Annotated in this window: 50 protein-coding genes (2 of these 50 cut by a window edge); 24 read left to right on the forward strand and 26 right to left on the reverse strand. The window is 61.6% G+C overall.

The window, feature by feature from the left end; translation table 11 throughout:
- The 8 genes from EDC35_RS04415 to rsxA form a co-directional block, all read right to left on the reverse strand.
- On the reverse strand, window positions 1-484 hold the beginning of the coding sequence (locus EDC35_RS04415) for a putative nucleotidyltransferase substrate binding domain-containing protein (protein ID WP_132976027.1). Its footprint begins 959 nt before the window's first position; 484 of the gene's 1,443 nt are visible here — the first part of the coding sequence; it begins with the start codon at window positions 482-484; its stop codon lies off the left edge, out of view.
- Between the two features lie 356 nt (window positions 485-840).
- Complete coding sequence (locus EDC35_RS04420; protein ID WP_132976028.1) at window positions 841-1,107, reverse strand: RnfH family protein; 267 nt, start codon at window positions 1,105-1,107, stop codon at window positions 841-843.
- Between the two features lie 181 nt (window positions 1,108-1,288).
- Window positions 1,289-1,957, reverse strand: a complete 669-nt coding sequence (locus EDC35_RS04425) for an electron transport complex subunit E (RefSeq protein ID WP_132976029.1) — start codon at window positions 1,955-1,957, stop codon at window positions 1,289-1,291.
- 74 nt (window positions 1,958-2,031) lie between these two features.
- Window positions 2,032-2,670, reverse strand: coding sequence for an electron transport complex subunit RsxG (rsxG, locus tag EDC35_RS04430; RefSeq protein WP_132976030.1), 639 nt, complete (start codon window positions 2,668-2,670; stop codon window positions 2,032-2,034).
- Window positions 2,667-3,758 (reverse strand): RnfABCDGE type electron transport complex subunit D, encoded by a 1,092-nt coding sequence (locus EDC35_RS04435; protein WP_132976031.1) that lies wholly within the window; start codon window positions 3,756-3,758, stop codon window positions 2,667-2,669. Before EDC35_RS04435 ends, rsxG begins: the two co-directional genes overlap by 4 nt.
- Before the next feature lies 1 nt (window position 3,759).
- A complete protein-coding gene (gene rsxC / locus EDC35_RS04440; RefSeq protein ID WP_132976032.1) occupies window positions 3,760-5,250 on the reverse strand; it encodes an electron transport complex subunit RsxC in 1,491 nt (496 codons plus the stop codon).
- Between the two features lie 5 nt (window positions 5,251-5,255).
- Window positions 5,256-5,786, reverse strand: coding sequence for an electron transport complex subunit RsxB (rsxB, locus tag EDC35_RS04445; protein WP_132976033.1), 531 nt, complete (start codon window positions 5,784-5,786; stop codon window positions 5,256-5,258).
- On the reverse strand, window positions 5,786-6,361 hold the full coding sequence (gene rsxA, locus EDC35_RS04450) for an electron transport complex subunit RsxA (protein WP_132976034.1): 576 nt from the start codon (window positions 6,359-6,361) through the stop codon (window positions 5,786-5,788). The genes rsxB and rsxA overlap by 1 nt, the downstream gene beginning before the upstream one ends.
- 427 nt (window positions 6,362-6,788) lie before the next feature.
- Here rsxA and nifL point away from each other — a divergent pair, with 427 nt between their 5' ends.
- The 12 genes from nifL to draG all read left to right on the forward strand — a co-directional run bounded on the left by nifL (window position 6,789) and on the right by draG (window position 17,975).
- Window positions 6,789-8,429, forward strand: coding sequence for a nitrogen fixation negative regulator NifL (nifL, locus tag EDC35_RS04455; protein WP_132976035.1), 1,641 nt, complete (start codon window positions 6,789-6,791; stop codon window positions 8,427-8,429).
- Between the two features lie 13 nt (window positions 8,430-8,442).
- Window positions 8,443-10,023, forward strand: coding sequence for a nif-specific transcriptional activator NifA (nifA, locus tag EDC35_RS04460; RefSeq protein WP_132976036.1), 1,581 nt, complete (start codon window positions 8,443-8,445; stop codon window positions 10,021-10,023).
- A gap of 64 nt (window positions 10,024-10,087) precedes the next feature.
- Window positions 10,088-10,750, forward strand: coding sequence for a CpsD/CapB family tyrosine-protein kinase (locus tag EDC35_RS04465; RefSeq protein ID WP_132976037.1), 663 nt, complete (start codon window positions 10,088-10,090; stop codon window positions 10,748-10,750).
- Between the two features lie 135 nt (window positions 10,751-10,885).
- Window positions 10,886-11,623 carry a YveK family protein gene (locus EDC35_RS04470; protein ID WP_132976038.1) on the forward strand — a complete coding sequence of 246 codons (738 nt, stop codon included), beginning with the start codon at window positions 10,886-10,888 and terminating at the stop codon, window positions 11,621-11,623.
- 303 nt (window positions 11,624-11,926) lie between these two features.
- Entirely contained in the window at window positions 11,927-13,435 is a 1,509-nt protein-coding gene (gene nifB, locus EDC35_RS04475) for a nitrogenase cofactor biosynthesis protein NifB (RefSeq protein ID WP_132976039.1), read from the forward strand.
- A 141-nt stretch (window positions 13,436-13,576) separates the two neighbouring features.
- Window positions 13,577-13,855 carry a 4Fe-4S dicluster domain-containing protein gene (locus EDC35_RS04480; RefSeq protein WP_132976040.1) on the forward strand — a complete coding sequence of 93 codons (279 nt, stop codon included), beginning with the start codon at window positions 13,577-13,579 and terminating at the stop codon, window positions 13,853-13,855.
- Window positions 13,856-13,882: 27 nt separating this feature from the next.
- The gene (locus tag EDC35_RS04485) at window positions 13,883-14,323 is read left to right on the forward strand and encodes an ArsC/Spx/MgsR family protein (RefSeq protein ID WP_132976041.1); all 441 of its coding nucleotides are present in this window, start codon (window positions 13,883-13,885) and stop codon (window positions 14,321-14,323) included.
- Window positions 14,320-15,624 (forward strand): FprA family A-type flavoprotein, encoded by a 1,305-nt coding sequence (locus tag EDC35_RS04490; protein WP_132976042.1) that lies wholly within the window; start codon window positions 14,320-14,322, stop codon window positions 15,622-15,624. The genes EDC35_RS04485 and EDC35_RS04490 overlap by 4 nt, the downstream gene beginning before the upstream one ends.
- Before the next feature lie 206 nt (window positions 15,625-15,830).
- Window positions 15,831-16,115 (forward strand): 2Fe-2S iron-sulfur cluster-binding protein, encoded by a 285-nt coding sequence (locus EDC35_RS04495; protein WP_014778533.1) that lies wholly within the window; start codon window positions 15,831-15,833, stop codon window positions 16,113-16,115.
- Between the two features lie 13 nt (window positions 16,116-16,128).
- The gene (locus tag EDC35_RS04500) at window positions 16,129-16,476 is read left to right on the forward strand and encodes a 2Fe-2S iron-sulfur cluster-binding protein (RefSeq protein WP_132976043.1); all 348 of its coding nucleotides are present in this window, start codon (window positions 16,129-16,131) and stop codon (window positions 16,474-16,476) included.
- Between the two features lie 4 nt (window positions 16,477-16,480).
- A complete protein-coding gene (locus tag EDC35_RS04505; protein ID WP_132976044.1) occupies window positions 16,481-17,065 on the forward strand; it encodes a nitrogen fixation protein NifQ in 585 nt (194 codons plus the stop codon).
- A complete protein-coding gene (gene draG / locus EDC35_RS04510) occupies window positions 17,040-17,975 on the forward strand; it encodes an ADP-ribosyl-[dinitrogen reductase] hydrolase (protein WP_132976045.1) in 936 nt (311 codons plus the stop codon). Before EDC35_RS04505 ends, draG begins: the two co-directional genes overlap by 26 nt.
- An 82-nt stretch (window positions 17,976-18,057) precedes the next feature.
- On the opposite strand, the gene EDC35_RS04515 is transcribed toward draG, so the two are convergent.
- The 4 genes from EDC35_RS04515 to EDC35_RS04530 are packed head-to-tail and all read right to left on the reverse strand — an operon-like array spanning window position 18,058 to window position 22,163.
- Window positions 18,058-19,077: an acyltransferase family protein gene (locus tag EDC35_RS04515; RefSeq protein ID WP_132976046.1), complete on the reverse strand. Its 1,020-nt coding sequence runs from the start codon at window positions 19,075-19,077 to the stop codon at window positions 18,058-18,060.
- 58 nt (window positions 19,078-19,135) lie between these two features.
- On the reverse strand, window positions 19,136-19,990 hold the full coding sequence (locus EDC35_RS04520; protein ID WP_132976047.1) for an SIR2 family protein: 855 nt from the start codon (window positions 19,988-19,990) through the stop codon (window positions 19,136-19,138).
- A gap of 29 nt (window positions 19,991-20,019) precedes the next feature.
- On the reverse strand, window positions 20,020-20,202 hold the full coding sequence (locus EDC35_RS04525) for a hypothetical protein (RefSeq protein ID WP_132976048.1): 183 nt from the start codon (window positions 20,200-20,202) through the stop codon (window positions 20,020-20,022).
- Window positions 20,203-20,249: 47 nt separating this feature from the next.
- Window positions 20,250-22,163: a DEAD/DEAH box helicase gene (locus EDC35_RS04530; RefSeq protein WP_132976049.1), complete on the reverse strand. Its 1,914-nt coding sequence runs from the start codon at window positions 22,161-22,163 to the stop codon at window positions 20,250-20,252.
- A 264-nt stretch (window positions 22,164-22,427) separates the two neighbouring features.
- On the opposite strand from EDC35_RS04530, the gene EDC35_RS04535 reads away from it, so the two are divergent.
- The 4 genes from EDC35_RS04535 (at window position 22,428) to EDC35_RS04550 (ending at window position 27,867) form a co-directional block, all read left to right on the forward strand.
- Window positions 22,428-23,759 (forward strand): ABC1 kinase family protein, encoded by a 1,332-nt coding sequence (locus EDC35_RS04535; RefSeq protein WP_132976050.1) that lies wholly within the window; start codon window positions 22,428-22,430, stop codon window positions 23,757-23,759.
- Window positions 23,760-23,806: 47 nt separating this feature from the next.
- Window positions 23,807-25,507, forward strand: a complete 1,701-nt coding sequence (locus EDC35_RS04540) for a cation:proton antiporter domain-containing protein (protein WP_132976051.1) — start codon at window positions 23,807-23,809, stop codon at window positions 25,505-25,507.
- A gap of 101 nt (window positions 25,508-25,608) precedes the next feature.
- The gene (locus EDC35_RS04545) at window positions 25,609-26,274 is read left to right on the forward strand and encodes a protein-L-isoaspartate O-methyltransferase family protein (protein WP_132976052.1); all 666 of its coding nucleotides are present in this window, start codon (window positions 25,609-25,611) and stop codon (window positions 26,272-26,274) included.
- Window positions 26,275-26,319: 45 nt separating this feature from the next.
- Window positions 26,320-27,867 carry a class I SAM-dependent methyltransferase gene (locus tag EDC35_RS04550; protein WP_132976053.1) on the forward strand — a complete coding sequence of 516 codons (1,548 nt, stop codon included), beginning with the start codon at window positions 26,320-26,322 and terminating at the stop codon, window positions 27,865-27,867.
- Here EDC35_RS04550 and EDC35_RS04555 read toward each other — a convergent pair.
- The 4 genes from EDC35_RS04555 to EDC35_RS04570 all read right to left on the reverse strand — a co-directional run bounded on the left by EDC35_RS04555 (window position 27,855) and on the right by EDC35_RS04570 (window position 33,294).
- The gene (locus EDC35_RS04555; RefSeq protein WP_132976054.1) at window positions 27,855-28,862 is read right to left on the reverse strand and encodes an NAD-dependent epimerase; all 1,008 of its coding nucleotides are present in this window, start codon (window positions 28,860-28,862) and stop codon (window positions 27,855-27,857) included. The genes EDC35_RS04550 and EDC35_RS04555 overlap by 13 nt on opposite strands.
- A 191-nt stretch (window positions 28,863-29,053) precedes the next feature.
- On the reverse strand, window positions 29,054-29,842 hold the full coding sequence (locus EDC35_RS04560; RefSeq protein WP_132976055.1) for a tRNA threonylcarbamoyladenosine dehydratase: 789 nt from the start codon (window positions 29,840-29,842) through the stop codon (window positions 29,054-29,056).
- Between the two features lie 102 nt (window positions 29,843-29,944).
- Window positions 29,945-31,243, reverse strand: coding sequence for a BPSS1780 family membrane protein (locus EDC35_RS04565; protein WP_132976056.1), 1,299 nt, complete (start codon window positions 31,241-31,243; stop codon window positions 29,945-29,947).
- 83 nt (window positions 31,244-31,326) lie between these two features.
- Window positions 31,327-33,294: a tetratricopeptide repeat protein gene (locus EDC35_RS04570; RefSeq protein ID WP_132976057.1), complete on the reverse strand. Its 1,968-nt coding sequence runs from the start codon at window positions 33,292-33,294 to the stop codon at window positions 31,327-31,329.
- Window positions 33,295-33,549: 255 nt separating this feature from the next.
- Here EDC35_RS04570 and EDC35_RS04575 point away from each other — a divergent pair, with 255 nt between their 5' ends.
- The 5 genes from EDC35_RS04575 to EDC35_RS04595 all read left to right on the forward strand — a co-directional run bounded on the left by EDC35_RS04575 (window position 33,550) and on the right by EDC35_RS04595 (window position 41,074).
- Window positions 33,550-38,451 carry a WD40 repeat domain-containing protein gene (locus EDC35_RS04575; protein WP_132976058.1) on the forward strand — a complete coding sequence of 1,634 codons (4,902 nt, stop codon included), beginning with the start codon at window positions 33,550-33,552 and terminating at the stop codon, window positions 38,449-38,451.
- Complete coding sequence (locus EDC35_RS04580) at window positions 38,448-38,840, forward strand: CCDC90 family protein (RefSeq protein ID WP_132976059.1); 393 nt, start codon at window positions 38,448-38,450, stop codon at window positions 38,838-38,840. The genes EDC35_RS04575 and EDC35_RS04580 overlap by 4 nt, the downstream gene beginning before the upstream one ends.
- 205 nt (window positions 38,841-39,045) lie before the next feature.
- A complete protein-coding gene (locus tag EDC35_RS04585; protein WP_132976060.1) occupies window positions 39,046-40,242 on the forward strand; it encodes an RtcB family protein in 1,197 nt (398 codons plus the stop codon).
- Between the two features lie 123 nt (window positions 40,243-40,365).
- Window positions 40,366-40,686 (forward strand): nucleotidyltransferase domain-containing protein, encoded by a 321-nt coding sequence (locus tag EDC35_RS04590; protein ID WP_165903348.1) that lies wholly within the window; start codon window positions 40,366-40,368, stop codon window positions 40,684-40,686.
- Window positions 40,676-41,074, forward strand: a complete 399-nt coding sequence (locus tag EDC35_RS04595) for a HEPN domain-containing protein (protein WP_132976062.1) — start codon at window positions 40,676-40,678, stop codon at window positions 41,072-41,074. The genes EDC35_RS04590 and EDC35_RS04595 overlap by 11 nt, the downstream gene beginning before the upstream one ends.
- Before the next feature lie 184 nt (window positions 41,075-41,258).
- Here EDC35_RS04595 and EDC35_RS04600 read toward each other — a convergent pair whose 3' ends face one another.
- The 9 genes from EDC35_RS04600 to EDC35_RS04640 form a co-directional block, all read right to left on the reverse strand.
- A complete protein-coding gene (locus tag EDC35_RS04600) occupies window positions 41,259-41,471 on the reverse strand; it encodes a type II toxin-antitoxin system HicB family antitoxin (RefSeq protein WP_132976063.1) in 213 nt (70 codons plus the stop codon).
- Window positions 41,461-41,721 (reverse strand): type II toxin-antitoxin system HicA family toxin, encoded by a 261-nt coding sequence (locus EDC35_RS04605; RefSeq protein WP_132976064.1) that lies wholly within the window; start codon window positions 41,719-41,721, stop codon window positions 41,461-41,463. Before EDC35_RS04605 ends, EDC35_RS04600 begins: the two co-directional genes overlap by 11 nt.
- Before the next feature lie 176 nt (window positions 41,722-41,897).
- Window positions 41,898-43,244 (reverse strand): hypothetical protein, encoded by a 1,347-nt coding sequence (locus EDC35_RS04610; protein WP_132976065.1) that lies wholly within the window; start codon window positions 43,242-43,244, stop codon window positions 41,898-41,900.
- A 43-nt stretch (window positions 43,245-43,287) separates the two neighbouring features.
- The gene (locus EDC35_RS04615; RefSeq protein WP_132976066.1) at window positions 43,288-45,261 is read right to left on the reverse strand and encodes an ATP-binding protein; all 1,974 of its coding nucleotides are present in this window, start codon (window positions 45,259-45,261) and stop codon (window positions 43,288-43,290) included.
- A 14-nt stretch (window positions 45,262-45,275) separates the two neighbouring features.
- Window positions 45,276-46,190 (reverse strand): DNA adenine methylase, encoded by a 915-nt coding sequence (locus EDC35_RS04620; RefSeq protein WP_207896107.1) that lies wholly within the window; start codon window positions 46,188-46,190, stop codon window positions 45,276-45,278.
- Between the two features lie 125 nt (window positions 46,191-46,315).
- On the reverse strand, window positions 46,316-46,564 hold the full coding sequence (locus tag EDC35_RS04625) for a hypothetical protein (RefSeq protein WP_132976067.1): 249 nt from the start codon (window positions 46,562-46,564) through the stop codon (window positions 46,316-46,318).
- Between the two features lie 606 nt (window positions 46,565-47,170).
- Window positions 47,171-48,406, reverse strand: a complete 1,236-nt coding sequence (locus EDC35_RS04630; protein ID WP_132976068.1) for an SLC13 family permease — start codon at window positions 48,404-48,406, stop codon at window positions 47,171-47,173.
- Window positions 48,407-48,465: 59 nt separating this feature from the next.
- Window positions 48,466-51,522 carry an efflux RND transporter permease subunit gene (locus tag EDC35_RS04635; protein ID WP_132976069.1) on the reverse strand — a complete coding sequence of 1,019 codons (3,057 nt, stop codon included), beginning with the start codon at window positions 51,520-51,522 and terminating at the stop codon, window positions 48,466-48,468.
- The gene (locus tag EDC35_RS04640; protein ID WP_132976070.1) at window positions 51,519-52,631 is read right to left on the reverse strand and encodes an efflux RND transporter periplasmic adaptor subunit; all 1,113 of its coding nucleotides are present in this window, start codon (window positions 52,629-52,631) and stop codon (window positions 51,519-51,521) included. Before EDC35_RS04640 ends, EDC35_RS04635 begins: the two co-directional genes overlap by 4 nt.
- Window positions 52,632-52,870: 239 nt before the next feature.
- On the opposite strand from EDC35_RS04640, the gene EDC35_RS04645 reads away from it, so the two are divergent.
- Window positions 52,871-53,230, forward strand: coding sequence for a hypothetical protein (locus EDC35_RS04645; protein WP_132976071.1), 360 nt, complete (start codon window positions 52,871-52,873; stop codon window positions 53,228-53,230).
- Window positions 53,231-53,247: 17 nt separating this feature from the next.
- Here EDC35_RS04645 and EDC35_RS04650 read toward each other — a convergent pair whose 3' ends face one another.
- Entirely contained in the window at window positions 53,248-54,723 is a 1,476-nt protein-coding gene (locus tag EDC35_RS04650; RefSeq protein WP_132976072.1) for a DUF4139 domain-containing protein, read from the reverse strand.
- A 128-nt stretch (window positions 54,724-54,851) separates the two neighbouring features.
- Between EDC35_RS04650 and EDC35_RS04655 the strand changes: the two genes are divergently transcribed.
- Both EDC35_RS04655 and EDC35_RS04660 read left to right on the forward strand, forming a co-directional pair.
- Window positions 54,852-56,678 (forward strand): putative bifunctional diguanylate cyclase/phosphodiesterase, encoded by a 1,827-nt coding sequence (locus EDC35_RS04655; protein WP_165903350.1) that lies wholly within the window; start codon window positions 54,852-54,854, stop codon window positions 56,676-56,678.
- A gap of 120 nt (window positions 56,679-56,798) precedes the next feature.
- Window positions 56,799-57,235, forward strand: the 5' portion of a protein-coding gene (locus tag EDC35_RS04660; RefSeq protein ID WP_132976074.1) for a CDGSH iron-sulfur domain-containing protein. The gene runs 214 nt beyond the window's last position; only the first 437 of its 651 coding nucleotides appear in the window; its start codon is at window positions 56,799-56,801; the stop codon falls past the right edge of the window.

Consider the following 57,235-nt stretch of genomic DNA (forward strand, 5'->3'; position numbering starts at 1 on the left):
TCACCAGTTGTTCCATCCGCAGACGCAGCATTTTCAGATCCTGCGTGCTTTCGGCCTCCTCGATTTCTTTCATGAGCTGCTGCGGCGAGCGGCTTTGCAGACGCAGCGCGTCCGAATCAGTGACAATGCCGCAGAGCGATCCGGCGTCATCGACCACGCACAGTCGGTGGATGCCCCGCCGACTCATGAGGTGGAGCGCCTCGAACAGATAGTCGTTTTCGCGGATCGTCACCAGCGGGCTGTTCATGATGTCCCGCGCACGGAGTTCGAGCGGACTCAATCCCTGTGCCACCACCTTGTTGCGCAGATCGCGATCCGTCACCATGCCGACCGGCTTCTGACTGGCGCAGACGACGACGCTGGAGATGTTATGCGCACGCATCATGTCGGCGACCTCGACCAGGGCTTGATCCTGTTCGCAGGTGACGACATCACGATGGCAGAGTTGACTGACGGGGGTAAAAAAAACGTTTTCAACGGACATGTGCGCCTCGAAGCCGGTTAGGTTGGAACCCCGGTCGATACGGGCGACGCGATCAGGCGGGTTCTCCTAAGCCCACTTTATCTCAGCGGACGATTTGACGCGAGATTTGAACGCTGGCACCTGAGTCGGCTGTTTGGCATCCACCATCAGCAACAGCCCGTTGGCGATGTTTTGGTCACATTACACCGATGCGGTCGTTGTCGTAATCGTCGTCGGCTTGCGAATCTTCGATGACGACAACGACAACGATCAGAAAGGGTCTCGGAACCTCTGCGCGGCTGTGCAAGACAGCCACTCGCGGCAGCCCATTACCCCCTTTGGGGTTAACCCAAAGCCCCCGCTTTGCGGGTGGATTTTTACTCGTCCCGATCACGCCGCTCGACGGTTTCCGGGTCGGCGGTGATGGGGCGGTAGATCTCGACCCGGTTGCCGTCGCTCAGTTTGGCATCCAGCGTGGTCAGCTTGCCGAAGATGCCGACCTTGTTCTGACTCAGATCGATCTCCGGAAACTGCCCGAGCAGACCGGATCGCTCAATCGCCTCGCGCACCGTGCTGCCGTCCGGCATGTCCAGCTTGAGCCAGGTCTGTTTGAATTTGTCTGCGTAGGCGACGCCGATGTGCATAGTTTTAGCCTCTAAAAAATCGGTTGAACCGCAAAGGCGCAAAGGACGCAAAGTTTTTCAGTGAGTCGATACCATCGTTGACCGGCGATGTCTTTTGCGCGTTGCTTGACAAGTCATGGCTTTGCTTTGCGCTCTTCGCGCCTTTGCGGTTCAAGATGACCGACGTTTGCTCCAGTCTCCGTTATTTGCGCATCGCGCGCCGATCGATCAGCCGCTTGCCAGCGAGCAGGAAGCCGAGGGCGACGAAACCTCCGGGCGGGAGGATGGCGAGCAGGAAGCCGCGATAGTCGGGGATCAGGGTCAGTTCGAGAAAGGACATCGCCTGACCGAGCAGCAGTGCGGCGCCGGAAAAGAGCGTGCCGCTGCCGATGATCTCGCGCACACCACCCAACACCATCAACACGATCGTGAAACCCAGTCCCATCATCAGACCATCCAGCGCCGCCGCGCCGACGCCGTTCTTCGAGGCGAAGGATTCGGCGCGACCGAGAATGGCGCAGTTGACCACGATCAGGGCGATGAAGAGCCCCAGCACCTTATGCAACTCATGGGCGTAGGCGTTAAGCCCCAGGTCCACCAGTGTGACCAGGGTGGCGATCACGACGATATAGACCGGGATGCGAACCTCCGGGGTCACGACATTGCGGATCAGCGACACCAGGATATTGGAGACGATCAGCACCGCCGTGGTTGCCAGTCCCATGCCCAGGCCATTGGTCGCCGTGCCGGTGACCGCCAGCGTCGGACAGAGCGCCAGGGTCTGACTGAGGATCACGTTGTTCGACCAGAGTCCGTCGCGGGTGATACGGCCCCATTGGATACCCTTTGGTGTTTTGAGTGCTGTCGTCATAGTGGCCGCCGGTTAATCAGTTGGCAGTTGGCAGTCAGGATAGGAAAAATGATTTTAAAACCCTGTCCATCCTGTTAATTCTGTCTATTTCCTGGCGATGCCGTGAGTACCGCGCGATTGGTCGCGAAGAACTCCAGCCCGCCTTTCAGCGCGCGCACCACGGCGCGCGGGGTGATGGTGGCCCCGCTGAACTGGTCGAAATCGCCGCCGTCTTTTTTGACGGCCCAGCGTGCGGGCGGCGGGTCGCCCAGCGACCGGCCGTCGAAGGCCAGGATCCAGTCGCCTTTGGCAACCTCGATCTTGTCGCCGAGTCCGGGCGTTTCCTTGTGCGCGAGCACCCGCGCGCCCAAGACCTTGCCGTCGGCGGCGAGCCCCAGGATGACGTCGATGTCGCCGGCATAGCCTTTGCCCGTGACCTGGAAGGCGACCGCCGTGACCCGATCCCCGGCGAGCGCCCGGTAGATCTGAACCGGTGTGCCGTTGGCGTCGTTCAGGGTGACGGTGTTGGCGAGCAGATCGTTGTCATGCAGCGCCGGGGGGATGACCTGGGCCAGTGAGGCATTCATATCCTCGGCATGACGCTGGGCGATGGGCTCGCGTGTCACCCGGTCGGCGACGACCAGCAGCGTGGCGGCCATGGTCACGGTCACGCCGAGCAAGAGCCCCTGATAGCCGATGCCTTGGCGGAATTCGCTCCAGGTAGTCGCGTTCATCGGCTGATCTCCGCCTCGTCGGCATATTCAAGTGGCTCGCCTTGACGGTCGCGTCCGTAGACGCGGGGGCGGACATAATGGTCGATCAACGGGGTGCAGGCATTCATCAGCAGCACCGCGAAGGCGACGCCCTCGGGATAACCGGTCCAGGTGCGGATGACATAGACCAGCAGACCGCAGCCAGCGCCGAAGAGGATCTGTCCGCGTGCAGTGACCGGCGACGTGACCAGATCGGTGGCGATGAAGAAGGCGCCGAGCAGGCTCGCGCCGGAGACCAGATGATAGAGCGGCCCGGTGTAATGCGCGGGATCGATCAGGTGCATCAGGGTCGCCGCCAGGGCCAGCGTGCCGAGCATGGCGAGCGGGATCTGCCAGGTGATGACGCGCTTGTAGAGCAGCAAGAGTCCGCCGAGCAGGATCAGCAGCGCGGAACCTTCGCCCAGACTGCCGGCGAGCGTGCCCACGGAATCCGCGACCGGCGAATAGAGATTCGGCAGGATGTCCGAGAGCAGATGCCCCTGACCCAGCTCGGTCCGCACATGACCGAGCAGGGTGGCGCCGGAGAAGGCGTCGGGAAACTGTCCGCCGAAGGTGATGGCGAGTCCCTGCTGCCAGTCCGGGCTGCCTGCCGCGAACAGCGGGGCCGGATTGACGAAGCGGGTCAGCTCCAGCGGAAAGGCGATCAGCAGCGCGACCCGACCGACCATCGCCGGGTTGAAGAGGTTCTGACCGATGCCGCCGAAGACATGCTTGGCGATGACGATGGCGATGAATCCGCCGACTACCCCGGTCCACCAGGGCGCCCAGGGTGGCAGCGTCATCGCCAGCAGCCAGCCGGTCAGGACTGCCGAGCCATCGAAGAGAAAGGGCCGGATCGGCTTGCCGGCGATCCGCAGACAGGCCGCCTCGGCCACCAGCACCGTCGCCACAGTGACCAGAAAGAGATAGATCGCCGGCCAGCCGAATTGCCAGAGGCTGAACAGGGTCGCCGGCAACAGGGCCAGCATCACCAGCCCCATGGTGCGCGAAATGCTGACGCGCTCGTGGGCGAAGGGGCCGGCGCTGGGCGCTGGGGTTTCGATACTCATCTCAGACCTCCGTCTCGGCTGTTGCAGCCTGTGTCGTTGCCGCCGCCTTCTTCTTGGCGTCGGCCTCGCGCTTGCGCGCCGCCATCGCCTCGCGCTTGGCCTGCTGGATCGCCTCGATCCGCGCCGCGCGCTGCTCGATCAACCGTTTGGTCTCGGCCTGTTTCTGCTTGGCGCGTCCGCGCGCGGCCATCTCGCCCTTGGCATAGTTGAAGAACTGCACCAGCGGGAGATTGGCCTGACAGACATAGGCGCAGGAGCCGCAGCCGATGCAGTCCATCAGACCCAGACGCACCGCGCCCTCCAGATCGGCGGCGCGGATCCGCGCCGCAAGCTCCAGCGGCAGCAGACCGCAGGGGCACGCCTGCACGCAACTGGCGCAGCGGATGCAGGGCATGGGCTGGCTCAGACTGGTTTCGGCGGCGGTCAGCGCCAGCACGCCGTTGCTGCCCTTGACCATGGGGACACGGGCGCTCGGCAGTGGCTGGCCCATCATGGGGCCACCGCTGACCAGACGCGCCGGTTCCTCGCGGAAGCCGCCGCAGTGATCGAGCAGATTCTGCACCCGCGTTCCCAGCAGGACACGCAGGTTGCGCGGCTGGGCGATGGCCCCGCCGCTGACGGTGACGACCCGCGAGACCAGCGGATAGCCGAAGCGCAGCGCCTCGTGCACCGCGAAGGCGGTCGCCGGGTTATGGACGACCACCCCGATGTCGGCGGTCAGGCCGCGCGCTGGGGTCTCGCGTCCGGTCAGGGTTTGCACCAGGTGTTTCTCCGACCCCATCGGATAACGGGCCGGCAGGCGCGCGAGGCGGATGGTCGGATCGATGGATGCAGCCACGGCCATCGCCGCCTGGGCCTCGGGCTTGTTGTTCTCGATACCGATGATGATCTGCTTCACGCCAAGCGCGTGGGCCACGATGCGGATGCCATCGACGATGGCGTCGGCCTGTTCGCGCATCAGACGATCATCGCAGGTGAGATAGGGTTCGCACTCGGCCCCATTGATGACGAGCGTGTGCAGCCGGTATTTCTTACGCAGATTGAGCTTGACCGCCGCCGGGAAGGTCGCACCGCCCAGGCCGACGATGCCGGCGGCGCCCACGCGCGCGGCGATCTCATCGGGATCAAGCGCGAAGGGATCGGCGACACCCTGGATCTGGTCGCCCCAGCGATCCTCGCCGTCGGGCTGGAGCGTGACGGTGGGGACGGAGAGACCGGAGGCGTGATGGGCGGGATAACTGCCGACACCCATGATGCGTCCCGAGGTGGGTGCATGTACCGGGGCCGAGATCACACCCTGGCCCTGGGCGATCAGATCGCCCTTGGCCACCCGCTGACCGCGCCGCACCGCCGGGCTGGCAGGCGCGCCGATATGCTGCTGGAGCGGGATATGCAGCAGGGCCGGCAGCGGCAGGTCTTCAATGGCCTGCCCGGCGGCGAGCTGCTTGCGGTCGTCCGGGTGGATACCGCCACGGATCCTGAAGAGTTTCATGGTCTTTATCCCTCCAGGATCGGTTTGGGCCAGAACCAGGTCTGTAGCGTCGCGGTCAGCGGGCGCATCTCGATGCATTCGGTCGGGCAGACATCGAAACACATCTCGCAACCGGTGCAGGCATCGGCGAAGACGCTATGAATCATATTATTGGCGCCCATGATGGCGTCGGTCGGGCAGCGCTTGAAACACTTGGTGCAGCCGACGCAGAGGTTTTCGTTGATGTGCGCGATCATTGGTGGTTTATCGGCCACCCCGGAGAGATCCGCTGTGACCCCCAGCAGGGCCGCCAGTTCCTCCGCCAGCGCCCGACCGCCGGGCGGACAGAGCGTGATGGGCGCCGCGCCCGAGGCGATGGCCTCTGCCGCCGGCCCGCATCCCGGATAACCGCATTGACCGCATTGCGAGCCGGGCATCAGTGCCGTGACCTGTTCGGCCAGCGGATTGCCCTCGACCTTGAGATAGCGCGCCGCGACCCCGAGCAGCCCGCCCAGCGCCAAGCCGAGAATGGCGAGACTGATGATTGGAATAAGCATCAGGCCAACCCCGCGAAACCCATGAAGGCGAGCGACAACAGCCCGGCGACAATGAAGGCGATGGGCGTGCCGGCAAAGGCGGCGGGCACCTGCACCAGCGCCAGACGCTCGCGCAGGCCCGCGAACATCACCATGACGAGTGTGAAACCAAGCGCCGAGCCGAATCCATAAAGCGTGCTTTCCAGAAAGCCATGCCCCTCCTGCGCATTCATGAGCGCCACGCCCAGCACCGCGCAGTTGGTCGTGATCAGCGGCAGATAGATGCCGAGCACCTGGTAGAGCGAGGGGGAGATCCGGCGCACCGCCATCTCGGTGAACTGCACCACCGAGGCGATGACCACGATGAAGGTCAGGATGCGCAGGAAGCCGATGTCCAGCGGTTCCAGGATGAGATGCTCCAGCAGCCAGCCGGCCACCGAGGCCAGAGTCAGGACGAAGGTCGTCGCCAGCCCCATGCCGAGCGCCGAATCGAGTTTGCTGGAGACCCCCATGAAGGGGCACAGCCCGAGAAACTTGACCAGCACCACGTTGTTCACCAATGCGGTGCTGAGGATCAGCATGAGATAGTCGCCCATCTGTCAATCGCCCTTGCGTGTCGAACCTGATATGCAGAATTTAAAGCAATAAAAATGCCATTTGCGACGAAAGTCGCCCGCCCCTGATCGTGGCATGCGTTATTCGCACGCCAGGCAACCGCAATACGGCGCCAAGTGAGGATTTGTAAACAATGACTTGGCTTGGGTCGGCGGATGCCTCAGGGACTGTCGCCAACCCGGTGCGATGCCGAAGAACCTGGATTGACGCCAACCGGGGCCATCGCCGTGACCGGGCGATCCGGCTTGTGCCGCAGCGAAAATGTTAGAAAATCGACAATGCTTGGTTTATGGCATGTAAGCTAATGAGGCATGATGTCGGTTCGAGGCGCAATGACCCCCGTTAGCCAATTCGCAAACGCCGCCTGCGCCTGATCGACGTACTGACCACTGACCAAAGGAGAACGCCGTGCCGGTCCGACAGCCCCCGGAGTCTGCCCAACAGGCCGCGATCAATGCACTGGGCGAATTCATCGCCTCGCCGCCCACTGGAACGCCGCCGGATCTGGTCGAGGCGCTTGCCCTCATGAGCGGCAATGCGTCGGACCCGCTGCCGCCGCGACTCTTTTTCGAGGCGGTCGAGCAGTCGCCGATTGCGATCTCGATCACTGACGCCAGGGCGACCATTCTGTACGCCAACCGCGCCTTCGAGACCCTCACCGGCTACAGCCGTGAGGAGGTTCTGGGACAGAATGAAGCCATTCTGTCCAATAACGCGACCCCGGCCAGCGTCTACCAGCATCTGTGGCGGACCATTCAGCACAAGCAGACCTGGAGCGGCACCCTGGTCAACCGCTCCAAGCAGGGCAGCGATTATCTGGCCGAGCTGACCATTTCGCCGGTGCTGGATCGGAATGGCGATCTCCAGTACTTCCTGGGCATGCACCGCGACGTGACCAAGGTTCACGAGCTGGAAGGCGCGCTGCGTCAGCAGAAGGCGCGGATCGAGACCGTCCTGGATGCCGCGCCCGTCATCATCGTGCTGCTCGACAGCAAGGGTCGCGTCATTCTTGACAACCAGGATTACAAGAAGCTGCTCGACGATCTTCACGGGCGGGAGCCGGTCGAGGTCTTGCGCACGGCCATCAGCGAGCAGCTTGGCGTCGATGCCCTGGCGTCCTGTCTCGCTGGTCAGGGCTTCAAAAACATTGAGATCAGCATCGATATCCCCGGTCATCCGGGGCCGCGCTGGTTCGCCTGTTCCGGCACCCCGGTCGATGAGTCCGATCCGACGGCACGGAGCTATTTCGGCCATCAGGGCGCCGGAGACCGTCGTCTACTGCTCCTGGCCAACGAGATCACCGGGCGTCGGCGCGAGATCGAGCGGGCGCATCTTGAGCATCTGCGCGCCCGTCTCGCCGAGCAGCAGTTGATGCATGGCATGCGCGAGGCGCTGGCCGCCGCCATCTATCAGATCCAGGGGCCGCTGAATGTCATCAACGCCGCCGCCGGCATGCTGCGCAGCGGCGCGGGGAATGTCGAGGCGCTGGCCGGGATGCTCGATCAGATCAGCGGCTCGGGTGCGAAGGCGCTGGCGACCCTCAACGCGGCGCTGCCCGAAGGGCCGCGCGAGGCCGGGGTCATGGTCAACGTCAATAAACTGCTGCGTCAGGTGCTCGAACTGGAGACCCGGCGTCTGCTGGCCGCCGGCATCGTCGTCGACTGGCGACCCGCGACCGTGCTGCCCGAACTGACCGGTCACAAGAATCAACTGCGCGCCATGTTCAAGCATCTGCTGGACAACGCCATTCAGGCGCTGAACGAGTCCGGCAAGTCGCAGCGCGAGCTGCGCCTGACCACGCGCCAGATCGATCATGGGGTGGAAATCGAGATCCAGGACAATGGATCCGGCATCGCCCCCGAAGATCGCTACCGCGTCTTCGAGCCTTTCCATATTGGCTGGCGCAATCGTCGCGGCCGGGCCGGAATGGGACTGGCGCTCGCTCAGGAGATCGTCAACGCCCACGGCGGATCGATTGAAATCGATGCCGGGCAGACCGAAGGTTGCCTGATTCGTTTGTCCCTTACTGCCGTTCCGCCGGATGACTGACTGGCCTGACTCCATGAATTCCACTGTCAATGACTTCGGCATGCCCGAAGAAAACCCGCGTCTGGCTCTGCTGGAATCCCAGCTTGCTGCGCTGTTCGAGGTAAGCAGCGTCCTCAGCCGTTCGCTCGATCTGCGTCAGACCCTGCGCGAGGTGCTCGGCGTGCTGCACGAACGTGTGCGTATGCGTCACGGACTCGTCTGTCTGCTTGATGAGGAGCGCGGCGAGCTGCTGGTCAGCGCGCTGCACGCCAGGGACGCCGCGCCCTTTGCCAAGATCAGCTATCAGCCGGGCGAGGGCGTCATGGGGCGCATCCTCTCCACCAACGAACCCTGGATCCTGCCCCGTGTCGCCGACGAGCCGCGTTTTCTCGACCGGTTGCACCTTTATGATCCCGAACTGCCGTTTATTGGCGTGCCGATCCGGGTCGGCGAAGAACAGGCGATCGGCGTCTTTGCCGCCCAGCCGCCGGCGGGCGACGAACTTCTTGCCGACCGTGCGCGCTTTCTCGAAATGGTCGCCAACCTCATCGGTCAGGCGGTGCGGCTCGCGCGCAGCGTCGAGGCCGAGCGCCAGGCGCTGCGCGAGGAACGCGACACCCTGCGGCGCGAGGTCAAGGGCACGCACGGCTTCGACAGCATCATCGGGCGCGCCGATGCGATGCGGCTGGTCTTCGAGCAGGTGCGTCAGGTCGCCAAATGGAACACCACGGTGCTGATTCGTGGCGAATCAGGCACCGGCAAGGAACTCATCGCCAACGCCATCCATTACAACTCGCCGCGCGCCCGTGCGCCCTTCGTCAAGCTCAACTGCGCGGCGCTGCCGGACAATCTGCTGGAATCCGAACTCTTCGGCCATGAGAAAGGCGCCTTCACCGGCGCCATCACCCAGCGCAAGGGTCGCTTCGAGCAGGCCGACAGCGGCACGCTCTTTCTCGACGAGATCGGGGAGATCACCCCGGCCTTTCAGGCGAAATTGCTGCGGGTGCTGCAGGAGGGCGAGTTTGAGCGGGTCGGTGGCGGGCGCACGCTCAAGGTCGATGTGCGCGTCATCGCCGCCACCAATCGCGATCTGGAGGCCGAGGTGCGTGCCGGGGAGTTTCGCGAGGATCTCTACTATCGTCTGAACGTGATGCCGATCCGCATGCCCGCACTGCGCGAGCGCATTGAGGATGTCCCGGATCTGGCGCGTTTCCTGGTCAACAAGGTCGCGCGCATGCAGGGTCGTGAACTCTCGATCACCGACAGCGCGCTGCGTGTCCTCATGCGTTACGACTGGCCGGGCAATGTGCGCGAGCTGGAAAACTGCATGGAACGGGCCGCCGTCATGAGCGAGCAGGGTGTCATTGATCGGGATGTCATCCAGCTCACCGGGATCGATGCGAATGCCGCCGGAGCGGATTGCGCCCCGTCAGCCGCCCCGGTCAGCAGTCAGATCGATTTCAATGATCCCGATCTGGGCGAGCGCGAGCGGGTCATCGCCGCGCTGGAGCAGGCCGGCTGGGTCCAGGCCAAGGCCGCGCGTCTGCTCAACATGACCCCGCGCCAGATCGCTTACCGGATCCAGACGCTCAATATCAGGATGCGCCAGTTCTGAAAAATTTTGACCATGGACGCCGGTTTTTATTATTCCGCAGTCTTGAATTGAGGTAATTGAAATCATGAACGATCTTGAAGCAAAACAGCGACAGGCTCTGGTACAGATTGCCGAGATCAAGCGGGTCTTGTGCGCGATTGAACATGCCCTGGAAAACAGGAGCCCGACCGCCGTGCTGATTACCAGCGCCTCGCATGGAGAAGGGAAGACCCTGTTTGCCTCGTCGCTTGCGGCAACCGCCGCCGGTATGGGCAGGCATCGGGTTGCCGTCCTTGATTTGAATTGGTACCGGCCTTCCATGCACCGCTTTTTCGGGCTCGAACTGATGCATCCCGTGCGGGCCATTGTCAATTCGAATCTAACGGACCTTGTTTTTTCGTCCGGCTCGAACGCCCCGGATGTCCTCTGCGCGCCAATCGACTATAACGACCATTCCGGCATGGATGGCGATATCTTCAATGTCGGCCTCAGCTTGATCGAACAGGCAAAAAATGCCTACGATCTGGTCATCGTCGACAGCGCCGCCATCTTTCCGACGAATCGGATGATGATGGATCCCGTGATGCTGTCGGGAATGGTTGATGGAGTGGCGATGGTGGTTCTGACCGGCGTGACTCCCAGACAGAAGATCAAAAAGGCGCACACCATTATGGAGATCGCCGGGGCGAATGTCCTTGGCGTGGTGACGAATCAATGGAAGATGAAGGATGGCCAATCATCAGGTTGAGGTGTCAGGCGCATCAGATCGGGCGCCGTATTCTTCGGCCCGTACTTCGGGCAGTGCGGGCCGGGTGCGACAGGATCAGGCTGGTCATCCGCTCTTACTGTGACCCGGCAATTCTTTCGATGAATGAGGCTAAAAATGATTTTTTATCTAAAACGGTATTTCGCAGCATTATGGTTGCGCCGGAAATGGATGGTGCTGGTATTCGCGCCGCTGTTCATTTATCTTGTTTTTGCCGCGCTGCGTGACGACAGTTTTATCATCACGCAGGATTTTTCTTATGCGGGAGAGGTTGCGGTCTCGGCGTCCAATAATCCGGCCGCAACCATCACGCTCGACGCCCTGGTGTCGGATCAGGATCTGCTTTTTCTCGACGCTTTTGCTCTGGCGCAATTACAAAAAAGACTGGAATTGATGAAGGAAGGGGCTGGCATTCCAGCAGAAAGCGAACTGCGCCGGCTGGTCCATTCGGTTCTGAGCCTGACGCGCGAGTCCGACTCAATCATTCGTTTGAGCTATCATGGTCAGAATGCTGAACTGGGTGGCGCGCTGGTTGCCTTCTATACTGAAAGGCTGTTGAAGAGAGTCGATGATGGCCGGGTGCGTGTCCGGTCTGATACGGGTTCGTCCGCATCGACACTCAATACATCCGGTGGGATGGTGATGAATGGAATGAATGCCTTATGGAATCCGGATCGATTAGTGCCGGCCTCGGTTGTTTTTTTCATTGCATTGCTGGGTCTCATGCTGCTTGTTGGCCTGTTTGAGCTGCTGGATCCGTCTTTCAAATCCGAGCGACAAATTGCCAGGTATCTCGGTTTGCCTGTTCTGGGGGCGATCCCCAATGCTGAACCATTGATGCGGAATCTCAAGTAGCAGACATTGCGCGCATCCCGAGCATTATTCCGGACCCTTGAATCCCCCGGCATGACAGGGGTGGTTCGAGGGACCGGTTCCCGCTGATCAGCCGCCCGTCCACCGCCCGATCTGTGTCGATTCGGACAAACCGCTGTCCTTTCTTCTGTCGCGATTCTCACAAGACGCTTTGTTCCTGGCTGAAAAAGGCTTTTCAGTCAGCCGATTAAGCTTGATTTAAAATTAGGCACGACCTTTGCATTTCCTGTCACCAGACTGATCGATTCACCGGGGCGGCGCCCCCGATTTTCTGGAGGCAGTGTGATGGCATTGACGATCGTGAGCCAGAGCGGAGGAGCGGCGGGCGGCTGCGCGTCGAGCGGTTGCGGAAGCAGCACCGACCGGCTGGCCCATCTTCCGGAAGCGATTCGCGCGAAGGTCAACAACCACCCCTGCTTTTCGGAAGACGCGCACCATCATTATGCGCGGATGCATGTGGCGGTGGCACCGGCCTGCAACATCCAGTGTCATTACTGCAACCGCAAATACGACTGTTCCAACGAGTCGCGTCCTGGCGTGGTGTCCGAGGTGCTGACCCCGGATCAGGCAGTCAAGAAAGTCATGGCGGTCGCCGCGACCATCCCGCAGATGACGGTGCTCGGCATCGCCGGCCCCGGCGATCCGCTGGCCAATCCGGAACGCACGCTGGAGACCTTCCGTCAGCTCTCCGCCAAGGCGCCCGACATCAAGCTCTGTGTCTCGACCAACGGGCTCGCCCTGCCAGCCGTGGTCGATGAGCTGTGCCAGCACAACATTGAGCACGTCACCATCACCATCAACTGCGTCGATCCCGACGTGGGCGCCAAGATTTATCCCTGGATCTTTTGGAACAACCGCCGCATCAAGGGCCGCAAAGCCGCCGAAATCCTGATCGAACAGCAGCAGAAAGGGCTGGAGATGCTGGTCGCGCGCGGGGTGTTGGTCAAGGTCAATTCGGTGCTGATTCCGGGCGTGAACGATGAACATCTGAAGGAAGTCAGCCGCGTCGTCAAGGCGAAGGGCGCGTTCCTGCATAACGTCATGCCGCTGATCGCCGAGGCCGAGCACGGCACCTTTTACGGGATCATGGGCCAGCGCGGCCCGACGACCGACGAACTCCAGCGGCTTCAGGATGCCTGTGCCGGGGACATGGCGATGATGCGTCACTGTCGCCAGTGCCGGGCCGACGCGGTTGGCATGCTGGGCGAGGATCGCGGACATGAGTTCACGCTCGACAGGATCGAGCATCTGGAGATCGATTACGCCGCCGCCATGGCGCGTCGCGCCGAGGTCCACGCGGCCATTGAGGCCAACCGCGCGGCGCAGCGTCGGCAGAGTGGCGAAGCCTTTGTCTCGCTAGCCTCGCTCACGCGCAGGCTTCCTGCAAAGCCTGAATCCCGTCCGGTGCTGATGGCGGTCGCGAGCACAGGCGGCGGTGTCGTCAATCAGCATTTCGGGCATGCCCGCGAGTTCCTGATCTATGAGGCCACTGCGCAGGATGTGCGTTTCATTGGGGCGCGCAAGGTGGATCTCTATTGCACGGGAGATGAGACTTGCGGCGAGGCCGAAACCAGTCTCCAGAAAACCATCCGCACCCTTGCGGGTTGTGAAGTGGTGCTCTGCGCCCGGATCGGCTATGAGCCCTGGGGTCAGTTGGAAGCAGCCGGCATCCTGCCGAATGGCGAGCATGCGCTGGAGCCGATCGAAGAGGCCGTCACCGCCGTCTATCGTGAGATGCAGGAATCCGGCCGGCTGGACCAGTCAGCGCCTGCACAGCAGCGTCTATCGGCCTGAGGTGATTGCCGGGAATCGCATTAGACAGGATGAACAGGATTTCTCAAGATTGACAGGAAAACAAGGCATTCATCAATCCTGTCCATCCTGAATCATCCTGTTAATCCTGTCCATTCAGAGTCATCCAGTGGAGCCAAGCCAATGGCATTCAAGATCATCGAGGGTTGTGTCAATTGCTGGGCCTGCGAGCCGCTCTGTCCGAGCCAGGCCATCACCGCCGGCACGCCGCATTTTGTGATTGATGCGAAAAAATGCACCGAATGTGATGGTGCCTTCGCCGAGCCGCAGTGCGCCAGTATCTGTCCGGTCGAAGGGGTTATTCTCGACGGTCTGGGCGTGCCGGTGAATCCGCCCGGCTCATTGACCGGTATTCCGCCTGAACGCATGGCAGCGGCCATGGCGGAGATTCGGGCACGGTAATGGACAGGATTAACAGGATTTCTCAAGATGAACAGATCGGTGATCTTCTACGAAAAGCCAGGCTGCATCTCCAACGGCAGGCAGAAGGCGCTGCTACGCTCGCTTGGCCATGATCTGAGTGTGCGCAACCTGCTCGTCGAGAGCTGGACGACCGAGCGTCTGCGTCCCTTCTTCGGCGATCTGCCGGTACGCGACTGGTTCAATCCGACCGCGCCCCGGATCAAGCAGGGTGAGGTGAGGCCGGATGCCCTGGACGAGTCAACCGCGCTGGCCCTGATGATGAGCGATCCGCTCCTGATCCGACGTCCCTTGATCGAATCCGAATTCGGGTGCGGCTGCGGTTTCGCGTCCGGCCCGCTGCTCGATGCGCTCGGCGTGCGGTTGACGCCGGATCAGGATCTCCAGTCCTGCTCCCAGACGGGCAGCGATCCGACATGCGATCTCCCTGCCGAGCCGGTCTCGACATGAACGCCGCCGTTGCAGCCGATTCCACCTCTGAACTCGTCAGACCGGGCGAGGCATTGGAGGTCGCGCCCGGCGTGCACTGGATCGGCGCGCTGGATCCGACCCTGCGCACCTTCGACATCATCCTGCGCACCGCCAACGGCACGACCTATAACGCCTATCTGGTGCGTGGCACGGAGGGCGTTGCGGTCATCGACACGGTCAAGGCCGGATTCGCCGATGATTTCTTTGCGCGGCTGGAGTCGGTCGCCCGGTATGACGAGATCCGCGTCATCGTCCTCAATCATCTGGAGCCGGATCACAGTGGCGCGCTGCCCGAGCTGATGCGCCGCGCGCCTCAGGCCCGGCTCTACATTTCGACCCGCGCGACCTCCATGCTGAAGGCGCTGCTGAAGCCGAACGAGGACGAGCGCCCCTTTGAATACCAGACGGTCGGCACCGGCGATGCGGTCTCGCTCGGCGACCGCACCCTACGTTTTCTGCACACGCCCTTTCTGCACTGGCCGGATACGCAATGCACCTATCTGGTCGAGGAAGGCGTGCTCTTCTCCGGCGATGTCTTCGGCTGCCATCACTGCGACAGCCGGCTGTTCAACGACCGCTGCGGCGATTTCCGCTTCGCCTTCGATTACTACTACGCCCACATCATGCGGCCTTTCAAGACGCATGTGATGAAGGCGCTGAGTCTGATCGAACCGCTGCCGCTCAAGCTGGTTGCGCCGACCCACGGTCCCATCCTGCGTGATCGCCCGCGCCGTTACCTGACCCGCTACCGCGAACTCTCCAGCGCCAGTTTCACCGAGCGGCTCGACGACACGCACAAGACCCTGCTCATCTTCTACATGAGCTCCTACGGCAACACCGCGCGCATGGCCGAGGCGATCCGCGATGGGGCTGAGGAGACCGCCGGGGTGCGGGTCTCGCTCTACGATCTGGAGGGCGGCGAGCTGGCGCCCTTCGTGGATCTGATCGAGTCCGCCGATGCGCTGGCGCTGGGCTCGCCCACGATCAATGGGGATGCGGTCAAGCCGATCTGGGATCTGCTGTCGTCACTGGCGGTGATCGACCTCAAGGGCAAGCTGGGCGCCGCCTTCGGCTCCTACGGCTGGACCGGCGAGGCGGTGCGCATGATCGAGGACCGGATGCGCGGGCTCAAGATGCGTGTGCCGGTCGCGGGTCTGCGCATCAAACTCATCCCGACCGAGGCGGAACTCGACGACTGCCGGGCCTTCGGGCGTGCCTTGGCGGCGGCCATGACCGGCGCAGACGCGGGCCAGACGACGGAGCTTGCGGATCTGGCCTGAGGATTTGAATTCAGACAGGATTAACAGGATTCGCAGGATTAAAAATCCGTAAAACAACGATTTAAAAAATCCTGTTAATCCTGTCAAAAAACAGGCTCATCGGAGAAGCACTGTTTTTGGCGTCCTTTGCGCCGTTGCGGTTCAAAGCGATTTTTTAACTGATCGACAACTGATCGATAAACCAGTGAACTTAGGAGTCTGACACCATGGCGAAAGCCAAAATTACCTTTACAGATATCGACCAGACGGTCAACGTCCCGGCCGGGACGCGGGTCATCGAGGTTTCCGAGAAGATCGGTGCGGGCATCATCTACGGTTGCCGCGAGGGCGACTGCGGCACCTGCATGATGCATGTCGAGGAAGGCTGGAACAATCTGACCGAACCCTCCGTGTTGGAGGAAAAAGTGCTGCGCGAAAACATGGCCAGCCGTCACGACCGGCTCGCCTGTCAGGCGCAGATCCTCGGCGACTGTCGCGTCAAGCCGGCTTAAGGGGAAAGAGAACATGGCACTCGTGACCTTTTCAAACCCTGAATACAAGGACAAGACCGTTTACGCCGTGGCTGGAAGCCATACTGAAACCCTGCTCAAGCTCGCCAAGGAGCACAAGGTCCCGGTCCATCATGACTGTCAGGACGGTGAGTGCGGCAACTGCGTGGTGCGCGTGACCAGCGTCGATAACAAGCCGAGCATGGGCTATCACCTGACCGACAAGGAAATCACCGTGCTGCGTCATCTGGGCAAGCTAACCAAGGACGATATCGATCGGCTGGCGGTCGATGACATGCCGAGCGAATGGCGTCTGGCCTGTCAGATGATCGTGCGCGACGAAGACATCCTCGTGGAGTACTGATGCCATGTCCGCCCTGGCTCTTGACCTGAGACACGAAGCTGAACATGTCTTCGCCCGGTTGATGGTTCGCGCAGCCGGGGCGGGCAATGACCGTGCCTTCGCGAGCATGATCGCGACCCGCGCCACCGGAGGCGGTGCGCTGCCAGCCTGGCTCGGACTGACGGTCGCCGATTTTCATGGCCTCATGGCCCATCATTTTCCCGGCGTCTCACCGGACGTGCTCTCCGCCATCGATGGTGGGACGCCGCTTACCCTCGCCCGTCTTGATGAGCGCGAAGAGCTGGTCGCGCTGATGCTGACGCATCGTGCCGGCGAGTCGCCTTCCGAGATCTGGATGGCCCACACGGTCGCTGCCGGCTGCATGGCGAACGATCATCTGTGGCACGATCTGGGACTCTGGAGCCGCAGCGAACTGACGGCGCTCATGGGACGCAATTTCCCGTCTCTGGCGGCCCGGAATACGTTTGACATGAAGTGGAAACGCTTTCTCTACAAGCAGTTGTGCGAAATTGAAGGGATTCACGCCTGTCGCGCGCCATCCTGCGAGGTCTGTGTTGATTACCATGTTTGTTTTGGATCCGAGGACTGAATTCACGGCGGTCGAGACGGTGGCGGAAACGCTTTTGACTCGCGCGACCGGTGCCTATCTGGGACTCGCCGTCGGCGACGCGCTGGGGGCGACGGTCGAGTTCATGACGCCGCGCGAGATCCGCGAACAGTACGGCGAACATCGTGACATCCTCGGCGGCGGCTGGCTGCGGCTGCGCAGGGGTCGCGTCACCGACGATACCGAAATGGCCCTGGCGCTCGGGCGCAGCATCCTGACTGCCGGGCGGGTCGAGGCTGGCGCGGTCGCGGAAGCCTTCAGCGAGTGGATGCGCAGCAAGCCAGTCGATATCGGCCACACCGTTCGGCGCGGGATCAGTCTCTATCGGCACACTGGCGTCACCGAGATGCCGGAGAACGACTACGATGCCGGCAACGGTGCCTGTATGCGCGCTCTGCCCATCGCCCTCCATACCCTGGGCGCCGATCCATCCACTGTGGACGCCGCCAACCGGATCCAGGCGCATGTCACGCATCATTCTTCGCTATCCGACGCTGGCACCCTGACCGTCATCCGCATGGTGCAAACGGCGTTGCTCGGCGGCAGCCGTGACCATCTGCGTGAACTGACCGAGAGGCTGGTCAGCGAAGAGGGTCGCTATCGCTATGACGGACGGCGCATGGAAAATCCCAGCGCTTATCTGGTCGAGACCCTGCATGCCGTGTTTCAGGCGCTCTTCGCGACCGACAGCTTCGAGACGGCATTAATCGATGTGGTCAATCGTGGCGGTGACGCTGATACCACGGGGGCCATTCTCGGCATGATCGCTGGCGCTTTTTATGGCGTGGAGGCGATACCCAAACGCTGGCTGAACGCACTGGATAAAGACGCTGCCAGCGCCTGCCGGATGCAGGCAAGCGAATTACTGCGGACCGCGCCCGGTGTGATCTGAGTCCAGGCGCGCCTGCTTGAAGACCGGGCACCTGTGATCCGGCGAGTCAGTGTTGTGGTAGGCAAACGATGAGATTTTGTGGTCACGACCATTTCCGCGCGATGCCTCGTCCGAATTCGCGCGCGGGTTTTTCGATCAGATGATGGGCAAGGGCCGACAACACCAGAACGGCGCTCGCGCAAAGCAGATAAGCGACTGGTCCTGGTATCGAGATGCCTGTGCTTTCATGGATTCTGAGAATCAGCGTATGAAAGAGATAGACGCCATAACTCAGATTACCAAGTAAGGCGGCAGCGAGAATAAAAAGGGCGTTTTGCCCGCGAATGAGCGTCAGCAAGCCAAAAAGAATGAGTCCGTAGCTGACTGCGCACAGAAAGCTGAAATAAGCCCGCAGCCAGAGATTCTTATTGATGCCCTGGTCGCCTTGATCAATGAAAAAAAGACCGAGCCCTGTCCAGAGCAGCAGTCCGCCAGCCAGCACGGCAAGTGACCAATGCCGGCTCGCGGTCAGTCCGAATCGTTGATATGACCAATAAATCACCACTCCGACCAGGAATTCGATCAGAATGCCGGGGATATGAATTTTCAGGATGCCAAGGAAATTTGGCTCAGGTATCGAGAAAGGGGTTGCGCCGGCGATGATGGTGAAGCGAATGATGAGAAAAAGAGCCAGGATCCACCAGAGCCCCGCCACGTATCGCACCACAATCCAGGCCAGGATTGGCAGCAGCAGATAATATTCGATTTCGACTGGCAGACTCCAATAGGCAGGGTTGAAGAAAAAGGCTTCCTGCGCAGAACTGGTTGTGCCTAGAAACAGCAAATGTTTGACGAAATAAAGCGGTTTGTCGGGATGATCCGGCGTGATCAGAAAATAGAGTAGCAACGAAAAAAGGTAGAGCGGGTAAATACGAAACAGTCGTTTGATCAAATAGGGCTTGATCGGAAAGGATCCGGCGAAGATGGCCGGGCCAAAGACAAATCCGCTGATTACAAAAAAGAGATCGACCCCTGTCCACAGAAACTGCAACAGGGATGGGCTGGGTGTCATGAGGTGAGAATAGTGAGACGTTAAAACCATCCAGGCGGCGATGCCGCGCATCAACTCGATGATGGGGTTCAGAGTCTATCTCTCCCGGATCATGGTTTGCCTGGCGCCATTATGGCCCTAAAGCGTCAGCCATGTCAGCCGCAGCGAGCAGGTCCGGGATGTCCGCTTCGATGATCTCAATCCCTTTTTTCCGGCAGAAACGGCGCTCCTTGTCGGTCGGCTCGGGGATCAGTGCCCAGCCTGTCGGCGAGCCGGCGCCGAAGACGATGTCCGACATCACCATGCGTTCGGTGTCGCGGCGCAGACTGAGGCCGAGAAAGAGATAGCGTTTGCCCGGACGATAGGTCTTGAGGAATGACGGAATCGCGAAACCGCCCATGAGTTCGGTGATGTAGTCCACATAATCGGCATCGGAGGCGATATAGGTGGCATCCGGACGTGGGCTGCCCATCGGCTTGAACAGGACCGGAAGGCTTGGATCCACTTCTTCCTGATTCACCTCGTGATAGGCGGTCCCGTCGTAGGCATGAATCCGAAACCGGTAATCCGTACCGCCGGTGCGGGCGATGCCGCGCACCAGGGTGTGCGGGATGTCGGCGTAGGAATCCTGAAGCTGGGTGTCGCGGTTGATATCGATCACATAGGCCGGTCGGAGCGCTTTGAGCCAGTCGTGAAGGGATGAGCGGGTCCAGACGCGCTGGCCGTAGGTCGTCTCCAGAAAACGGTGGACCGCGTTGCGTCCGCGCTTGAGTTCCACATTCATGGCGGCGCGCGGAAACTCCCACATCAGTCGTTTCGACATGGGTTTGCCGCCATTCATGGCGAGGATGAGACTGTCGCTGTCGGCGGGGATGGCTTCGCCATTGACCGGATCGATGACACCGGCGAGCGCGCCGGGGCCGAGATAGGGAACCAGCGCCCCACGGGCGAGGTCGGCGGCGAGCGTTGTGAGTTGGACTGACATCTTTGTTTTATCTCTGAGCGAATCGTTCGTCAGGAATAATCAGCAAAGATCAAGCCAAGGCGTGCCGGGGCGGATGACGACTCGTTCGATCCATCATCCTGATATTCAAAGAGTGCTTGAACCGCAAAGGCGCGAAGAACGCAAAGCTCTGTTTTTTCTTTGAGTCCTTTGCGCCTTTGCGGTTCAGATACTGGAACCTGCTGCCAGTCCATCGCCCCCGGTCTGTCGCAAAGGCGACAAGCCGGGTGGATGGCGTCACTCAATCGCGCGGTTTGCGACTGGGTCCGCGATCATTGCGGAAACCCTTGACATCCTTGCTCGGCGGACCACGACGCGGGCCTGATCCATCCCCGATCTGGCGGCGCACGCCTGCTGGGCGCGCTGGCTTATCCTGTCCGGATGCCTGGTTGAATCTCGGCGCAGGCGCGTCCCGGCGCGGCTCCCAGGCCGATCGCGGGGCGCCATCGGCGGGCGAGAGACGCAGCGCCTGACCGCGCACGAAAACGCGCTTGAGATGATTGACGATCTCCGGGGGCATACCCTTGGGCAGATCGACGATGGAATGATCGTCCTGGATGTCGATGCGACCGATATAACGGCCTTCGAGCCCGGCTTCGTTGGCGATGGCGCCGACGATCTCGCGCGGGGTCGCGCCATGCCGGTGACCGACCTCGATCCGGTAGCTGGCCAGATCGCCCTGATCGCGGCCCGGACCACGCTCCTGACGCGGGCGGCTCTCGTCACGTTCCGGACGTGGCCGACTCTCGCCGCGATCCCGCTCACGACTGCGGCTGTCGTTGCGCGGCGGGCGCTCGGCAGACCATTCGCGCCGGGGCGGGGGCGGCGGATCGGCCTTGACGTTCAGCGGCCGTTCACGCTGATTCAGATAGGCGAGCGCAGCAGCGATGTCCATCATCTCGATCTCCTGCTCCTGACCGATGCGGGCCAGCAGACGATAGAAGAAATCGAGATCCTGTTCGCTCATCGTCTTGCGGATTTCCGCAATAAAGCGGTCGATGCGCGATTCGCTCAGGGCGGCGGCGGAGGGCGGTTCCATCGCCGGGACATCGCGGCGGATGGTGCGCTCAATGGCGCGCAGCAGACCGCGCTCGCGCGGTTCGACCAGCAGAATGGCGCGTCCGGCACGCCCCGCGCGTCCGGTGCGCCCGATGCGATGCACATAAGCGGAGGGGTCGGTCGGGATGTCGTAGTTGACGACATGGCTGAGACGCTCGACATCCAGCCCGCGCGCAGCCACGTCGGTGGCGACCAGGATGTCCAACTGGCCCTGCTTGAGACGCTCGACGGTGCGCTCGCGCATTTCCTGATTCATGTCGCCGTTCAGCGGCTCGGCGGCAAAGCCGTGGGCCTTGAGCTTGTCCGCGAGTTCGGTGGTGGCGTTCTTGGTGCGCACGAAGATCAGCATGCCGTCGAACGGCTCCAGTTCCAGGATGCGCGTGAGGATGTCGAGCTTGTGGAAGCGGGTGACGATGCAATGATGCTGGTCAATGGTATCGACGGTCTCGGAATTCGAGACGATGCGGATCTCGACCGGATCGACCAGACGATCCTGGGCGACACGACGGATGGCCGGCGGCATGGTGGCCGAGAAGAGTGCGACCTGGCGTTCTTTCGGGGCCTGGTCGAAGATCCAGTCGATATCTTCCGCGAAGCCCATGTTGAGCATCTCGTCGGCTTCGTCGAGAACCAGCGCCTTGATGCCGTCGAGCGCCAGGGTGCCGCGCCGGATGTGGTCCATCACCCGCCCCGGCGTGCCGACGATCACCTGCGGATTGCGCTTGAGCTGACTGAGCTGAAGTCCGTAGCCCTGTCCGCCATAGATGGGCAGGATGTGGAATCCGGGGATATTTTTGGCGTAGCCCTGAAAGGCCTCGGCGACCTGGAGCGCCAGTTCGCGGGTCGGGGTCAGCACCAGAATCTGGGGCTGTCTGAGCTCGGGATCGATGCGGCTGAGGAGCGGCAGGGCAAAGGCGGCGGTCTTGCCGGTGCCGGTCTGTGCCTGACCCAAAAGGTCGCGGCCGGCAATCAGGTGCGGGATGCACTGGCTTTGAATCGCGGTCGGGGTTTCATAACCGAGATCGATGACGGTTTGCGCAATCACGGGCGCAAGACCGAGTTCGCTGAAACCGATACTCGTGTCGGGGGTGTCCATAGTGGGGCCTCACAGAGAGAAGGGCGCGCCTGGGGGCGGCCAGTGGGCCATCCCAGGTGAAGACTCGCAGAAGTAACCGAGTATTATGGACTCAGCGACCACTAACAGCAATCGTGGATTTTAACAAGCCCTCATCCGCCTCTGATCCATGAGCCTTTATCCGCCGCCGGGCTTGCCTTTCTGCATGGTCATCGCCATCTGCGTCGCTCATTTCGTGGTTCATTTTCCGCCCGCCCCGACAGCGATCACTCAGGACGCCACCCCATGTCAAAATCCACCCCACCCAAAGGAATCGCCGTGCCCAGCGGGCGGTTGAACCGTCTCTGGCATCTGGGGCGCGCGACCGGCGATCTGGCGGCGGGAATCGGTTTCAAGGGACTCGTCGAGATGGTCCGCCAGCGCGGTGGCGCAGAGTCTGCTCGCATCCAGCTTTCGCCCGAGCAGACGCGCCGCTTCGCCGACCGGCTGGCGCGGATGCGCGGCGCGGTGATGAAGATGGGGCAGCTCATGTCGATGGACGGCTCCGACATCTTCACCCCGGAAGCCGCCGAGATCATGAGCGGGCTGCGCGACCGCGCCGCGCCCATGCCGATGAGCCAGCTTGCACAGGTGCTGGAGAACGAATATGGCGCCGACTGGGATCGCGCCTTCCGGCGCTTCGAGTTCAGCCCCATCGCCTCGGCCTCCATCGGTCAGGTGCATCGGGCCGAGACCCGCGACGGACGGCGGCTTGCGCTCAAGATCCAGTTTCCGGGGGTGCGCGAGAGCATCGACAGCGATCTCTATAATCTGTCGCTGCTGATCCGCACCCTGGGCATGGCGCCGGCGGGGGTGGACATCGCGCCCTTTCTCGGCGAGGCCCGTCGTCAGCTCCACCGCGAGGCGGACTATGGGGCTGAGGCCGAGGCGCTGGACGCCTATCGCGTCTGGGTCGGGGATGATCCCGATTTCTTCATTCCGGGCGTCCACCGCGATCTGTCCACCCGCAATATCCTCGCCATGGATTTCGCGGATGGAGTGCCGGTGGACCGGCTGGCCGAACCCGACTACCGGCGCGCCGAGCGGGATCGCGCGGCGACCCTGCTGATGCGACTGACGCTGCGCGAGCTGTTCGAGTTCGCCCTGGTCCAGACCGATCCGAATTTCGCCAATTATCTCTATGACGCCGCGAGCGGGCGTATCGTGCTGCTGGACTTCGGAGCGACCCGCTCAGTCTCCCCGGGGCTGGTCGGGCAGTACCGGCAACTGGCTCAGGCCGCCATCGCCAGTGATCGCGCGGGTCTGCGCGCGGCGTCGATCGCCATTGGCTACATGGGCGCAGACGACCCGACCGAGCAGGTCGAGGCCATGCTCGATCTGCTGCAACTCTCCGCCGAACCGCTGCGCACACCCGGTCATTACGATTTCGCCGTCTCGGACCTCTTCGAGCGGGTCTATCGCCAGGGTCGCGCGCTCTTCCATTCCGGTGCCTTCAGCACCGCGCCGGCTGCCGAGACGCTTTTCCTGCACCGTAAATTCATGGGCTCTTTCATGCTCTCCCGCCGGCTGCGCGCGCGGGTCGATCTGGCGACCATGGCGCAGTCCTGTCTGGCCTAGCGCGTCCGGCGTTCTGCCGGTGGCGAAGTTTGGTAAAGTTCCGCGCCATGGAACTCAACAGCTTCGTTTTTTCAGCCATCATCCTGCTCACGGCGGCGGCCATCTCCGTGGCGCTGTTCAAGCATCTGGGGCTGGGTTCCATCCTCGGTCTGCTGGTGGCCGGCATCGCCGTCGGCCCCCATTCGCCGGGGCCTTATGTCACCACCCATGTCGAGGATGTGCGTGATTTCACCGAGCTGGGCGTGGTGCTGCTGCTTTTTCTGATCGGTCTGGAGATGCAGCCCAAACGGCTGTGGGCGCTGCGGCGCGAGGTCTTCGGTCTGGGCAGCGCGCAGATCCTGCTCTGCGGCGGGGCCATTGCGGCCTATATCCATTTTTATCAATCATCCTGGCAGGCGTCTCTGCTCATCGGTCTGACGCTGGCGCTCTCGTCCACTGCGCTGGTGATGCAGTTGCTGCACGAGCGTGGCGACATCGCCACCCGTCATGGCAATGCCACCTTTGCCATTCTCCTGATGCAGGATCTGGCCGTGGTGCCGCTGCTGGCCGTGGTGCCGCTCCTGTCCAAGCTGGGGCCGCAATCCGCAATGGTTCCGCTTGGTCAACAGACCCTGATCGTGTTCGGCATGGTGGGTCTGGTCGTGCTGTCCGGGCGCTATGTGGTTCCTTTTGCGCTGGAGCGTCTGCTGCGCCAGAACAACCGCGAGGCCTTCGCCCTGGTTGTTCTGCTCGCCGTCTTTCTCGCTGCCGGGGCCATGCACAAGGCCGGTCTGTCGATGGCTCTGGGCGGCTTTCTGATGGGCATGCTGCTCTCGACCTCGCGTTTCAGCTTTCAGATCCAGGCCCATATCGAACCCTTCAAAGGGCTCTTGATGAGCCTCTTTTTCGTTGCGGTCGGCATGTCCATCGATCTCCCGGCCATCGCCGCACAGCCCCTGCTGCTGGCCCAGCATGTGGCGGTGATTCTCACCATCAAACTGGTGCTGTTGTTTCTCATCGCGCTGGTTTTCGGCCTGCCGCGCGGGGTCGCCACCCGGGTCGCCTTTCTGCTCGCTCAGAATGGCGAATTCGGCTTCGTCCTCTTCGGCTCGGCCAAACTCATGGGGGTGATCGATGAGGCCACCTTCGTGATTGCCGTCAGCGTGATTTCGGTCAGCATGCTGCTGACGCCCCTGCTGGTTCGTGCTGGCGATGCCTTGGCGCGCCGGATCGAGCGACGGGCGACGACGCCCATGTCATTCGACTATGAAGCGACCGGCATCCCGCCCAAAGGCAGGGTCGTGGTCGCCGGTTACGGACGGGTGGGACACACCATCGCCACCCTACTCGAAGTCAACCAGATCCCGTACATCGCCTTCGACACCAATCCGGCGCATGTCGAGCGCGGCGAACGCGACGGGCGGGCGGTCTATTACGGCGACATCGGCGATCTGGAACTCATCGCCGCCGCACAGGTCGGCAGCGCCGCGCTCGTCATTCTCACCATCGATCATGGATCGACCGCGCTACGTGCCGTCTCGCACATCCGCGCCGCCTATCCGCATGTCCCGGTCATTGCCCGCGCCCGCGATCTGGAAGCCTGCGGCAGTCTGATCCGCGCCGGTGCGACCCGCGCCTATCCGGAGGCTATCGAGAGCAGTCTGCGTCTGGGCGCCGAGGCGCTCCAGATGCTCGGCGTGCCCACTGACGACGTCGATTCGCTGTTGCAGGGCGTGCGCAGCCGGGGTTACATGCAGGTGGCGGAGTAGATGGACGCTTCACATCAAACTGAAGAATTGCCGTCTGAACCCAAACTCAGTAGGCTTCTTGACTGCCAAAAATAAAAGACCAATCGGGGGACACCGCCAAGATGGAAAGCAGCATTGATTGCGCACGCTTCAACATGGTTCAGCAGCAGATTCGTCCGTGGGACATGCTGGATGACCGCGTTCTGGACATCATGGCCGACATTCCGCGTGAAGCCTTCGTGCCTGACGCCTATCGCGGGCTGGCCTATGCCGACATTGAGATCCCGCTCAACGCGACGGTCTGCATGCTCGCGCCCAAAATCGTCGGTCGGCTGTTGCAGGCGCTCGACGTGCGGCCTGGCGACCGGATTCTGGAGATCGGCACCGGTTCCGGCTATGTCACCGCCTGTCTGAGCCGGCTCGGCGCCCGGATCATCAGCATCGAGATCGATACGGATCTGGCGGATGAGGCCCGCGCCCGCTTTGCGGCGTTCAAGCTCGAATGGATCGAGGTCCGCGACGGCGACGGTCTGACCGGCCCGGTCCAGGGCGGCCCCTTCGACGCCATCCTGCTCACCGGCTCCATGCCGACCGACGCCGCGCTGCCCATGCTCCAGGAGCAACTGACCACCGGCGGTCGTCTGGTCTGTGTGCTTGGTGAAGCGCCCGCCATGAGCGCCGTCCGTGTCAACCGTCTGGCTGGCGACCGGTTCCACCGTGAAGCGCTGTTCGAGACCTGTGTGCCGCCGCTTGAGAAGGCGCAGGAGCCTGAGCGGTTTGTGTTTTAAAGTTGTCATCCGGCATCGCCCATACACCGCATAACGGAAAACATCATGACTGACTGGACCGCCGGCTATGTGGCCGACATCGGTTATACCTATGGCTATTACACCGAGCTGAATCCGCTCCGGCTGAAACTGGCTTTTCTCAATGCCGGACTGATTTTTCCAGGTGTTGGCACCGCCTGTGAACTCGGTTTCGGACAAGGCATGAGCGTGAATCTGCATGCGGCGGGCAGCGCGGTGAGCTGGTATGGCACCGATTTCAATCCCGCGCAGGCCGGCTTTGCGCAGGAACTGGCCCGAGTGACTAACGCTGGTGCACAGCTTTTCGATCAGTCTTTTGCCGAATTCTGTGTGCGCGAGGAGTTGCCCGAGTTCGATTTCATCGGGCTGCATGGCATCTGGAGCTGGATTTCGGACGAGAACCGCGCGGTTATCGTCGATTTCGTGCGGCGCAAACTGAAAGTGGGTGGCGTCTTCTATATCAGCTACAACACCCAGCCGGGCTGGGCGGCGATGGTGCCGATGCGCGACCTGCTCACCGAGCACGCCCGCGTACTGGGGGCCGAAGGTCAGGGCATCGTCAGCCGGATCGATGCCGCCATCGACTTCGCCGAACGCCTGCTGGCGACCAACGCAGGCTATGGCCGCGCCAACCCGCAGGTAGCCGAGCGAATCAAAAAGATCAAGGAACAGAACCGCAACTATCTGGCCCATGAGTATTTCAACCGCGACTGGGAGCCGATGGCCTTCGCCAGAATGGCTGACTGGCTGGCCCCGGCGAAGCTCGGCTTTGCCTGTTCGGCGCACTATCTCGATCAGATCGATGCCGTCAATCTGACCGCCGAGCAACAGGCGCTGCTGAAAGACATCCCGGATGCAATGTTCCGTCAGACCGCGCGCGACTTCATGGTCAATCAACAGTTCCGCCGCGATTACTGGGTCAAGGGCGCGCGCCAGATGAATCCGCTGGAGCAGGCCGAGGCACTGCGCGCGCTGCGGCTGGTGCTTGTGCAACCGCGCGCTGACGTGGCGCTGAAGGTCACCGGCAGCCTGGGCGAGGCGAATCTGCAGGAGGCGGTTTACAAACCTATCCTCGACACTTTGAGTGACCACAAGGTCAGGACACTGGGCCAGATCGAACAGGTGGTGCGGGAGCAGGGAATCAATTTTGTCCAGTTGGTGCAGGCGGTCGTGGTGCTGGCCGGCGCTGGCGCACTGTCCGGCGCGCAGGATGAGCATCTGATCGGCCCGGCCCGCAAGCAGACTGACCGCCTCAACCAGCATCTGATGAACAAATCGCGTGGCAGCAATGAGTTGAGCTATCTGGTCAGTCCGGTGACCGGTGGCGGCATCGCCGTCCCGCGCTTTCAGCAGCTCTATCTGCTCGCCCGCACGCAGGGTCACAAACAGCCAGCCGACTGGGCGCAATTCGTCTGGCAGATCCTCGCCACGCAGGGGCAGCGGATCATCAAGGACGGCAGCACACTGGAGCGCCCCGAAGACAATCTGGCTGAATTGACCGCACAGGCCAGCGACTTCGCCGAGAAGCAGTTACCACTCTTCAGGGCGCTGCAAATCGAGCCTCAAACCCGATAGAAATCGCGATACCACGCGACGAACCGCGCCACGCCCTCGGCCACGGGGGTAGCGGGCCGATAGCCGGTATCCCGCGTCAGGTCGCTGACATCGGCGAAGGTGTCGGGCACATCGCCGGGTTGCAGCGGCAGCAGGGTCATCTCGGCCTTTTTGCCCAGACACTGTTCCAGCACGCCGATGTATTCCATCAGCTCGACCGGGTTGTTGTTGCCGATGTTGTAGAGCTTGTAGGGCGCGAGACTGGTCGCGGCGTCGGGCGCGGCGCCTGACCAGTGCGGATTGCCTGCGGGCACCTGATCCAGCACCCGGATGATACCTTCGACGATGTCATCGATATAGGTGAAGTCGCGCCGGTGTTTGCCGTAATTGAAGACCTCGATGGGTTCGCCCGCGAGGATGGCGCGGGTGAACTTGAAGAGCGCCATGTCCGGGCGTCCCCAGGGGCCATAGACAGTGAAGAAACGCAGCCCGGTGGTCGGCAGCCGGTAGAGATGGCTGTAGGTGTGCGCCATCAGCTCGTTGGCCTTTTTGCTCGCGGCATAGAGGCTGACCGGGTGATCGACATTGTGATGGACCGAAAAGGGCATCTCGGTATTGGCGCCATAGACCGAGCTGCTGGAGGCGTAGACCAGATTCCCGACCCCGTGATGCCGGCAGGCCTCCAGGATATTGGCGAAGCCGACCAGATTGGTCCGCACATAGGCCATCGGATTCTCGATGGAGTAACGCACCCCGGCCTGCGCCGCGAGATTGACCACCCGCTCGGGACGATGTTCAGCGAAGACCGCATGCAGCCGTTCGGTATCCTCGATATCGACCCGCAGATCCAGATAGCGCGGATGCTCTACCGTGCGGGCAAGCCGCGCCTGTTTGAGGCTGACATCGTAATAATCGTTGAGATTATCGATCCCGATCACCGTATCGCCCCGTTCCAGGAGACGCAGCGACAGGGCCGAGCCGATGAAACCGGCGCTGCCGGTGACGAGGACTTTCATGAGATCTCCGGTGAGGTAAAACGGAAATTTTGAACCGCAAAGGCGCAAGGATTACGCAGGATGTGGAGGTTTAATTATCCCATTATTATCCAGCCGCGAATGCAGCGAAAATGTTAACGCTTGCGGGTCTTTGCATCCTTCGCGCCTTTGCGGTTCAAAATGCCGGATCAGATCAAGGCTGAATGCTGGGATCAAACGATGACCCCCATCGCCCGCGCAGCGGCAAACAGCCCCATGCTGGCGGTGACGGTGATCACTGAGCCGAAGCCGGCGCAGTTGAGTCCGGCAGGTCCGGGCCGTGGCAGGTCGCAGATGGTAGCGGCTGGCGGGACGCACAGCGGCTCGATGGAAAACACTGCCTCAATGCCGAACCGCTTTTTGGGGTCGCGGGTAAAGCCGTGGCTCTTGCGGAGCTGGTTGCGCACGCGCGCCAGCAGCGGATCCTGGATCGTGCGTGACAGGTCGTCGATGCGGATCCGGGTCGGGTCGCGCTGTCCGCCCGCTGCGCCGCAGGTCACAACCGGTATGCCGGTTTGGTGACAGAAGGCGATCATCGCCACCTTGGCGCGCACTGAATCGATGGCATCGATCACGGCGTCGAACCCCGCGTTGAGCCGTTCGGCGACGTTCTCCGGCGTGACGAAATCGTCGATTACCGTCACCATGCAGGCGGGATGGTAGCTGGCGATACGCTCGCGCATGGCCTCCACCTTGGCCTGCCCGAGCGTCGCGTCGGTGGCCTGAATCTGGCGGTTGATATTGGATTCGGCGACATGGTCCAGGTCGATCAGGGTCAGATGTCCGACGCCGCTGCGCGCCAGTCCTTCCGCCGCCCAGGAGCCGACGCCGCCGATCCCGACGATACAGACATGCGCCGCCGCCAGCCGGGCGCGACCGTCCTCGCCATGGAGTCGGGCGATGCCGCCGAAACGGCGGCGATCATCGGGGTTGTGTTGGGTTTCGGCGCGGATGGTTGGCATGGAGCGGAAAGACGATTGAGCGGGAGATGAGGGCAGCCAAAAAGGGCTGCCATGTCGATGGGGTCCGTCGGGCGTCGTCACGACGCCCGGTCGGTTGGCTTCTCAGCGATAAAAGATGTCCCGGTAAGCCAGATAGACGGCAATGGTCAGGAGCGGCATGACGACGAGCAGGCCGAGCATCAGGGGCAGCGCGCCGACCAAGATCATCACCAGGGCAATGAGCCCGAAGACCAGGAAGGGCAGGAGATTCTTCAGACAGGCCATGAAGCTGAGTTTGAAGGATTGCAGCACGGGCACGTCGTTGAGTGCGACCAGCAGCGGGGCGAAGAACATGGCCATCGCCAGGGGGATGCTCAACAGCATGGCGACCAGGACGGGCAGGGCGAAGGCCGGGCCCATCATGGCGAAGGAGTCGATGGTCTCCGGGTCAAGGGTGTTCCGATCCAGCATGGCCGCGTCCATCGCCATGCCGCCGGACGCCAGCATCGCCATGAAGAGACCGAAGATGACCAGTCCGATGCCGATGGCAAAGAGCAGATAGGCCAGACCCACCAGGGCCAGCGGGCCGGGGCGGGTGGCGAAGCCGGCAAAGAGATGGCTGACCGCGAAACCCTCGCCGCGAAACTGGAGATGCGCGCCGATCATGAGCCCGGCAGTGAGCATGGGGCCGATGACGGTGGTCGCGAGTCCGCCGATCAGGGGCACCAGACTCAGCACGATCAGGATCAGATAGCACAGCAGTACCATGCCGATCCAGGCGCCGGGACGGTCTTTGAACAGGGGCCAGGCCTCGGCGATCCAGCCCCAGCCGCGCCCGGCGGGAACGGAGCGGGGCGGGTGCAGGGTGTCTTCCGCATCGAGGGCGGGGCGTACCGGATCCGCTGGCGCGTGCGCGTTGCGATTACCGGCGGGCTGTGAGCCGGTTGTTGCGGCACCGCCGCGATTTGCCAGATAGCGTTCGACCACGATCCCGCATGCCTGGCAGACCCCGGTGAGTTCGGAGACCTCGGCGGCGCCGCATTTTGGACAGCGGGTCCAGCCGCTGCCGGGGGCCAGGTGGGGCGGTTCGGCGGAGGCGTCTTGACGCCGCGAAGGTGTGGCCGGAAGGGGGCTGGACAAGGCGGAATGGGGGCCGAGCAGTGACTCTGACTCCCGCGTACCGGAGGCGTCCTGGGGTTCGATGGCTGCCACCAGGCCGACCGCCGTCAGCGCCGCCTGATAGCGTTCGGCAGCGGCGGCGTCGAGGTTCTGCTTGAGGATGCGACCGCCACCCTGCTGGATCAGCTCGTGGGCGGTTTTCTCCGGCATGCGGAATTTTTCGGTCAGGCGGCGCGCGACGGTCTGCGGTTCCTGACCCGGAATCAGCGTGCCGGAGAAGCGGATGCGATATAGCGAATCCATGAAGCGGCCCTCTTTGCGGATGGAACTGTAGGGGCGATTTAAATCGCCCCTACAAGACTTTCGGCTTTGGATGCGGTTCAGTTTCAGGCGCTGAAGCGTTTCAGCCAGGCCAGAATGCCTGGCTCGGATTCCCAGACATCGCGCATGGCCTCGCGATACAGCCAGGCCTGATCGTCGCCGCCGGGCGTCATGCCGAGCGGACTCAGACGGGGTTGCTTGATGCGCTTGCGGGTCAGATAGTGGGGGATGCGCGGCAGACGGTGAACGGCGGTGTTCAGCACCAGACGCGCCCGCTCCTCCCGGCCCAGTCGGTAGAGCGCCAGCACCTCGCCATAGGCCAGATCGGCGAGCAGATCGTCCGGGAAGCGGCGCGCCAGCGCCAGCGCCTTTTCATCCTCGCCGTCGCGCAGATAGTGGTTCATGAGCTCGGCCCGCGCGCCGTGGTTGTCCTGCGGGTTGAGACGCAGCAGGGTTTCCAGGGTCTGAACGGCGCCTTTGGGCTGACCTTCCTGGACCTGGCACAGATAGCGGCGGAACAGCAGACGCAGGACCGGGCGGTTGGTCGCGGCTGACCAGGGGAGATAATGATCTGCGTCTGGCGGCAGTGTCTGATGCAGGATCGACCAGGCACGTTCCAGGATGGGCCGCAGCAGGGCATGCGCGATCCAGGGCAGGGCGCTTTCGGGATGTTCGTAGAGTGCGGTGGCCAGATCGTCGAGCACCTCCAGGCTGTCGGCAACCTCCGGGTGTTCAAGCAGATAATCCAGCCAGTCGGGCTCGCTCCAGACATCCGCACCATCGGCCAGGGTGAGATGGGTCGAATGTGGCTTGGCGGCTGGATACAGGGTCTGCCAGAGCGATTCGATCCGCCGGATGGCTGTCGGCAGACGCAATTCGGCGGGGATGCCATGAACCAGACCGCCGCTGAGCGCGCCTGTCGGCGCCTGAACACCTGCGTGCCTGCGTCCGCCAGCCGTTGCATCGGGACGATGCGTCTCGGCTGTCTGGCGGTGTCGCGCGACATCCCGCAGCGGGTTGACGCCATAAGCCGGCAGCGGGCGGGAGGCGATGACGGCCATCCAGTCGTGCAGATCCACCAGAACCGGATCCAGCGCATCGACGTTGCTGTTGACCATCGCGCTCTGGGGATCGACGATGGCGCTCTCCAGAAACTCCATGAAGCCTTCTTCCCGGAACCCCAGACGGCGGAAACGATGCAGCCAGAAGCGTGCCCGCTCGCGGGCCAGTGCATCCTTGTGCTGGGCCGCCAGCAGGGTGATTTCCAGCAGGGCGGTGCTCGGATTGTCGGGGTCGCTGCGCAGGGCGGCGGTGAAGGCGGCCTCGGCCTGAACGAAATCGCCCTCATCGATATGAATGGTGCTGCGCCGCTGCCAGGCGGCGGCTTGCAGTGCGCGGCTGCCTTCGGTGCAGACGCGATCAAGAAAGACGAGTTTTTTGCGCCAGTGGTCGAGCCGGTCGTAGGCGTCGCAGAGGATGTCGAGGGCGGGTTCGAAGCGTTCGTCCAGGGTCTCCAGCGCCCCGGCAAAGAGCGGCTCCAGCAGGGCGACCGCGCGTCCGGGTCGATCCGCGTCCATCCAGCGGTCGGCGATTTTCGCCAGCAGCGGGCCGGGGATGACGTTCAGCGTCAGCGCCTCGCGCAGGCTCGGCTCGGGGATCTCGTCGAGCAGCACCTCCCAGATGAGTTCGCTGGAGAGTTCGGGCATGTCGTCGAGATTGGCGCAGCAGTCGCGGTGACGCAGACCTGAACCACAGGGACAGAGCGCGGTGGGCGCGGGCGGCGCGATGGGCAGCGGCTGGAAGGCGTTGCCCGGCTGAGGCGTGGCGTTCCAGATGACGGTGCCGAGCAGGGTGGCGAGCCGCTGGATTTCGAACTCGTCGAGATAGGCGTCGGACAGTCCCAGGAGATCCGGGATCGTGGCCCGCGCCCAGTCCAGGAATTGCACCGGATCGGGCGCGGCCAGGATCTGTCTCACCGATTGCAGGATGACCTGCTCGAAATGCTCGGTGTCGGTGGTGTCGTGTTGCGGCATGGCGGGTTTCTCCGCGCGAATGAGACATGGCCGGGAAACCGTCAGTCTCCATCGGATCCAGGGTCAGCGATGACCCTTTGCAGAACTCATCGTGGCGGCTGCGATCCGAAGGATCAAGCGATTCAGCTCCGACCTTGCAAACATTGGCATTGTACCCGGTCGCCTTGATCTTGTGTCGTTTGGCTTGACGACTTGCGAACCGGGCGCGTCCCGGCCAACCTGATCCACTTTAATTTATGACCGCCGAATCCGACCATGACTGAGCCCAAAGTTCGCATCTTCGTTTCCTCTCCCGCCGATGTCGAGCATGAGCGTGCGCTGGTCAGGGACATCGTTGAGACGCTGGCGCAGGAATACCGACCCTATTTCAAGGTTCAGGCGGTGCTCTGGGAGGAGGAGGCGCTGACGGCCGCACGCAGTTTCCAGGCCGGGCTGCTGCGTCCGTCCGAGTGCGAGATCGTGCTGGTCATGCTCTGGAGCCGGCTCGGGACGCCACTCGCCGACGATCCCTATGGCGGCATGACCGGGACCGAATGGGAATTCGTCGATGCGGTCGAGGCCTCGGCGCGGCACGACACGCCCGAGGTGCTGGTGTACAAAAAGATCGCGCCGCGTCTGGTCGATATCACTAATGCGGAGGCGATCAGCGCGGCGGTGGCCGACCGCGACCGGCTCGAAACCTTTTTCCGCACCCATTTTTTCAATCCGGATGGCAGCTTTCGCCGCGCCTTCCGCCAGTTCGACAACGACAACGCCTTTCGCGATCTGGTCGAGACCCAGTTGCGCAAGCTGCTGAACCGGCGCATCAGCGCCGAGCGCCGCTTTGCCGCCGGGGTCGAGTCCTGGCGCGGGAGTCCCTTTCGCGCCGCATCGCCGTTCGATATTGGCGATGAGCGTGTCTTCACCGGACGCGAGACCGAAACCCGCGAACTGGTCGCCTGTCTCGACGCCCAGTCGGGGTCAGGGCTGTTCCTGCTGACCGGATCCAGCGGTGTCGGCAAGACCTCGCTGATCCGCGCCGGTCTGCTGCCGCATCTGGTGCGGCCCTTTCTGTTCACCGATGTGGCAGCCTGCCGCTGGTGTCTGATCGAGCCTGACCCGGTCGATCCGCTCGTCTCGCTCGCCGCCGCGCTGGCGGGTCAGCCCATGCTGGGCACCTCGCTGATGGGTTTCGGGCTGGATGCCGAACGTCTGGCGCGGCTGTTCAGGAGCGAGCCGCAGGTTGGCGCGGAGCAGATTCAGGCCGCGCGCCTCCAGGCGATGCAGGACGATCTGCGCCAGAGCGGGGCGCGTGCCGGACGTCTGCAACTGGTCGTGATCCTGGATCCGCTCGACGCGCTCTTCGACGCTGCCGTGCTGGATGCGCCCCACACCCAGGCCTTCGCCGCCGCACTCGCCGCGCTGGCCGCCCAAGAGGGGATCTGGATCCTGATCGCGCTGCGCAGCGAGCATCTCCCGGATCTGCCGCGACTGCCGGCGCTGGCCGGGCTGCTCGACGAGCACCACTGGATCCGGCTGGAGCCGCCGCCCCCGGCGCGCATCCGTCAGGTCATCGAGATCCCGGCGCGTGTCGCCGGTATCGAATACGAGGAACTGGGGCGAGGCGGCGAACGCGGACTGATCGAGTCGCTGGAGCTGGAGGCGAGCGCCTTGCCGCACTGGCCGCCGCTCCTGCAACAGACCCTGGAGGATCTCTATCGGCAGGCGCGTGACGCGACCGTGTCGGAGAGGGCTGCCGGCTGCCGGCTGACGGTGCATGACTACCGGCAGATCGGCGGACTCGCCGGCTCGCTGCTCAGGCGCGCTGATGCCTGCTGGGAAACCCTTGATGCGGATGCTCGCGCCGGCCTGCCGATACTGTGCCGGGCGCTGGTCGCCTGGGAGGGCGGCAGTGCGTCGCGGGCGAGCGCGCGTGATGGCGATCTGCGCACCCTGCTGCGTGATGACTGCGGCGCGGCGCTGGTGCGCGCCCTGATCGATGCCCGGCTCGTCGTCGCCGAGGCCGTCCCGGATCCGGTGAGCCGCGCGGTCTGCGCGCCGGCTCGTCTGACGCTCGGGGTCTCACTGCGGCGTGCGCTCGTCCAGATCGGTGAGGAATGGCGCGCACGGCTCCAGATCGGACGCGCGACCGTCGCGCTTGAGACGCTGCTCGACACACCCGATACCGATCCGCCAGCCGGGACTGATCCCGCGCTCGACTGGCAGGCCTATCGGGCCATCGTCAGCTTCGCCCATCCGGTGCTGTTCGAGCGTTGGGGGCCGGTGCGGAGCTGGCTGACGGATCCTGACAATCGGCGCGATCTGAGTCTGCGTCATCAGATCTCGCGTCAGGCGCGTCTGTGGAAACGCACCGACTGCAATCGCGACTATCTGCTGGGAGAAGCCGCACACGCCGCCGCGCAGGTCTTCGCTCAGACACACCCCAATGAAATCGAACCGCTGGAACAGGATTTTCTCGACCAGTCCTGGTCGCAGCTCCGCCTTCAGCGTCGGCGCAATCGCCTGACCGTCGGGGCCACGCTGGCGGTGCTGCTGATGCTTGCCGGCATTGCGCTTTTTTCGGCCTGGGACGCCTCGCATCAGGTCCGGCTCAATCAGCAAAGCGCGCTGCTGCGTGAAGCCGATATCGCCATCGCGCGTGGCAACACGCCTGAGGCGGTGCATCTGGCCCTGATGGCCGGTCCCGATCTGCCCGAGCCGGCAACCGATGCGCTGGCGCGTGCGCTCTCGACCAATCGTCTGCTCGCCATGCTCCAGCATCCGGGCGATGGCGCGGATCGCGTCCGGGCGCCCGCCTTCCGTGACGATGGCGAACAGGTGGCGACCCTGTCGAGTGTCCAGGGTGCTGCGCTGTGGGTGCGCCGGGGCAGTCGCTTCGAGCGCGATGCGCCGCTGTCCGACCCCGCGATCCCCATCCACAGCATCCGTTTCGTTGGTCAGGGCGACCAGCGCGCCATCATCGGCATTGGCGCCACTGGCGTCTGGCGGTTGCCGACCCAGCCCGGTCAGGCGCCGGACTGGACCTGCGGCGGAGATGAAAACGCGGCCATCGCAGCAGATCAACAGGGACGCTTTCTCGCCATCTCGCGTCCGGCGTCCCCGGATGGATTCGGCGTCTGTCTGCTGGATCTGAACCGTCCCGGTGTACCGCTCTGGGATCGCCCGCAACACCAGGGCGCGATCCGGAGTCTGGATTTTGCGCCGGATGGCAAACGTCTGGTCAGCGCCTCGCGCGACGGGCTGGCGCGCGTCATCGAGACGCTGACCGGCGATTCGCTGTACCTCCTGCCGCGTGAAGGCGCGTCCGGACGGCCTGCAATCCGCGCGGTCTTCAGTCCCGATGGCCGACTGGTCGCCGTCGCCTCGCTGGATGAGCTGGTGCGGGTCTATGGCCCCGATGGTGCGCTGATCGTCGAATTCGGCTCGATGCAGCGCGGCAAGCGCAGCATCCAGATCCATCAGTCCTCGATCCGTGATCTGGCCTTCTCGCCGGATGGTCAGTCCCTGGTCGCTGGCGACGGCGCGGGTCAGGTGGTGCGCTGGGATCTGCGCGACAAACGGGGTGAGGTGCTGGGGCAGCACGATCTGGGCATCGAACAGGTCAGCGTCTCCCCCGACATCGATCCGGCGCTGGGCGAGCTCCTGGTGCTGAGTCTCTCGCAGGATCGCACCGCACGGCTCTGGACCCTTGAAACCGGCAGGCCGGTGGCGGTCTTCAGCCATGCGGTCGCCATCTCGGACGCTCGCTTCAGCCGTGACGGTCAGCGCATCCTGACGGCAGCGCGCCAGGACGGCTCGGCGCGTCTCTGGTCGGCAGCCGCCGCGAATCCGCTCGCCGTGCGTCTCGACGAACAGGATCATGTCCAGCATCTCGCCATGGCCGAGACACCGCCAGACCCCGAGGATGGCCGCCGCGCGCTGCTGATGGCAACCGGTGCCTTCGATGGACGGGTGACGGTCTGGCGGCATGACCGCCAGGGCGATGTCATCACCCCGGTCAAACTGCTATCGGCGGTCGGTCATCGCGGACGGGTGCGCCGGGTCGCCTTTTCGCCATCGGTCCAGTGGCTCGCCAGCGCCGGTTCGGACGGCACCGCCAAGGTCTGGACGCTCGCCAGCGGTGACGCCTGCCGTCTGCGCATCGCCAGCCAGAGCAAGGTCTGTCGCACCGATGGCGCCGCCGACTGCCCGAATGTCCATCAGGTGCTGTTCGCGCCGGATGAACGCTGGCTGTTGACCGCCTCCAGCGATCCCGTGCAGCCGGTGCGTTTCTGGGATCCGGGCGCCTGCACGGCCTTGCCGCTGCCCGATGTCTTTGCGCAGGACAAATCGCGTGTCCAGGCGGCAGCCGTGACCACGGCTGAAGACGGGGCGACGCTGGTTGCAACCGGCAGCGACGAGGGTATGGTGCGGCTGCTGCGGCAGGCGCCAGCCGGGGACTGGACTCAGCTCTGTCAGTTGAACGCACATCAGGCGACCATCACCGAGATCACCTTTGCACGCGATGGCCGGTGGCTCGCCGCCGCCAGCCGCGATGGTCGTGCCGTGCTCTATCCGCTCGCCACCGGGCCGAACGACGGCGTGGCAGTGGCGCCCTGTGGCGAGCAGATCTATCTGGACGGACAGGCCGGCAGTCTCTATGACATCCAGTTCGCCCCCGACGGCAAGGCGCTCGTCACCGCCGCACTTGAAGCCAAGGCCCATGTCTGGTCGCTCGACGGTACATTGCTGGCCGAGCTGGCCGGACATCGCAACCGGGTGTCATCCGCCCAGTTCAGCCCCGATGGCAGATGGGTGCTCACCGCCTCGCGCGACGGCGCGGTGCGGATCTGGAAGCGCCCGCTGCGTGCGCAGGCCCAGCCGCTGGAGCCTTATCTGACCCTGAATGCCGGTCTCGGCAGTGCCGCGCAGGCCCGCTTCAGCCCGGACGGTGCGCTCATCGGCGCCGGTTATTGGGATAATGCGGCCTTGCTGTGGCGTCTGTGGAGTGCCGATCCGACCCCGGATCCGGGTCTGCAAAAGGACTGGGGCCGCGACCGCGCCCGGCTGGAGGTCATCCGTGAGGCGATCCGCTTTCAGAAGGCGACGGATCAGGCCGATGAAGCGAAGATTCCGGAGTCCGAATTGTCAACGCATGCAGAGCAAAAAACACCATGAATGCTATCTCATTAGACACCCTGGACTATGCCACCAAACTCAAGGCTGGCGGGTTCAGCGAACAGCAGGCCGAAACGCAGGCCCGTGCCCTGGCTGAGGTGCTGGAAAAACAGATAGCCACCAGGGAAGAGGTGACACAGCATGAGAATCTTCTGCGCCGCGACATTGAGGGTTTGCGGGTTGAACTGAAACACGATCTGGAAGTGCTGCGCATCGAGGCCAAGCGCGATCTGCGTGAAACCGAATTGCGGCTGGAGGCGCGTCTTGCCGAAACGAACACCCGCATTGCCGAAACCAAGGCAGACCTGACCCGCTGGGTCATTGGCGTGGGCATCCTGCAAACCACGGTCATCATCGCCGTGCTGATGAAGATCGCGAAGCTGATTTAAACTGCGTCCAGAGCGAGACGTTGAGTTTCTGGTGAATTCGACGTTTGCCGCATCCACGGCTATTGGCTGTGACACGGTTTAAAATTTTATACTTTTTAATATCTTAAATCGCGCCAGGTCCAGCGGTCATTGATGCAGCCAAGGTTTGTTCAAGCCAAAAACATTGCATACTGCACTGGGCGCGATTTAAAACTGGAGCGCCGCCATGCCGATCCATCAAGTCATCACCGAAGGCGAGAAGCCGGTCAAGGTCTGGACCGACGAGCTGGACCCGCGCTCGCGCGAGCAACTGGTCAATCTCTCCAGACTGCCCTTCATCCATCATCATGTCGCCGCCATGCCCGATGTCCATGCCGGCATCGGCGCCACCATCGGCAGCGTCATCGCCACCCATCAGGCGATCATCCCCGCTGCGGTCGGGGTCGATATCGGCTGCGGCATGGCCGCCGCGCGCACCTCGCTCACCGCCGAACAGATCGACGAACGCACGCTGAAAAAGATCTTCGACCAGATCAGCCGTGATGTCCCGGTCGGACGCGACCAGCACCGCGACGAGCGCGCCCTGAGCGAGGCCGCCGCGCCTTTCGCCGCGCCGCTGGCGGCCATGACCGACAAACACCCGCAACTGCTCAAGGCATTCGGGCGTTTCTCGAACTGGGTCAACCAGATGGGCACCCTCGGCGGAGGCAATCACTTCATCGAGGTCTGTCTGGATGAAGCCGGTCAGGTGTGGGTGATGCTGCACTCGGGCAGCCGGGGCATCGGCAACGCCATCGGCAACTATTTCATCGAGCTGGCGCGGCGTGACATGGAACGCTGGTTCATCCAGGTGCCCGACCGCGATCTGGCCTATTTTCCCGAAGGCAGCGAGCATTTCGACGACTATGTCACCGCCGTTTCCTGGGCGCAGTCCTATGCCCGCGAGAATCGCGACCAGATGATGACCCTGGTGCTGGCTGCGCTCGCCCGTCATCTGCCGCCGTTCACCGTCACCGGCGAAGTGGTCAACTGTCATCACAACTATGTCGAGCGCGAACACCATTTCCGCGCCGATGTCTGGGTCACGCGCAAAGGGGCGATCCGGGCGCGCGAGGGCGATCTCGGCATCATCCCCGGCAGCATGGGCGCACGCAGCTACATCGTGCGCGGACGCGGCAACCCCGAGAGCTTCTGTTCCTGCGCCCACGGTGCCGGGCGGCGCATGAGCCGCACCGCCGCTGAAAAGCGGTTCACTCCCGCTGATCTCGCCGTGCAGACCGAAGGGGTCATCTGCCGCAAGGACAAAGGCGTGCTGGATGAGATCCCCGGCGCTTACAAAGACATCGATCAGGTCATGGCCAACCAGTCCGATCTGGTCGAGGTGGTCCATACTCTGAAGCAGGTAGTGTGCGTGAAGGGGTAGGGCGCGGAGTCGCACCGCTCTCGTGCAGCAGTGCGGATGTTCCGAAACCGTCTCGGATCGTTGTCGTTGTCGCTGTCAAGATCCTGTAAAGTCGGTCATGTCCAGCCTCGTCGAGCGCCCGAGATGAACAGCGAAGAACAGCCATTCTCCGAGATCTGCCGCCGCCTTGTGGATGCGTATCATCCGAAGCGTTTGATTCTGTTTGGCTCACAGGTCTGGGGCACACCGGATCAGGACAGCGATCTCGACATTCTGGTCGAGGTGGACGAGACGGACGAACCGGTCTGGAAGCGCCCGCGCAAGGGCTATAAAGCCTTGTTTGGGATTGGGTTTCCATGCGACATCCTGGTTCGTACCAGTGAGGAGATCGAGCGCGAGGGCGCGGTACCCGCGACCTTGATGCATAAGATCATTGCAGACGGTCAAGTGATCCATGGCGAGTAGCCATCGAGAACTGGTTCGCTCATGGCTCGAAACAGCCCGGTGTGTGATCGAACACGAACCGCCCATTACGGATACCGCCGTTTATCACTGCCAACAGGCGGCCGAGAAGGCGCTGAAAGCCGTGATGATCCATCACGGTCAACCTGTGTTCAAAACACACGACTTGATGGCACTGACCACGCATTGCGCCAAAATCGATCCCGATTTCAAAGGCTGGGTCGATGCGGCTGCCATTTTGACGCCTTACGCCACGCATTATCGTTATCCCTGCAACGAACCCGACTCCAGCCGGACGGGGTATTCGCCTCGTCCGAAACATTTTGATCAGGACCGATCTGCCGTCGAAAACGTGCGGGACGGGTTGAATACCCCGTCCCGCTTGAGGTAGGGCGCGGAGTCGCACCGCTCTCGTGCAGCAGTGCGGATGTTCCGAAACCATCTCTGATCGTTGTCGTTGTCGTAATCGGCCTGCGAATCTTCGATTACGACAACGATTAGCCTCGGGATTTCCAAGGTGCCGCGCTAGCGGTGCGTATCGGTGACGCGACGCCAGAGGACGCTTGAACCGCTTGTCAGGCGTACATTAGTTTTCCGCGTGGTTCCGGAATACGACGGTTTAAATCTTGCGCAGTTTCAATCCATTCCTGAATTATTATTTCAGCATTTTGAAGGGCTTTTTGATAGCTTTCCCCGTCAGCCATACAACCAGGCAGTTCTGGTACTTCAGCGAGGTAAGCGTTATCCTCTTTGCTCCAGTAAATGATGATCTCGTATTTAGCTGCCATGGAAGTTACCGAGTTTATACTTGAGGATAACAGTACGCACCTGTTTGACTTGATAAGCTTTCGCTAACGCGCCGATTGGCTGAATATTCAAAATCTCTTCAATCTGCGGCTTTGTGTAGATGAAATGATCTCCTCGCACCCTTTCTGTGAAACCAAGTGTTTTGAGCAGTTTGCACAGATCCTTGAATGATATGTTTGCGTCAGACGTGCCGCGCAAGACTGAATCCAGGGTCTTTTCTATTTTTCCCATTAGTTAACTCGGCGCTGATCCCTTTCGCCAGATAGGCTCTAAGTAGACAGGATGAATAGAATTTCAAGAACCTGCAATTTAGTTAAAAATAACCTGATTACCCTCGAAGCTCCGTCAAATAGAACAGCCGCTGTGGCATGGCAGTGTGGGCCAGACGCGGAATCCGTCCTTGATCCTTATCTGGATGCTCGCTCTTCGAGAAAGCGCTGCAAAATGGCGGCGGAAGGATAGCTAGACATTGAGGCGATGCCGTTGGCTAGCTCTACTGGATACAAAGCGCCTTCGAATTTGTGGCTCACCAACGAAGGCAAGGTAGCAAGAATCCTTTTCAGGCCGATCAAATTATCAGTAGATGGCCAATCGCTTTCAGGCTTGTATTCCCCGGTTGGTACATTGAGCACCATAAACGCTCCGGGATCGACTTTGACGTACATCTTCTCGCCCCAGTTGGTCTTGAGGCCGTAAGGGTTTGCAACGTCTGGTGATCTGTAGACCTCTCTATGCACATAGGAATGCGTCAATGGGGAAAAAGTCAAAGGCTCACCACGATTTTGAGGTGCCGCGAATCGAACAATGGATGTCAGGTGATCAAAGAAAAATCCACTTTTTTCTTGTCCAATGATGTGGACGGGACGAAGAGAAGTCTTAGCATGCTCCAGAAACTCACGGATATTAGGAACCATCTTCGAATACTGACTGCGTAAAGTGAGCGGTCCGTCCTTTATGAATAAGGTGTCGGTGACTAATGAACGATCACTGTGATGCCACATGAGCCGCACTGCGGTGAACAACATCAGATGCTCCATCACGAGCATGTAGGAAGACGCCAACGACTCTGGCGCACTGTCTTCGCCCATTTCCATATGGAAGCCCCAAAGGTCAGACAGGTAAACCTCAACACCGCAATGCGGACACAGCCCGGCATCCGCGCCGTTCGCCAAACCATCACTAATATCCTTCCGGCAATGCGGGCATTGAAAGGCTGGCGAGCGCGCCGTAGAATTTGGCACCCAATTTTTATAGGCCAACCACTTCATCGTCTCATGAAACGCACCGCCTTGGTCGATGAGAATGGAGTCACGGACAATATTGCGCACGGCTTCGAAATTCGTCCCTATACTGGTACGGACGTTCTTCAAGGGGAAAACGGTTGCATGCTGAACCCCCGTGTCCTTAAGTGCGTCTCGAAGCAGCAGCGGATGAGGCAGGTCTTTGTCGATGGCTTCGAGCTTGGCCTTGTCAAGCATCAGGAGCGCAGTCTTGACGAATGCAACCTCACGGGGAGGTTTCTGCTCTGAGCGCACAGGTACAAATGAGCCGTCAACGGCCCAGATGCTGCGCAGCGGATCAATTCCTGATGGGTCAAACTCTTGCCAGACTGTGTTCGATGGGTCGCCATCGACTGCTGGAGCGCTCTCGAAGTCCTCGACGAGCGACTTAACCCACGGACTCTCGATGACCGCTAGATGCCCCAACTTCGAAGCGGCTTCGCCCGGCAGCCGCGTACCTTTTCCGTATGGCATGAGTCCTCCCCCTTTAGCTAGCAGGCAGTGTCGGCTGGCGGGCCTAGAAGCGAAACGCTTGTGTCGGCACCACGAAGCGATGTGACATCGTCAGCATGCGCATATAGCCCGGCGTCTTGGCGCGCAAGATGTCATCCTCGACACCATCGAAGGCAATCTGAAGTCGAGACAGCGCCCTGGTCTCATCCTGGCTCGACAAATGTCCAACAAAGAAATTCTCGGTCTGAGCAAGCAGTTCCTTATTGATGGTCGATGGAGATTGAGTGGAGTACACCATCCCGATGTGGAATTTGGCGCCTTCCTTGGCGAATCGCGCATAAACCCCTGTGAGATCCTTGCTGTCGGGTGGGAAAAGGTTGTGCGCCTCCTCAAAGTAAAGCTGAACGTAGCGATTACAAAGTGTATTCGATACGAATTTCGTCTCCTGTGCGCGAAATACGGCTATCGACAGGAGATTTGAAAAGTATCGTCGGATGCTATCAGTGGCATTGCCTAAGTCTAAGATGACAGTGCCCCCTTGATCCAGCAGGTCCAGGATCTCTGTTTGAAAATTGCTAGCGTCAGCAGCATGGTAGCCAATGTAGCTGCGAAGCACAGCCGGACCGGTTCCTGTAGCTGGATTCAAAAAATCCAAGAGAGCCACCATGTCCGGATCAAATACCGGCCGAGCACCACTCATTAGGTGAGGGCTGTTCGGAGCCTCACGCCTAAACTTCGCTATGACCTCCAACTCGGCCCTCAATTCATCCAGGTTTGTCGGCGCTGGCGGAGGTTGATCCTCAACACTTGCAGCATAGGCAGCCGTTCGCAAGGCGGCGTTGAAATGACAATCGAAGTGGCGTACGTACTGGGTGGCAACCACGCGTAGCGCACGCAACCGAGCCTCGTCGGCAGGGAATCCCGCTTTGTTTAAGGATGCCCAATACATCTGAATCTTCCGAACTGCGCGTGTTCGGTCTGACTCACTCATGCCAGGCAGCTCAGCGAGAGTTGGGAGGCTGACACTTGCGAAACTGCGGATGTAGTTGGAGCGCTGATTATCTTGATCCAAAAGCGACGCAATCACTTCAAGGCAAGCTGCTGGTTGCTCGTAGAAGTTCAATCGAAGCGGCCGTGATGGCGTATTCGGTCGGGTTGTCAAAGCATAGACCTGACATCGACTCTCATTAGCCGACCGCAAGGAGCGATTTCCATCCTGCGGATTGTCGTTGGCATACTCACCGTTGACATCAAAGATGAGCTGTCCCACAGAGTTATCGTTTGCCGTTGCATCAAGCATTGCTTGGGCAAGCAGCTTGACGACATTTGACTTACCCAGCCGGGTCTTGCCGAACATTGCGGTGCGGCAGCCTTTGAAATCTTTCATCGAGATCTCGACCGGAATGTCGGTTACTGTGCCGCTGCTGAAGAGCCCGCATTCCATGGTTCGCAGCATCCCAATAGTCGCTCGTTCCTCGGGCTTAACCATTCCATTAACTATGAGTCTGAGCAATGCCTCGTCAGGCGCGAATACTTTGTAGCGATGTGCGCTGACGACATTATTGACGTCCCCTGAGAATTGCAATTCCCGCATGTTTTGCGGGTTGGCGTAAAACATGCCGAGCACGTTGCAGTCTAATGCACCCCATTGCAGTTCGCTTTGAGTCCAGACGTCAAGCTCAGGCATGGATTTCTTGTGCAACTCGAAATAGGTCTGTTGAACCTGGTTGGATAGTGGCGTGGGCGATACGCCTGTCACGCGCAGCAGAGTGAAGTGGGGTGGCGTATTGCCAGCATTCACCGGAGTCATGATAAGGAAAGAACCGCGCGGAATGCCGCCAACGGAAAGCTTATAGGGATCACTCGTTATGATCTTGGCAGAATCGAAACCAAGTTCGAGAACATAGCCAACGAAGCGCATATCGGTGGTTCGTCGCGCCTGCTCCATTTGGTCTTCGCGTTGTAGGAACGTCCGCAGCACGTCAATTGGATTGCCTTGCGTGGCGGCTGTGTTGACCAGGTTGCCAAGTTCACCCATTGACTGTCCTCTCCCTAGATGTTTGCCTGAATGATAAGCTCTTCAAAGTACCGTCTGCTCGCGTTGTCAGCTGATATGCGCGAATAACGCGAGACAATCTGCTGCTTGAACTCGGGGCTGCTGTAAAGGTCGCGCACAGATTGATGGTTGGCATTCGTGCAAAGGATCTTGGCGCCGCGTCTGGCAGCCCTTAACAACGCAGAGGCAAGTCGTTCTTGGTCGGCCCAAGAAAATAGCACCTCATTATACTTGCGGAAACCATTATAGTTATGACGTACCGTATAAGGCGGATCGCAAAATAGAAAATCGTCCTTATCAGCGCGATCAACCAGCACCTCGAAGTCATCAACCATCAACTCGGCACCGGCCAGTAGTTTAGAAATAGCGCTAAAATTGTCCGTCTCAATGATCACCTTATCTTTAGTGCCTCGCGGGACATTGAACTGACCTCGACGATTGACCCGGTAAATGCCATTGAAGCAGGTTCTGTTAAGGTAGATAAGCCGTGATGCCCGCTGAGAAGGCTGAGGGGGTGTGCGGGCGCGCAGCCAGTAGTAATATTTATCAGCATCCTCGCGATGACGACGCTGGCGGTACTTCAGGCTACTCTCAAGTGCCTGCCAATCATCCTTGATGACCTGGTATGCATTCATTAATTCAGGATTGATATCGCCGAGCAGCGCGCGTTTTGGCTGGATATGAAAATAGACCGCGCCAGCTCCCAAGAAAGGCTCAATGTAGGTGCCATAATGACGAGGCAACAGTTCTGCATAGTTGCAGATGAACCATCGCTTACCGCCTGGCCACTTCAAGAATGGGGTGAAAAATCTGCAAGACTCTGGTTCATCGCTTTGGGCTTTCTCACTTCCATCACTAATTTGGTGGCGCGCCGATTTGTCAGATGAAGGCATTTTAGTATTTTTGCTCATTGGAAGCGAGGCATCACAATAATAACTCAAAAACCCTGCCCTCAGATGGTGGCTGTTGAGCCATATAGCGCGCAGCTAACGATTAACTCGGTGGCGCAAATGCTGGCAGATTCCGCTGGAGCGCATCATTGGGCTTCTGCACTTTCTCTTTTTGCATGCAGATCGCTTGCCAGTTCCGTGTAACGTGCTTTAGATAGGCGGGCATCTAATTGCGGGGCTGCTTTCAACTTCAGTCGCTTGCTTAGTGCGCGCAAATTAAAGCTATCTAATGTCAATGCAGCTTGTTCGGTAAGGCGTGGGACTTTGCCTAGTTGGTCATTCTGCTGATTGGCATAAGTAGTCATATCGTCAATAAATGTAAGTCTCGGCATCATTAACGACTAGGTGGTTAGATCGGATTGCCGTGACAGTTGTATTGCGCCAACGCTTCTCAAGTTCTCAACCTCTATTTCGAATATCTCTGTCAAACGCCGCCTGCTCCACCAATATAAATGCAGCCCGCTAGTCCACTTGCCATTCCTTGAAATACAGTTATTGACATATCCTCGCCCAAGACTAAGAATTGCCAATTCCGCTCTCGCCCCCGGCATTGCCTTAAGCTGGGCCAATGATTCTATAGTTGAACCCAGCTCCCCATAGTCGGCAACAACATCTGCCGCGGAATCTTTTCTCAGGTGAGCTATATCTTTTTCAGCATCGGATACATCGCTCTCGTGGTGTTTGCCATCACCGATGCACTAACATAATCGGCAGAGTAATGTTTTCCCGGCTCAGCGTTCCGTGTTGTTTTACCGGACATTAAGCGATGGCGCAAAACCCGTCAACCTGCGAGGAAAAAGTCCGCTCCTTCTGGGATCGCGATGTGCAAAACCTTCATGAATCAAGCATCCAGCCGCCTTCTGACCGCTGGATGGTGATTCGCGCGGAGCACGACATCGCGGCCTATCCCGACCGCAAACTGCCGGATTTCGGTTCAAACATCAGCGCCCAAACCACAGTGAGATGGCGGCGATTGCCTGTGTCGCCAGTGTCACCGGTACGCCGATCCGCGCATGATCGCGCCAGTCGATGCGGATCCCCCGGCGTTCGGCGGCCTGGACGACGATGATGTTGGCGATACTGCCGACGATGAGCAGATTGCCCGCCAGGGTGCTGGACAGCGCCAGCAGCGGCCCACTGAGCGGGTCGGTCGCCACCGGCAGCAGGAGCATGACCGCTGGCACGTTGGAGACCAGATTACTGAGCAGAAAACTGGTGACGAAGAGTGGTGCCGGGGCGTGCAGATCAAACCCGCTGGCACCGAGCGCGGCGACGGCCTGAGTCGGCAGTCCGGTTTGCTGCAAGGCGTGATTGACGATGAAGAGCCCGATAAAGAGAACCAGCAGTTGCCAGTCAATCAGCCCCAGCATGCGATACGAATGGAGACGGCGACTGGTCAGCAGGAGCGCCGCCCCCGCCAGCGCCATGAGCGCACGCGGCCAGTGGACGAAGAGAAACCCGGCAAAGAGCGCGGTCGCAACGGTCAGCCCTTTGGCGGTTTGCCAGCGGTCGAGCTGGGGCCAGTTTTCATCGGTGCGTGTCTGCTCCAGCGGTTTGGGCGATGAATCGGAACGCTGCCAGCGGCCACGGGTGAGCGCGGCGATGATGCCCCAGGTGACGAGCAGGCCCAACCCGACCGGTATGGACGCCATCAGCAGATAATCGGCGAAAGAAAGCCGGAGCATCTCGCCAAGCAGCATGTTCTGCGGATTGCCGATGAGGGTTGCGGCTGAACCGATATTGGCTGCGCAGGCCAGCGCCAGCAGATAGGGCAGTGGATCAAGCTGGCGCGCGAAGCAGACCTCGATCAGCACCGGGGCCATCGCCAGACAGATGATGTCGTTGCTGAAGACCGCCGCCAGCCCTGCCGCAATGGCGATCAGCGCGCCCAGTAGCATCGGTGGGGACAGATCCAATTCGCCCAGCCGTCCGACCGCCCAGCCATAGAAGCCACCCAGACGCAGTTGCGCCGAGATCACCATGAAGGCAAACAACAGGGCCAGTGTGGGGAGATGAATCGCCTGCCAGACCTGTTCCAGCGGCAGCGCCTCGGTCGCGGTCAACGCGATCACCCCCAGCAGCACCACCCCGGTACGATCCAGTTGCAGAAACGGCAGTCCGCCGAGCAGCATGCCCAGATAGACCAGCACGAAAACAGTGACGATGAATGGGGTCATTCTAACGTCGTCAGTCTGCCGACTGTGCGAATGCATTCGCACCTGCGAACAGCCAACGATTATCCCTCCGCCACTCCGCCAATCACCCGATGCCGATCCGGCGACAGCAGCAGATAGAAGGCCGGCACCACGAAGAGGGTGAAGAGCGTGCCGATGCCGAGTCCGGTGACGATCACCAGTCCGATGTCGAAACGGCTGACCGCGCCGGGACCGCTGGCGGTCAGCAGCGGGATCATGGCGACCAGCATGGCAACCGTCGTCATCAAAATCGGCCGCAGCCGGATGGCCGATGCCTGCTCGATGGCCTCGTGCTTGGACAGCCCCTCGCGCTCGCGTAACTGATTGGCGAACTCGACGATGAGGATGCCGTTCTTGGTGATCAGCCCGATCAGGGTGATGAGTCCCACCTGGGTATAGATATTGACGCTCGCGAAGCCGAGAAAGAGAAAGGCCATGGCCCCGGCGATGGATAAGGGCACCGACATGAGAATGACGAAGGGATCGCGCCAGCTCTCGAACTGGGCGGCGAGCACCAGATAGATGACGATGAGCGACAGGAAGAAGGTGACTTCGAGTGCCGCGCCTTCGGTCTTGTACTGGCGCGATTCGCCCTTGAAATCGACGCGCACCCCGCGCGGGAAGAGTGTTTTCGCTTCCTGTTCCAGATAATCCAGCGCATCGCCGAGCGTCACGCCGGGGGTCATGACGCCGGTGAGCGTCACCGCGTTCAACTGTTGGAACTGGGTGCGCTTGGAGGGCTCCACGGTCTGGCGCAGGGTCGCCAGCGCGCTGACCGGCACCAGCTCGCCGCCAGCGGTGCGGACCTGAAAGTCCAGGATCCCGCCCGCATCGTTGCGGTCGCGCTGATCGACCTGGGGGATGACCTTGTAACTGCGGCCCTCCAGACTGAACCAGTTCACATAGTCCTCGTTGAGCATGACCGAGAGGCTCTGTCCCAGATCCCGCATGCTGACCCCGAGATTGCCCGCCAGATCGCGGTCGATCTCCAGGATGGTGCGGGGCCGCTCCAGCTTCGCGTCCTTCATCAGGAACATGAACTTGCCGCTGGCCATCGCCTGACCGAGCAACTGATCGGTCAGACCGGCAAGTTCCTCGATCCCCCGGTCGGAGAGGACCACGAACTCGACCGGGATCCCGCTGCCGGGGGTCGGCAGACTGGGCAGCGGGAAGGCGACCGTGTCCAGTCCGGCGATCTGCGACAGCGCGCCCTGAAGCTGGGGCTGGATCTCCATCTGCGAGCGTTCGCGCCGGTTCGGCGGGGGCATCTTGAAGCCGCCGAAGGTGGTGGTGGCATCGCCGAAACCGACCAGGATGAAGCTGTCCTCATATTCCGGGAATGACTCAAAAATGGGCGACATCTCGGCGACATAGCGCTCGCTGAAATCGATGGTGGCGGTCTGGGGCGCGGTCGCCATGAAAAAGAGGATGCTCTGATCCTCGGTCGGGGCCAGCTCTTTCTGCGTCATGCTGTACATGGCATAAATCGATGCCAGCACCATCACGGCCACCAGCAGGGTCGCGCTCGGATAACGCAGCCAGCCGTGCAGCAGGCGTCGATAACCGCTCGCGAGCCCCGCGAAAAAATGCTCGACCAGACGCTCGAAGCGCCCTGGCTGACCGCCCTCGCGCAGCACGGCGGCGGAGAGCATGGGCGAGAGCGTGAGCGCGACGATGCCGGATACCAGCACCGCGCCGGCCAGGGTAAAGGCGAACTCGGTGAAGAGCGAACCCACCAGCCCGCCCATGAAACCGATGGGGGCATAGACGGCGACGAGGGTCGTGGTCATGGCGATGATCGGCAGCGCCAGTTCGCGGGCGGCGTCCACGGCGGCCTGGATGCGCGGCTTGCCCATTTCCAGATGACGGTGGACGTTTTCCACCACCACGATGGCGTCATCGACCACCAGACCGATCGCCAGCACCATCGCCAGCAGGGTCAGCAGGTTGACCGAAAAGCCCATGAGCAGCATGAGGAACCCGGCCCCGACGATGGACAGCGGCACCGCCACCGACGGGACGAGCGCGGCGCGCAGCGAACCGAGCGAGAGAAAGATCACCAGCAGCACGATCAGCACCGCCTCGGCGAGTGTCTTGAAGACCTCCTTGATGGATTCCTCGATGAATTCGCTGGCGTCATAGGGGACGGCGGCGTTCAGTCCCTCGGGGAAATCGACCTTGAGGCTGGGCATCAGGTCGCGGACACGCTGGGCCACGTCGAGCGGATTGGATCCCGGCGCGGGCTCGATGCCGATGAAGATGGCGGGGATGCCTTTGTAGAGCGTGGTGGAGTTGTTGTCCGCCGCGCCCAGTTCGATCTCGGCGATGTCCTCCAGCCGGATCAGGGTGTCCGACTCCGCGCGCACCACCAGGCGTCGGAAGTCCTCGACGCTGCCGACATCCGTGGTCGCGGAGAGATCCACCTGGACCAGATCGCCCTGTGCGCGCCCGATGCCCGCGAGGTAATTGTTGGACTGCAAGACCTGCGTCACCTCGTCGCCGCTGACCTTGAGCGCAGCCATGCGGGCGGGATCGAGCCAGATCCGCATGGCGAAGGTCTTGTTGCCGAAGAGTTCGGCCTTGGCGACGCCCTGGAGCGCCTGGAGCTGGGGCTGTACGACCCGCAGCAGATAATCCGTGATCTGCGACAGATCCATCTCCTGGCTGTAAAAGGCCAGATACATGAGCGCGGTGCCGTCGCCCGTGGTGGAGTCGATCACCGGGTTCTGGGCGGACTCCGGCAGCACGTTGAGCTGACTGGCGACCTTGGCCTGAATCTCGGCCACCGCCGCGTTGGGGTCATAGTTGAGCCGCATGTGGGCCTCGATGACCGAGACCCCGGCGGAGCTGGTGGAGGACAGGAAATCGATCCCGTTGGCCTCGGCCATCGCCTGCTGGAGCGGCTGGGTGATGAAACCCTGGACCAGATCGCTGCTCGCGCCCGGATAGGCGGTCGTGACCGTGACCACGGTGTTCTGGGTCTTGGGATACTGGCGCAGTTCCAGGTCGATGAAGGCGCGGATCCCGAGGATGAAGATCAGCAGGCTCACCACGGTCGCGAGCACGGGCCGGTGGACGAAGATGTCGGTGAATTTCATTCGGGTCGCGCCTGGTCCGCTGCCGTCTGGTCGGGCTGGTCTTTGGCTGGCTGGATGCTGATTTCCTGTCCGTTGGTCAGTTTCACCTGACCGGCCACGACCACCCGATCCCCGGCGGTCAGTCCATCCAGCACCGCGACCTCGTCGCCACGCACCGCACCGGTGCGGATCTGACGGCGCTGCACCTGGGTCTTGCCGTCCCGCTCTTCGATCAGGAACACCGAATCGCCATAGGTGTTGAAGGCGATGGCCTCGCGGGGGAGCGTGAGCACGGCGTCCTGAGCGGGCAGCCGGGTCGCGACACGGGCGAACATGCCGGGCCGCAGCGCCAGATCGCGATTCTCGAAGCGGGCGCGGATCGGCACATTGCGGGTGCCCTGATCGATACCCGGCCCGATGGCCTGAATGCTGCCCGCGAAGAGGCGGTCAGGATAGGCCGCCACCCGTGCCTGCACGGTCTGGCCGACGCGCAGTTGCGCCAGATCGCGCTCGGGCAGCGCATAGTCGATGAAGACCGGATCCAGCGCCTGGAGCGGGACGATGGCCGACCCCTCGGCCAGATATTGACCCAGATTCACCTGACGGATGCCCAACTGACCGGCAAAGGGCGCGCGGATCGCCTTTTTGCGGATGGTGGCCTCCTTGGCCTTGACCAGTGCGCGGGCCTGATCGAGCTGGGCGAGTGTCTCATCGACATCGCCCTGCGCCACGGCGCGGTCCTTGAGCAGTGCCCGGTTGCGGTCGAGTTTGATCTGGGCCAGCCGTTCCGCCGCGCGCAGACCTTCGAGATCGGCCTGATCCACATCGTCCTCCAGTTGCAACAGGATCTGCCCCTGTTTCACCAGGGTGCCGGACTCGAAGAGGATGTCACGAACCTGCCCCGCGACCTCGTTATTGAGATCCACGCCCTCGACCGCCCGTACCGTCCCGATCGCTGCGAGCGTCGGCTCCCAGGTACGCGCCGTCACGACCGCCGCCGCGACCGTCGGTGGCGGCATGGGCTGGGAGAAGATCGCGATGTCCCGCTGAATCTGGCTGTATTTGGTGTAAGCGAGTGCGGCGACGAGCGCGGCGAGCACGGTGAAGACGATCAGCAGACGGACGAACATGGGTGGTCAGGGCCTCTTGAGGGAAGGCTGGGGCAGGGTGCCGGGGCAGCAGGGGCCAGATTATACGGAATTCTGTCTGGTCTAAACCATGTCGAGTATGGTTTGCATTGCTTTTGCCCTGCCACAGTGTCTGTTCCAATGTTTTTTGATGATCCGCTGTGCTTGGCGCGAAGGGAGACGTGGCGCATGGATCCACATCGCCGCCGCCCCATGTTGCATATACTTGATGACAATTCGTCATGAGTCTGACCCACTGCGTTCAGGATGCGGCTTCCCCCGGTCACACGATGCAGATCTCCCGCTCACTGATTCCCCAGTCGTATCCGCTGCCATTGGAGCTGCAATGGGAGGAACGGACGGGTCAGGCTGTGCCCTTCGTGCCGCCAGGCGACTCGGGCGCGGTGCTCCTGACCCGACGTCCAGTGGTGAATATTGAGCAGGCCGAACAGCTTTATCTACGTCATCGCTATCCCGAGACCACGCGCCTGCCGTCGGACGATCTCCGCTCCCGGCGCGCCCTGGCGGCCTATGAATCCGTGCAGTTGGGGTCGCAGCGAGAAAACCTGCGTTCGCTGCTGGGCGTGGATGAGTACGCTTAAAACGCGCCGGGCGCGGTTTAATGCCGCACTCGGGCCCGCCAGCGCAGTGTTGCGCTGCCATCCGCCGGAACCTGCACCTGCCAGGAGGCCAGATTGAACGCCTCTTTGGTGTGCGGCTGGCTCTCCTTGACGATCTCCCAGTCGCCTGGCAGCGTTTCCAGCACCTTGACCGTTACCGGCTCAGGCTTGGCATTCTTGAGTTCCATCTCGAAGGCGCTTTCATAGGCATAATCGTAGGCCGTTGAGCCACCAAGTTTTTTGAAGGAGGTCTGTTTGCGGCGCGCGGTCACATCGAAGCTCTCGCCGAGTTTCAGGGTGACGGTCTCGTTTTTGGGGGTGTGATCGATGCTGTCCTCGCCGACAAACTGGGCATTGCCCCGGCTGTCTTTCGCATAGACCCGCACCACACCCCTGGGCAGCGGGATCCCCAGACTACCGTCCCGATTGACGAAGCTCAGGGTCGCCGCCACCGGCAGTTTGGTCCAGCCATCGCTGGACTGCGCCTGATAGGCATAGGCATCGCCCTTCACGAGCAATTCCCTGGTGATCGGCGCCTTGGGTGCGGACAGCAGCGCCACCTGTTTGGTTTGCAGGTTGAGGATGTCGGTCGGGCGGGGCAGGGTGTAGAGATGGTATTCGGCCAGACTCTCTTCCGCTGGCATGGTCGCTGGCGCCGCCATCGCCATGCGGGGCGCCATCATGGGCATCGGCATGGCGTCCTGGACCTGATTGACCTCGCCCGCCACCAGTTGCACCTGCGCCTGACGGTAGGCGATGCCGCTGGCGTTGGTCAGCGTCACCCAGCCGTTGAGATCCATGCTCTGGCTGTCGGACGCGAGATCGGCCACATAGTCGGCCTTCCAGGACAGTCCACCGGTCAGATAGGAGAGTTCGAGTCTGCCCTCACCAGCGCGGGAGGCGTTGAGATGCAGCACCAGGGTCGGCTGATCACGCAGATCCTCGGGCACATCGGGAAAGGCGAGATGACCGACCAGCGCGGTCTCGATGCGGTCGTCATAGCTCAGGATCACGCCCTCATTGACGGCCAGCACCGTGGCCGATTCAGTCGTTCGCTCGCCGGCATCGTTGGTGCGGATGACCTGCACCGTGCGACCCAGATATTTTTTCAGCAGACTCGTCGGCGTCAGCAGGTCGAAGTCGAAATTCTGTTCGAGCAGGGTCAGATCGAGCTGTTGCGAGACATCGTTGAGCAGGGCCGTCTCGGGGCGGATCTGCACCGAGACATTGCGCCAGGCCAGCCGGTTTTCGCCCGCCTCCAGCGTCACCTGCCGCTGATCCCGGATGAGCGCGAGATTGTCGTTATAGATGGTCACGGCCAGCGCCTTCTGGGCCGTGTCGTCAATGCGCTGTTCCTGATCCATGGCGGTCCCCGTGGCTGAAAAGAGGGTGAGACTCAGGGCGAGGCTGGCAAACCCGCTCGTGGCAAGCGGTTGCGGCTGGCGGGATGAAGTCGTAAGGGCGTTGGTGTGCATGAGTTTCTCGCATAGAAAATGACCCCTGAGGGTATAACATAGGAGATGCCAATGCGAAAAACAGGGTCACCCAACTCGACTGGCGAGATGCGATTGAAATGATTTTTAACCTTCAAGACATCAACCGCATGAGCCGCCACGCACTGACCGCTGTCGCGACCCGGATCAGACGTCTGGCGTCTGTGCTCGACCGTCTGGCCGATTCCCTGGGGCCGCCTGAAGCCGCCATGTGGCGGCAGGCCGAAGCGCGCGCGCGGCGGGAGGTCGAGGAGGCGCTCAGGATCAGCGAACAGCGTTTTCGCGGTCTCTTCGACAACTCGCTGAGTGGCGTGGCGCTGCATGAAATCATGCTGGATGCCGGCGGACAGCCTTGTGATTATCGCTTTCTGATGGCGAATCGGGCCTTCGAGACCCATACCGGGCTCCGGGTCGCCGAGATCATCGGACGGACTGTCACCGAGGTGCTGCCGGGCATCGAACAGAGCGGCCTGATCGGGATCTATGGCAAGGTCGCCCTGACCGGCGAGCCCGTCTCGTTCGAGATGTTCCTCGAATTAAATCGGCACCATTATGGCATCACCGCCTTCCAGGTCGGTCAGGGCCAGTTCGCGACGGTCTTCGAGAATATCACCGAGCGCAAGGCGGCTGAAAAGGAGATCCGCGATCTGGCCTTTTTCGATCCGCTGACCGGGCTGCCCAACCGTCGCCTGCTGCTGGACCGCTTGCAGCGGGCGCTGGCGAACCGACAGCGTTGCGCCCAGGAATGCGCCCTGCTGTTCATCGACCTGGACGACTTCAAGACACTCAACGACACCCTCGGTCACGAGCAGGGGGATCTGCTGCTGCGACAGGCGGCCGCGCGTCTGTCCGCCTGTCTGCGCGAGAGCGACACCCTGTCGCGTTTCGGCGGCGACGAATTCGTGGTGATGCTTGAAAATCTGAGCGGCTGTCCCGACGAGTCGGCCATGCAGGTTGAGCATCTGGGCCGCAAACTGCTGGCCGTTCTCGACCAGCCCTATGATCTGAACGGCTGCGAACATCACTCCACGGCCAGTATCGGGATCACCCTGTTCGGCCATCAGCCGATCGGCGTTGATGATCTGATGCGGCAGGCCGATCTTGCCATGTATCGGGCGAAGGCGATGGGCCGCAACGCGCTGCGCTTTTTCGACCCCGAGATGCAGGCTGAAATCAGCGCCCGCGCCGCGCTGGAGGGCCATTTGCGTCAGGCGCTTCAGCAGGATCAGTTCCGGCTGGTCTATCAGGCGCAGGTCGATCAGGGTGGACGCCTGATCGGCGCCGAGGCGCTGCTGCGCTGGGACAGTCCGCAGCTCGGCGCCGTCTCGCCCGCGACCTTCATTCCGCAGGCCGAAAAGATGGGACTCATCGTACCCCTGGGCCAGTGGGTGCTGGATACGGCGTGCAGACAACTGGCGTTGTGGGGCGAAGGCGAGGACACGGCTCATCTGATGCTGGCCGTAAACATCAGCATGCGTCAGTTCCATCAGCCTGATTTTGTCGAACAGGTGCTGATGGCCATCGCCCGGGCCGGCGCCAATCCGGCGCGGCTCAAGCTGGAGATCACCGAAAGTCTGCTGCTGGACAATACGGAGAATGTCATCGCCAAAATGACCATGCTCCATGCGCTGGGATTGGGATTCTCGCTGGATGACTTCGGTACCGGTTATTCGTCACTGAGCTATCTCAAACGTCTGCCGCTCGATCAGCTCAAAATCGACCGCTCATTCGTGCAGGATGTGCTGACCGATGCCAACAATGCGGCCATTGCCCGCACCATCATTGCCCTGGCCCACAGCCTGGAGCTGGAGGTGATCGCCGAGGGCGTGGAAACCGGGGAGCAGCGCGACTGGCTGGCCGCGCACGGCTGCCACGCCTATCAGGGTTACTGGTTCGGACGGCCCGTGCCGGCAGAGGAGCTGATCGCGAGTTTTTGACAGGATTAACAGGATTTACAGGATTCTTTAATATGTTGTTTTAAATCCTGTAAATTCTGCAAATCCTGTCTAAAATCAAATCTTTAAACCATTCACTGCGCGCACCGCGAGGACAGGCACATGAGCGATCAAGAAATCGTCGATTTTTCAGGCAACGAGATTGATGTCCGCTGGGACGGGCGACTCTGCATTCATATCGGCGAATGCGGCCAGGCCGAGGGCGATCTCTTCGTCGGCGGGCGCAAGCCCTGGTGCATGCCGGACAAGGTCACCAGAGCGGAGGTGCGCGAGATCGTCGAACGCTGTCCGAGCGGTGCCCTGAGCTATACCGACAAAGACGGCATGCCCGAGACGGCCCCGGCGGCCAACATCGCGATGGTGGTCTACAACGGCCCGCTCTATCTCACCGGCGAGCTTCAGATCGAGGGCGCGGGCGAGGACATGCCGGGCGTCCGCCGTCGCGCCGCGCTCTGTCGCTGCGGGGCGTCCAAAAACAAACCCTTCTGCGATAACAGCCATCTGGAGGTTAAGTTCGAGGACTTCGGCGCCGTCGGCGA

Source organism: Thiobaca trueperi (assembly GCF_004342175.1).
Lineage (GTDB): Bacteria > Pseudomonadota > Gammaproteobacteria > Chromatiales > Chromatiaceae > Thiobaca > Thiobaca trueperi.

What these genes read in the sequence shown, in the direction of transcription:
- EDC35_RS04650 (WP_132976072.1), bottom strand. Translation starts at nt 54,723, where the DNA reads ATGCACACCAACGCCCTTACGACTTCATCCCGCCAGCCGCAACCGCTT.
- EDC35_RS04590 (WP_165903348.1), top strand. Translation starts at nt 40,366, where the DNA reads ATGAACAGCGAAGAACAGCCATTCTCCGAGATCTGCCGCCGCCTTGTG.
- EDC35_RS04500 (WP_132976043.1), top strand. Translation starts at nt 16,129, where the DNA reads ATGGCACTCGTGACCTTTTCAAACCCTGAATACAAGGACAAGACCGTT.
- EDC35_RS04520 (WP_132976047.1), bottom strand. Translation starts at nt 19,990, where the DNA reads ATGTCAGTCCAACTCACAACGCTCGCCGCCGACCTCGCCCGTGGGGCG.
- EDC35_RS04485 (WP_132976041.1), top strand. Translation starts at nt 13,883, where the DNA reads ATGAACAGATCGGTGATCTTCTACGAAAAGCCAGGCTGCATCTCCAAC.
- EDC35_RS04630 (WP_132976068.1), bottom strand. Translation starts at nt 48,406, where the DNA reads ATGACCCCATTCATCGTCACTGTTTTCGTGCTGGTCTATCTGGGCATG.
- rsxA (WP_132976034.1), bottom strand. Translation starts at nt 6,361, where the DNA reads ATGGGCGACTATCTCATGCTGATCCTCAGCACCGCATTGGTGAACAAC.
- EDC35_RS04625 (WP_132976067.1), bottom strand. Translation starts at nt 46,564, where the DNA reads ATGATGCCGAGACTTACATTTATTGACGATATGACTACTTATGCCAAT.
- nifB (WP_132976039.1), top strand. Translation starts at nt 11,927, where the DNA reads ATGGCATTGACGATCGTGAGCCAGAGCGGAGGAGCGGCGGGCGGCTGC.
- draG (WP_132976045.1), top strand. Translation starts at nt 17,040, where the DNA reads ATGTTTGTTTTGGATCCGAGGACTGAATTCACGGCGGTCGAGACGGTG.
- EDC35_RS04515 (WP_132976046.1), bottom strand. Translation starts at nt 19,077, where the DNA reads ATGCGCGGCATCGCCGCCTGGATGGTTTTAACGTCTCACTATTCTCAC.
- EDC35_RS04640 (WP_132976070.1), bottom strand. Translation starts at nt 52,631, where the DNA reads ATGTTCGTCCGTCTGCTGATCGTCTTCACCGTGCTCGCCGCGCTCGTC.
- rsxC (WP_132976032.1), bottom strand. Translation starts at nt 5,250, where the DNA reads ATGAAACTCTTCAGGATCCGTGGCGGTATCCACCCGGACGACCGCAAG.
- EDC35_RS04495 (WP_014778533.1), top strand. Translation starts at nt 15,831, where the DNA reads ATGGCGAAAGCCAAAATTACCTTTACAGATATCGACCAGACGGTCAAC.
- EDC35_RS04425 (WP_132976029.1), bottom strand. Translation starts at nt 1,957, where the DNA reads ATGACGACAGCACTCAAAACACCAAAGGGTATCCAATGGGGCCGTATC.
- EDC35_RS04540 (WP_132976051.1), top strand. Translation starts at nt 23,807, where the DNA reads ATGGAACTCAACAGCTTCGTTTTTTCAGCCATCATCCTGCTCACGGCG.
- EDC35_RS04605 (WP_132976064.1), bottom strand. Translation starts at nt 41,721, where the DNA reads ATGGGAAAAATAGAAAAGACCCTGGATTCAGTCTTGCGCGGCACGTCT.
- EDC35_RS04595 (WP_132976062.1), top strand. Translation starts at nt 40,676, where the DNA reads ATGGCGAGTAGCCATCGAGAACTGGTTCGCTCATGGCTCGAAACAGCC.
- EDC35_RS04530 (WP_132976049.1), bottom strand. Translation starts at nt 22,163, where the DNA reads ATGGACACCCCCGACACGAGTATCGGTTTCAGCGAACTCGGTCTTGCG.
- nifA (WP_132976036.1), top strand. Translation starts at nt 8,443, where the DNA reads ATGAATTCCACTGTCAATGACTTCGGCATGCCCGAAGAAAACCCGCGT.
- EDC35_RS04560 (WP_132976055.1), bottom strand. Translation starts at nt 29,842, where the DNA reads ATGCCAACCATCCGCGCCGAAACCCAACACAACCCCGATGATCGCCGC.
- EDC35_RS04525 (WP_132976048.1), bottom strand. Translation starts at nt 20,202, where the DNA reads ATGGACTGGCAGCAGGTTCCAGTATCTGAACCGCAAAGGCGCAAAGGA.
- EDC35_RS04565 (WP_132976056.1), bottom strand. Translation starts at nt 31,243, where the DNA reads ATGGATTCGCTATATCGCATCCGCTTCTCCGGCACGCTGATTCCGGGT.
- EDC35_RS04555 (WP_132976054.1), bottom strand. Translation starts at nt 28,862, where the DNA reads ATGAAAGTCCTCGTCACCGGCAGCGCCGGTTTCATCGGCTCGGCCCTG.
- EDC35_RS04620 (WP_207896107.1), bottom strand. Translation starts at nt 46,190, where the DNA reads ATGAGCAAAAATACTAAAATGCCTTCATCTGACAAATCGGCGCGCCAC.
- EDC35_RS04505 (WP_132976044.1), top strand. Translation starts at nt 16,481, where the DNA reads ATGTCCGCCCTGGCTCTTGACCTGAGACACGAAGCTGAACATGTCTTC.
- EDC35_RS04600 (WP_132976063.1), bottom strand. Translation starts at nt 41,471, where the DNA reads ATGGCAGCTAAATACGAGATCATCATTTACTGGAGCAAAGAGGATAAC.
- EDC35_RS04550 (WP_132976053.1), top strand. Translation starts at nt 26,320, where the DNA reads ATGACTGACTGGACCGCCGGCTATGTGGCCGACATCGGTTATACCTAT.
- EDC35_RS04580 (WP_132976059.1), top strand. Translation starts at nt 38,448, where the DNA reads ATGAATGCTATCTCATTAGACACCCTGGACTATGCCACCAAACTCAAG.
- EDC35_RS04655 (WP_165903350.1), top strand. Translation starts at nt 54,852, where the DNA reads ATGAGCCGCCACGCACTGACCGCTGTCGCGACCCGGATCAGACGTCTG.
- rsxB (WP_132976033.1), bottom strand. Translation starts at nt 5,786, where the DNA reads ATGCTTATTCCAATCATCAGTCTCGCCATTCTCGGCTTGGCGCTGGGC.
- EDC35_RS04490 (WP_132976042.1), top strand. Translation starts at nt 14,320, where the DNA reads ATGAACGCCGCCGTTGCAGCCGATTCCACCTCTGAACTCGTCAGACCG.
- EDC35_RS04435 (WP_132976031.1), bottom strand. Translation starts at nt 3,758, where the DNA reads ATGAGTATCGAAACCCCAGCGCCCAGCGCCGGCCCCTTCGCCCACGAG.
- EDC35_RS04465 (WP_132976037.1), top strand. Translation starts at nt 10,088, where the DNA reads ATGAACGATCTTGAAGCAAAACAGCGACAGGCTCTGGTACAGATTGCC.
- EDC35_RS04585 (WP_132976060.1), top strand. Translation starts at nt 39,046, where the DNA reads ATGCCGATCCATCAAGTCATCACCGAAGGCGAGAAGCCGGTCAAGGTC.
- EDC35_RS04535 (WP_132976050.1), top strand. Translation starts at nt 22,428, where the DNA reads ATGTCAAAATCCACCCCACCCAAAGGAATCGCCGTGCCCAGCGGGCGG.
- EDC35_RS04570 (WP_132976057.1), bottom strand. Translation starts at nt 33,294, where the DNA reads ATGCCGCAACACGACACCACCGACACCGAGCATTTCGAGCAGGTCATC.
- rsxG (WP_132976030.1), bottom strand. Translation starts at nt 2,670, where the DNA reads ATGAACGCGACTACCTGGAGCGAATTCCGCCAAGGCATCGGCTATCAG.
- EDC35_RS04645 (WP_132976071.1), top strand. Translation starts at nt 52,871, where the DNA reads ATGAGTCTGACCCACTGCGTTCAGGATGCGGCTTCCCCCGGTCACACG.
- EDC35_RS04545 (WP_132976052.1), top strand. Translation starts at nt 25,609, where the DNA reads ATGGAAAGCAGCATTGATTGCGCACGCTTCAACATGGTTCAGCAGCAG.
- EDC35_RS04575 (WP_132976058.1), top strand. Translation starts at nt 33,550, where the DNA reads ATGACTGAGCCCAAAGTTCGCATCTTCGTTTCCTCTCCCGCCGATGTC.
- EDC35_RS04635 (WP_132976069.1), bottom strand. Translation starts at nt 51,522, where the DNA reads ATGAAATTCACCGACATCTTCGTCCACCGGCCCGTGCTCGCGACCGTG.
- EDC35_RS04615 (WP_132976066.1), bottom strand. Translation starts at nt 45,261, where the DNA reads ATGGGTGAACTTGGCAACCTGGTCAACACAGCCGCCACGCAAGGCAAT.
- EDC35_RS04480 (WP_132976040.1), top strand. Translation starts at nt 13,577, where the DNA reads ATGGCATTCAAGATCATCGAGGGTTGTGTCAATTGCTGGGCCTGCGAG.
- EDC35_RS04470 (WP_132976038.1), top strand. Translation starts at nt 10,886, where the DNA reads ATGATTTTTTATCTAAAACGGTATTTCGCAGCATTATGGTTGCGCCGG.
- EDC35_RS04610 (WP_132976065.1), bottom strand. Translation starts at nt 43,244, where the DNA reads ATGCCATACGGAAAAGGTACGCGGCTGCCGGGCGAAGCCGCTTCGAAG.
- EDC35_RS04420 (WP_132976028.1), bottom strand. Translation starts at nt 1,107, where the DNA reads ATGCACATCGGCGTCGCCTACGCAGACAAATTCAAACAGACCTGGCTC.